This window comes from Photobacterium obscurum, assembly GCF_026191635.1.
GTDB lineage: Bacteria > Pseudomonadota > Gammaproteobacteria > Enterobacterales > Vibrionaceae > Photobacterium > Photobacterium obscurum.
In genome coordinates this window covers 346029-403699 of record NZ_JAKRRW010000003.1, presented here as the reverse complement: position 1 = coordinate 403699, position 57671 = coordinate 346029, and the positions used below count along the sequence as shown (strand labels likewise).

The following is a 57671-nucleotide window of genomic DNA, read 5'->3' as shown; positions in this document are numbered from 1 at the left end:
TTACCGAAGTTTGGCGCCGGAATCCCGACTTGTGACGTAGAAAAGAATACAGGCTCAATAACGTCGAAGTCTCCCTCTTCAACCATACGCTGCATCAACACGGAACCAACCATGCCACGCCAACCAACCAGACCAACTTTCATCATTGTTACTACACTCCCTGTTCAGAATTACATAATCAAGTTACCAGTCGGCAAAGCTATCTGGTCTGCTCAGCTAACAAGCGGCAGATAGTTGTGCCCACTGGTATCACTCCATCTATAGAGATTTAGGCTGTGAAAAACAAGCAGAATCTGCATGAAACGCATAAAAAAAAGCCCATAACCGGAATAACTGTCAATTAAGCCGGGTAAAAATGCCTTTGATCATTCAGTAAATATATACCTTTTGCCAGCAACAAAAATGGGCTAGAAAACAATCTACATTTGTATAATTAGCCAGCCAAACCACACAAGAAAGGGGATTTTACAAACCAAAATGCAATATCTTCCATTAACATAATAAACAGTATCAATTCACTATTTTTGAAAAACAACTCACACCCTGATAACCTATAAATCTTATGTTATTTGGGCTTTTCATCTACCCAATTGCTCATTTAGTGGGTATTAAGACCATAAATAAAGGAAAATTTAAAAAAGGAAATATATTTATAGAACAGTTAAAAAACAACCAAAGCACACTAAAAACACCAAAATTTAACAACTTTTAAAAGAGTTAATATTATTTTTTTCGAAGTTTATAGTGCCGATTGGTTGAGGTCACAGAAAAACACAATATCTATCGCGGTACCCAGTGCATTCGGATAGAGTAGCGCTGAAACAACATGAGTACCCTAAATGAGTGACTCAATAGTCATAAAAATTATTAATTATTAGCCTCAACTAGAGGTTAATTCAGGGTTTTTCCCACATTTTACAGGCTCGAACTAACAAGGTTAGATGTATGAACAAACAGACTGTGAAACTTCCATCGCTTATACAAGTCATTGTTGCGTTGGGAATATTTCTTGCGCTGGCATTCTCTTTCACCGCAAAACTTGATTTACCCATCCAGCTGGCACTGTACATCGGCTGGTTCATCATCATGGCACTCGGTATCAAACTTGGCCATGACTATAAGTCGCTAGAACAAGCGGCAACTAAAGGTATTTCCAACGGCCTAGGTGCCGTACTGATCCTGCTTGCCGTTGGCGCATTGGTTGGTACCTGGATTGCCGGTGGTATTGTTCCGACTATCATTTACTATGGCCTGAAAGCCATCCACCCATCTATCTTCCTGCTAGCGACAATGATCATCTGTTCGCTTACAGCGCTGGCGACAGGTACATCTTGGGGCGCGGCGGGTACGGCAGGTATTGCCATGATGGGTATTGGTCAAGGTCTGGGCATCCCAGCACCAATGACTGCCGGTGCGGTACTGTCAGGCTGTTACTTCGGTGACAAGATGTCTCCGCTATCTGACTCAGTGATCCTGGCGTCTTCTATGTCTAACGTAGAAATCATGGAACACATCAAGGGCATGCTGCCAATTGCACTGATCAGCTACATCATCACAGGTATCCTGTTTACGGCTGTAGGCTTCCACTACGCGGGCAATGTTGACATGTCTCAGGTTGAGTCTGTTATTGCCGCAATGGATCAGCAGTTTGTGATTTCTCCATTCTCATTCGTGCCGGTTATTATCGTTCTAGCCCTTCTGGCAATGCGACTACCTTCATTCCCAGTGATTTCACTAGGTTCTCTGCTAGGTATTGTTTGGGCGGTTATGATTCAGGATATGGATCCACTTGCTGCATTCAATACAGCTTGGGCTCCGTTCTCAATCAGCTCTGGCGTTGACTTTATCGATGCAATCCTAAACCGTGGCGGCATGTCTTCTATGCTAGGCTCGGTAGCAGTTATCGTATTCGGTCTTGGCTTTGGTGGCCTGCTGGATAAAGTTGGTGTTCTGCAGACAATTGCTAAGCTGTTCGAAAAACGTGTTAACTCTGCAGGTAGCCTGTCAGTATCAACAATTGCAACGGCATTCCTAGGTAACGTATTCGGCTCGGCGATGTATGTGTCGCTTATCCTGACTCCTAAGATCTGTGCCAAGAACTACGACCGTCTTGGCTACCAGCGCAAGAACCTGTCTCGTAATGCCGAATTCGGTGGTACGCTGACTTCTGGTATGGTGCCTTGGAGTGATAACGGTATCTACATGGCAAGTATCCTGGGCGTGGCGACCTTCTCTTACGCACCGTTCATGTGGCTAAGCTTTGTATGTATCATCGTAACAATTGTTTCTTCTTACATGGGCTGGTTCGTTGACCGTTGCCCACCAACAGCAACGGCTGATACAGAAGAAGAAATCGAAGGTGTTACCCAGCAGCAAACTGCTTAATACCTTGCCAAGAAATGATAAAAAGCGCCTTAGGGCGCTTTTTTTGTATCGATAGACTCCTGTGGTCCTGTGGTCCTGTGGTCCTGTGGTCCTGTGGTCCTGTGGTCCTGTGGTCCTGTGGTCCTGTGGTCCTGTGGTCCTGTGGTCCTGTGGTCCTGTGGTCCTGTGGTCCTGTGGTCCTGTGGTCCTGCAAGGCAGACTCTCCGAACATCAATACTTGGTCAAGCCCTTACTCTTTCCTAGGACCTTTTCTTCCAAGAACCGGCTTCCCCCCTTCGCATCATGAATTAATTTGTAAATATTTATTAATAACAGCTATAATACACTGGACATGATAAAACAATGACAATACACACCGCAAAAAACATCATAAACACACCATCTACTTAATTTTTACCAAACACAACCAACTAATTAATAAGATAAAAACATATAAATTCCGTCAATATGAGAGCCTTGATTATTAACCATTATTAACAGCTTATTAATGGCGATCTAGATCACAAATAATCACTCATAACTCCTAAGTGTTATCTTTCAGTAGCACATATTGACCCCAATCAATTTCTTCGCCAAACAATTAGCGAAAATAGCCTCGTTTTTATTTTTCTGCGCACAAACACTCATATCAAAATGTGAAAAGTTTTGAACAGAGATAGTTTGTAGCCAGTTGATTCGCGATAGCGATTTAGATTTTTATGAGGTTACATTTATGAGCAATCCAGCGGAGCAAGGCCGCAAAGTCACGATCGGCAGTTACATTGCCCTCGCCTTTGCCGTGGTCTTTTTCTCGGGCCTACTACAATCCAACGAATGGTATGGTGTATTTGACTTCACCACACTCAATGGCTCGTTTGGTAATGTTGTTTACTCCGTAAACGAAACGGCAGATGGCATCCAGACCGCGGCAACATCTATGCGTGGTAAAGGCGGCAGCGGTGCCCGTGACGGCTTCCTTTTTGCTCTGACTCTTATCCCGACAGTAATGTTCGCGCTAGGCATGATCAACGTACTTGAACATTACGGCGCGCTGGATGCGGCTCGCAAACTGCTGACTCCTCTACTACGCCCTCTAATGGGTATTCCGGGCAACTCTGGCCTGGCACTTATCGCCTCACTGCAAAGTACCGATGCCGGTGCCGCAATGACGCGCCAGTTAAAGGATGAAGGCCACCTGACAAAACGAGAAACTGACGTGTTCACTATGTTCCAGTTCTCTGCAGGTGCTGCCATCGTTAACTTTTTCTCTTCAGGCGCCGTACTATTTACCCTGACCAATATGGATGGCACACCAGCCGTGACATCTTCTATTGGTTTGGCTGTCGCCGTTATGTTCATCTTTAAGTTTGTCGGTGCCAACATGTTCCGCCTATACCTGAACATCACCGAAGGCAAAGAAGATAAAACAGAGCAAAAAAATGAACTAAAAGAGGAAGCGGCATAATGACAACGGCAAAGAAACCGATGGTGACCGACATTTTCGTAGAAGGCGCCAAAAAAGGTTGGACGATTGCAACGACCTCTACCGTTCCTAACGTACTGATGGCTTTCGTTATTATCAAAGCACTGCAAATCACAGGCGCTCTGGATGCGATGGGCAGCCTGTTCTCCCCTATCATGGCGGTATTTGGCTTGCCAGGTGAAGCTGCTGCAGTATTGATTGGTGCCTGGATGTCGATGGGCGGTGCTGTTGGTGTCGTTATTACTCTGTTTGACCAAGGTATCTTGAATGGACAACACATTGCTATTCTTGCCCCGGCCATCTATCTAATGGGCTCCCAGGTTCAGTATATGGGTCGCATTATGGGTCCTATCGGCACAGAAGGTCGTTACATTCCGGTAATGATTGCCCTATCGGTGCTGAACGCCTTTGCTGCCATGTTTGTCATGAACATCCTGGTATAACAATTCTCCAAGAAGGGGGCTCGATAGCCCCCTCTTCCTGTTGCTATTCCTACCCTGTTAAGGGTGCATCTCTCAGGAGTTACTATGAATTTATCACAGCAAGACTTTTCTCTAGAGCAATACCTAGAAGAACTACGCCCGCTTATTGATGTTGACTGCGGTACGCTAACCAAAGAAGGTATCGAAGTTATTGCCAACCAGATGGAAAAAAAATATCTGGATTTAGGCTGGTATGTTAAGCGTGTTGATTGCGGTATCGCAGGTACAGGCCTGGAAGTTCGCAACAAACCGGACTGCATCGACATTGATGTAATGATGGTTGGCCACATGGATACCGTGTTCCCTGTAGGTACGGTAGCTGCGCGCCCAATGACATTCGATGAGAAACGTGCCTACGGTCCGGGCGTTTCAGACATGAAATCTGGCCTGCTAAATGTAGTTTATGCACTACGTGAAATGGACAAAGAGACACTGGACAAGCTGTCTATCTGTATCTGCATGAACCCGGATGAAGAAATTGGTTCGCTTCACTCAGAAGCATGGCTTAAAAGCGTCGCTGTCAACGCGAAAAATGTACTGGTTGCAGAAGCCGCACGTGCCGATGGTTCGCTGGTTAAAGCCCGTAAAGGGATGGCACGCTACCGCTTAACATTCGCAGGTAAAGCCGCTCACGCTGGTAACGAACCGCAAAATGGCCGCAGTGCAATCACTGAAATGGCAAACTGGATTCTTGGTATTAATAGCCTAACTAACTTTGAAACCGGAACGACCCTGAACGTAGGGATTGTTAAAGGCGGTGCTGGCGCGAATATTGTTCCGGATCTGGCTGAAGCAGTGGTCGACGTCCGTTTCTGGGACAACGACGAATATGCTGAGGCTGATGCCAAAATTCGTGCGATGGCTGAAGCCCCGTTTGTTGACGGCGTGACCGTTACTGTTGATCGTGAAGCTCACAAACCATCAATGGTACCGACAGAGAAAACAGAAGCACTGATGGCTCTAGTTGAAGAATCAGGCAAAGAGTTAGGTATCGATATCAAGTGGCAGGAAGTTGGCGGTGGCTCAGATGCAAACCTGACGGCAGTACTGGGCATCCCGACACTTGATGGCCTTGGCCCTGCAGGAGCTGGTTTCCACAGTGCAGATGAATATCTGGAGTTGGATACCATTGCACCTCGCATCCAATTGCTGAAAAAAGTACTGACAAAAATTGCTGGCTAATCTCTCCAGTTAATTTTCATCCCCAAGGGCGTTAACCGCGCCCTATTTCAACCGATACAAAATGTCAGTTCGCTCAGCCTCGCATTGAGAACTCCGGCGCCGATTACCTGTATACCTTTTCATAAATTTTGCTCTGACAGCACACAGATGACGCTGGGACTCTTGTATTGCAGCTTTACGCAGCTTCTGTTCAATTTTGCACGCCTTCATAGCTAGCCTCGATATACTTCTATCAGGGTTATGCCAGCAACATATTGTGTGAGTTAAACCAACGGGCCATACAGGTGAGAATGAGTTGCTGAGCATCCTATCAAAAGCATAATATATGCGCTCTTGCTCGCTCAACCCCTTTTACCAAATCCTGACAAAGCCATACAGCTTGCTGTATTTTTGCTCACCCCTTCAAAGTTTCATTTTGAATGCATGTTCCTTTTGGCAAATAATGATCCTGATCAATGACTCAGCATATTCAGTACCTATATCCTTCCCCCTTATAAAGTTGCACAATAAATATACCTTTTAAGGAATGCAGTAATGTCGAACCTAGCAATGTTTTGTCACCAGTGCTCTATGGCCCAGAGTGGTGGTTGTGGTAGCACCGGAAAAACTCAGGGAACATGTGGTAAAGACGATACCCTTTCTCGCCTTCAGGATATTATGATCTTTGGCCTAAAAGGCCTGTCAGCCTATCGTACCCACGCCGATGATCTCGGTGCCGATACGAAGTCTGTAGATGATGTTATTGCTGAAACGCTGTATTTTACGCTGACCAACGTTAACTTCAGCTTTGACCAGCATATCGCCCAACTAATGAAGATTGGCGGTGCTGGCAGCGAAATGATGTCTCGCCTTGGCGAAGCACATCACGGTCGACTTGGGATCCCTACTCCCGTTTGCGTACCGCAGAACAAAGCCGAAGGTAAAGGTATCCTAGTAACAGGTCACGACCTTGAACTACTTGAGCGCCTGCTAATTGCCACAGAAGGCAAAGGGATTAACATCTATACCCACTCTGAGATGCTGCCGGCTCATGGCTACCCTGAGCTACGCAAGTACAGCCACCTTAAAGGTAACATTGGTAAAGCTTGGTTCGACCAGAAACAACTGTTCCAGAAGTGGAACGGCACGATCATCGTTACCACAAACTGTATCGTACCGCCGACAGGCCGTGCTGATTACGCCGACCGTCTATACAGCTACGGAATTGTCGGTATCGACAACTGCCGCCAGCTTGAAGATGACTTTGCGCCACTGATCGAACAGACGTTAAGCCTGCCCGATATCGAAGGCTTCGACAGCGAAGATACCCTGATGACCGGCCATAACTACAAGACGATTCTTGGCTTGGCTCCGCAAATCCTGGACGCGGTTAATGCAGGTAAAATCAAACAGTTCTTCGTCGTTGCCGGTTGTGATAAACCAGGCAAGCCGAATGACTACTTCCGCGATTTGGCACTATCGATTCCTGATGACTGCATTATTCTGACCTCGTCGTGCGGTAAGTTCCGTTTCAACGACCATGACTTCGGTACCGTTCCAGGTACAGAAATCCCTCGCTACCTGGATTTGGGCCAGTGTAACGACAGCTACGGTGCGGTGATGATTGCCCTAGCGCTGAGCGATGCGATGGGTGTTCCGGTCAATGAGCTGCCAGTGAATATCGTTCTATCGTGGATGGAACAAAAAGCAGTGCTGATCCTATTGGCTCTGTTCAACCTGGGTATCCAGAACATCTACCTGGGTCCTAACCCACCAGAGTTCGTCAATGAAGCGATTTTCGAGTTCCTGCAGCAGCAGTTCAACCTGCAGCTAACCGGTAACGTTGAAGACGACCTGGCAAAAATGCTGAACCCTCAACCACAGATTGAGATCGTAGAAGCCTAAGCCGCTTCCTTCTATACGATCTATAGGGCCAGCCTCCCCCTACCCACTCCGAGGTTGGCCCATCTCACAATAATAATGACAGCCAAGCTGAAGCTTGATGGTATTGCCTTAGCCATATCACCCAACTCAGCTAAAACATACAGTGCTTGTTCGCTGGAGTAAGTTATGCCTAAAAAACCGCTGATTGACAGAAAAAACGTCACCTATACTGCGATGGACGGTAATGAAGCCGCAGCTTCAATCGCCTATCGCTGTAATGAAGTAATCGGTATTTACCCTATCACTCCTTCTTCCCCGATGTCCGAAGCTTGCGAGATCTGGGAAAGTCAGGGACAGGAAAACCTATGGGGACAAGTTCCACGCGTCATTGAAATGCAATCAGAAGGTGGCGCTGCAGGCGCGGTCCACGGTGCATTGATGGCCGGCTCGATGGCAACGACCTTCACTTCATCACAGGGTTTGCTGCTTAAAATCCCGAACATGTACAAGATTGCCGGCGAACTGACGCCGTTTGTTATGCATGTAGCTGCCCGTACTCTCGCGACTCACGCGCTCTCTATTTTCGGTGATCACTCAGATGTGATGGCCGTACGCCAAACTGGTTTTGCTATGCTGGCTGCCAACTCGGTACAACAGGCCCATGATTTTGCCCTGATCAGCCAGGCCGCCACGCTGGAGAGTCGGATCCCGTTTGTCCATTTCTTCGACGGATTCCGTACCTCGCATGAAATCAATAAAATCGCGATGATCGACGATGACACGATCCGTCAGATGATCGTGCAGGAACAAATTGATGCCTTCCATCAGCGTGGACTAACACCAGACGCGCCGAGCATTCGCGGAACAGCACAGAATCCTGATACCTTCTTCCAGGCTCGTGAAGCCGCTAATGGTTTCTATCAGGCATGTCCCGATATTGTAGCCGACAAGATGGAACAATTCGCCAGCTTAACCGGCAGGGAATACAAACTGTTTGATTACTACGGGCACCCTGAAGCCACCGATGTCGTAGTTATTATGGGATCGGCCTCCTCGACCGTTGAACAGGCAATTGATCACCTACTGGCAACCGGCCAGAAAGTCGGAATGATCAGCGTTCACCTTTACCGTCCGTTCTCTCTGAAGCATTTCATGTCAGTGCTACCGACCACGGTTCAGCAGCTTGCAGTACTGGATCGCACCAAAGAGCCGGGAGCCATCGGTGATCCCCTATACCTTGACGTAGCCGCCACGATCCAACAAGCTCATGCCGCTAAGCAATACCCGCACCTGCCGGCAATCATGGGTGGGCGCTACGGCTTGTCTTCAAAAGAATTCAACCCAAGCCATGCGGTCAGTATCTTCAGCGCGATGGCTAACAAACAGCTACACCATAACTTTACGGTGGGTATCAACGACGATATCACTCATCTATCGCTGCCAACCGTTCCTGCAATCGATGCAGAACCAGATAACCGCCTGCGCGCACTGTTCTACGGCCTTGGTGCCGACGGTACCGTCAGTGCGAACAAAAACACCATCAAGATCATCGGCGAGAATACCGATTTGCATACGCAGGGCTATTTCGTCTATGACTCGAAGAAATCGGGCGGTACCACCGTCTCGCACCTGCGTTTTGACACCACGCCTGTTGAAGCACCCTATTTAATCGAACAGGCAGAATTTATCGCCTGTCACCAATTCCAGTTCGTCAATAAGCTGGAAATGTTCGAACATGCCGCTCATCAGGGGACTTTGCTGCTTAACAGCCCGCATTCTGCCGATGACGTCTGGGAGCACCTGCCGCAGGAAGTTCAGCAGGTGATCATTGAGAAGCAACTGAACCTATATGTGATTAATGCGGTTGAACTGGCCAGCGAGCTGGGACTGAAAAACCGCCTTAACACCATCATGCAAACGGCCTTCTTTGCACTGAGCGAGCTAATGCCACTGGATCAGGCGATTGCCCAGCTCAAACAAGCTATCGAAAAAAGCTACAGCAAGCGTGGGCCGGCGATTGTCGAAGCCAACCACAATGCCGTCGATGCGACAGTTGCTCGTTTGCAGCAAGTTACTATTCCGCAACAGGCCACCAGCCTGTTCCGCCGCCCGCCAGTGGTCAATGAAAAAGCCCCGGAACTGGTGAAGCGCGTAAGCGCCATGATGATGGCTGACAAAGGTGACCTACTCCCTGTCAGTGCGTTCCCGGTCGACGGCTGCTGGCCAACGGCAACCAGCCAGTGGGAAAAACGGAATATCGCCCAAGAAGTACCAGTCTGGGAAGACGACCTGTGTACCCAGTGCAACATCTGTACGCTAGTCTGCCCGCATGCTGCAATCCGCGCCAAAGCAGTCACCCCGGAAGCATTGGAACTTGCTCCTGAAGGATTCAAGAGCGCCGAGTACAAGCAGCGAGACTTCAAGGGGCAGCAATATACCCTGCAGGTTTCACCGCAAGATTGTACTGGCTGTAATCTCTGTACCACAGCCTGCCCGGCTAGCGATAAGGCAGATCCGTCCCGTAAAGCCATCAATATGGCACCGAAACAACCGGTATTAGAATCGCAGGGCGAGAACTACCAGTTTTTCCTTGAGCTACCTGAGATTGAACGTATTGATATAAAACGTATCGACGCCCGTACCAGCCAGCTATTACAACCACTGTTCGAGTACTCCGGCGCCTGTTCCGGTTGCGGGGAAACCTCGTACGTGAAACTCCTGACCCAGCTATTTGGTGATCGCCTCTTGGTTGCCAATGCAACAGGCTGTTCGTCAATTTATGGCGGTAACCTACCAACCACGCCTTACGCGGTCGATAAGCATGGGCGGGGACCGGCATGGGCAAACTCCCTGTTTGAAGACAACGCCGAATTTGGTCTGGGTATGCGTTTGGCGCTAAACAGCAAGCGTAATAATGCGCTGGGTCTGCTGGAAACTGCTGCCGATTTCCTTCCTGCCGAACTGCTAGAGCAAATTAAGCTGGATGCCTTCGACAGCAGTGAAACTGCGGTTACCCGCCAACGCCAGAACCTAACTCGCTTGCGTGCCGAGCTGCCCTATAGCCACCGCCAGCTGAATGACCGAGCTGATGATTTGGTTGCCAAGAGTAACTGGATTGTCGGTGGTGACGGCTGGGCCTACGACATCGGCTTCGGCGGCCTGGACCATGTATTAGCAGGTAGTGACAACGTCAATGTACTGGTGATGGATACCCAGGGTTATTCCAACACTGGTGGCCAGCAGTCAAAGGCTACCCCTACGGGTGCTGTTGCCAAGTTTGCCACTCAGGGCAAAACCAGCAACGGCAAAGATCTGGCGCTGAATATGATGATGCACGGCAACGTGTATGTGGCCAAGATTGCGCTGGGTGCCAACATGAACCAAACCATCAAGGCGCTGCAGGAAGCCGAGGCCTATCCGGGGCCATCATTGGTGATTGCATACTCGCCATGTATTACCCATGGCTTTGATATGGCCGAAGGCGTCGAGCACCAGCAGCTATTGGTTGAAACCGGGCTATGGCCGCTGTTCCGCTTCGACCCTCGCCGAACGGGCAAAGGTCGAGCCGCACTGCAGATGGATTCCAAGACACCGAAAAAAGACGTCGAGGAACTGATCAGCCGTGAAGCCCGCTTTACCCAGATATTGCGTCGCAACCCTGAACAATATCAGGCCAACCTGGAACGTCTGCGCCAGCAAGTTGCCCATAAGCACTTGCTACTGGAACAGCTTGGCCAGTGGAAACCAGAAAAGAAATAAAGCTTGAAGCGTGGCAGTAATTGCCACGCTCTATACCCAACAGAATTTAACCATCAGCAGAACAATTAGCTGGAGATGAACATGACAAACATTGGTATTTTTTTCGCTAGTGACACAGGCAACACAGAAAAAGTGGCAGAGAAAATCGCGGCCCAGCTGGAACTGGAAGTCAATGATATTGCAGGCTGCAGCAACGAGGTCTTCGATGACTTCAACCTGCTTATCCTAGGCACACCTACTGCCAACTATGGTGAAATGCAGCCAGACTGGGATTGCTTTGTGCCTGAGCTAGAAGATGCTGATTTAAGCGGCAAGAAAATAGCGCTGTTTGGCCTAGGCGATCAGGTGGATTACCCAGATAGCTTCCAGGATGCAATGGGCGACCTGGCCGAACTGATCATCGAAGCAGGTGGTGAGCTAGTCGGCCAATGGCCAACTGACGGCTACGAGTTTAACGATTCACGTGCCGTGAAAGATGGCAAATTTGTCGGTCTGGCACTTGATGAAGATCGCCAGCCAGAGCTCACCGATGACCGTATCGCCACCTGGCTGAATACCCTCGGTCTTACTGCCTAAATTGACTTAGACTGTAAACTTAAAAACAACAAAGGCTGCATTACGCAGCCTTTGTTTTATGTACTATAACCAGCAAGGAGGAAAACCTCGGCGGTACGTTTCTTATCGGACAGATGCCGACTGTGGATCACCAGCATCCGAGGAACGGAAAATGCCAAGCTTAAATTTCAATGCCTGTAGAGGACGCCGCCAAGCAAACTTAGGCATAGACCAGCGCAGTACATGGGAAAAATGCAATCGCTTGGCCGGGTGGTAACACTGGCTTTTACATTGCAGACAGTTAGGCTTGTTCTCACCCAAGCGGCAGCCTGCCACTCGTGCTTCAACATATTCAATAAGCCCTTCACATTCAGGGCAAATAACCGCCCCACGGTGCAGCGTTTTACAGTAAAGGCGAATCATCGCTTTTGCGGTGTCCAGTTCACGCTGCTTACGAACTGAATGTTTGGTTTGAACTATCATAGGGGCGGTATTATCCACCGCAGCCAAAAACAACCATTGATAAAGATCAATTTTGCATAACGAATAGACCATTCTGTCGAAAAGTAGTCTGTACAGTAATACAATATTCCTTCTAAGCCACCACCGCAGGCAGTTCTGCCAAATAACCGGTTGCCGCTCTAACAGTATCATCCAAGATACTGGCTAATTTCCTATACTCAGCATCAGAAACAACCTGTTGCTGCTTATATCGAGACTCGATGCACTCTGCTTGCTGCTTCAAGGCTTCAGCCCCCAAACTTCCCGCGACCCCTTTCAGGCTGTGAACCAGTCGCAACGCATTCTCGCAGATGGCATCCGGTTCACACCGGAACACCAACTGCTGTAGCTTCTTGGCATCGTGGGCATGCTCCTCGATAAAGATCTGCAACAACATTTTGACGGAGTCGGCATCATCATCCATCGTACCCAGCACATAGGCAATGTCGAGTAAAACCAGCGGCTCGATGTTTCTTTCAGCTCTTTGAGGAGCAGTGCCCACAGGCCGCTGCTCGGTCGTAACGCCAAGACAAGCATCGGCTCTATGATTATCTATATCATCACCAACCGGCATTTCCTCGTGACAACCGCCTCCTGGACCTGACTGCAAGAACTCATTGATCGCCGTTTTCAACTCTTCAATAGCCTCACTGAGCTGACGAGCATGATCCGGGTTAATCGCCAGCCCTTGTTTACATCGACGCTCTATATTTCCGGCAACCTGCCGTAACGGTTCAGCGCCGAAGCTACAGGCAATCCCTTTCAAGCTATGGACTATTAAGCCCAATTCAAGGCTTTGCCCATTACTCAAACAGGCTGTAAACCGCTCGGCATCATCGCCATGCTCCTTGAGGAAAATCTCCAACAACATGGCGACGGTATCCCAATCCCCGTCCATGTTATCGAGCAGGCTTTGTGAATCCAGTACCAACTCTTTCTTCCTCGTTCCCTCAACCAGTGAGCCAGTTACAGGCTTTTCAGAAGCTAGATTGGCGCATACAGTGGCATGAGGCGCAAGTTCAGCGGCACGGCTCAATTCGTTTGGCTGTGGGGCTACCTCATTCCGCAGTCCCATAGCCACGGACGCCCCCGCCAGATCTGATTTTCTTCTGATTTTTAAAAGGCTATAGCCGATACAGCAACAACTGATCGCAGCCACGAGTAGGGTCAATAATCTCGTAAATAGGATCAGTTGATGGCTATACTGGATCAGGCTCGTTTTCAGCCCATGCATTTCATCAGAAAACTCACTCTGAATAACCGCGTCTATCACTGAGCGGTACTGAAAATAACGTGCTAGTGCTGCAACCAATGATCTCGTGTCATCCATCACCAGCTGTTTTTCTTCAGCGCCAAGGGATGAGATCTGCGGCTCGAGCTCAAGCCGTATCGCATCCAGTCTATGCAACAACTGCTGCTCCGGAATCGAGGGGCTAGTGTGTAAAGCGGACAAGTAATTAGCCGATAGTTGCTGATAAACCTTAAGGCTATCGACACTGCCCGCCCCGTCTTGCATTCGCTCAGACAACCGTCGAGCTACAAGCTGAAGCATATTATGGGTAAACCAAGCTTGTTCTGCCTGCTCTGCAAACTGCCTGCCATTCAAAACTAAGGTATTGATTTGGCTCACATACTGGTTGCTTTCCCCACTTATTTTCAATTCAAGTAAACGCTGTCGAAGTGGTGCTGATATTTCCTCTATTGGCGAAGACAGGGAATCCGCCGTAACCTGTTGCCTAATCTGCTCGGTTTCAAGTTCGAGTTGGGAAATAGAGCGGACAAGGTTCAAGGTATTCGAGGATAAAAAGGTTAAGTAGCCAAGACCTCCAGCTCCAACCAGAATGCACAGCAACATCAGAGGTAAAACAACCGAAGGGAGTTTTTTTCGCTGGCAATCAGAACTTAGTTCGACCTTTTCGCTCATAGCCGTACCCAGCACTGCTTCTGAGTAAAAGCGAGCTTCTGTTTTTCCACACACTCATTCATATTAACTCCTGTCAACGCTTAACGAAATCCTATCACCCAAGCCAGCAGAACCGATAAGTGAGCCGTAATACGATGTAATCAATAAAAAAACGTCTTAATCGACAAATAGTATTACCAATAACCTTAGTCAACTTGCCAAACATATTCCACAACGAATTATACACTCATTTGCATAATTGCTTTATAGGCACAAAAAAACCACCTTCATCCAGGATAAAGGTGGTTCCAGGCTACCCAATCAATTAGTTATCGGTATTCAGGCGACGCTGTAGTTGATCTTTCAGGTTAGGCGGTATGCCTTTAAGAGTCAGTGTATCTGTCTCTGCATCATAAAATACGCGCTCACCCAGCAACATACTATCGAAGTTAATTGAAATACCACCGCCGGAGCCTACAAACTTAGTCAGCTTGCGCATAGCCGTACGATCGGCTGGAAAGCTTTCTTCCAGTTCATAGCCTTGGTTAGAAGCAAACTGATAGAAATCCGTACCGTCTTCTGTGGTTGGCAACTCGCCGGCAAGCTCTTTCACCGCGACTTCATCACCTGCCTGCAATTGGCTATTGCAGTAATCGTAAACCTGCTTACGGTATTGTTGTTTTTCTTCTTTTTCGAGGCGAGAATCGGCGCAATAGTCTTCAACAGCCTGCATCAGAACCTGGTTTTGCTCTTTGACATCCAGCCCGACTTCCGCCTGAAGGAAATCAAGGAAAAAGTCGGCAATCTTGCGACCGACACGGCCTTTAATGAAAGTCAGGTAACGATTTGAGTCTGAATCGGTTTCCCAGGAAGACAGATCAATTCGAGCAACAATATCCATCTTACCGACATCCAGATAATCTGTCGCACTGATATCCAAATGCTCAGTCACCTTCATACTGTGGCAGGTTGGTAACAAACCAATAAATAGATAATCAGTCGCTAACGACTGGTACTCAGCCAGAACAAGGGTACCTGCTTCGGCAAATGGATATTTCGCCAGCTCAGTCTGCAGCTTCTGTGCTGATTGGTTAGAAAATGTAAGGAAATCGAGCTCACCAGATCGAATTTGTTTCAACCAATGACTGAACTCGCTGTCTTCAGAAAAGTGGGCAAAGCCTTTCGCCCCTTTGCTGCTATAGACGCGGTGCAGTTCGGAAACTAGGTCTTCGGTTGACTGATTATTCTCAAGTGTTTGTTTTCTAAGATGAACTTCAAGTTCATCTTGTTCATTTTTAGTCAACTGGTGAAGGATGACGTTAGAAAGCGTAAGACTCATAATGGAAAAGTTTCAGTAAATCTAAAGTGTAGGTTATTATAAGTCGCTTTCTTCAACATTAAACAAGACTTCCTATGCCAATTACTTCAAAATACACCAATAAAAAAGTTGAACAAATCATTGATGATGTGTTCGATGTACTAGAGAAGCATGATGCTTCAGCGGAACTGGCTCTTATGATCGTAGGTAATATCGCTACCAACATCATTAATGCCGACGTTCCAGCATCGCAAAGGAAAGCCATTGCAGAGAAGTTCGCACAGGCTCTGCAATCCTCAATTAAAGAAGATTAAGCTTGTTTTTAAGCGTCGCATATAAGACTGGGAATTACTGACATCTATGGTCACCGGCGGTAACAATTATAAAGACAAAGTATCCCAGCTCATTAGCTGGGGTCACTGGTTCAGCTTTTTCAATATCATCGCAGCCATGCTGTTGGGTACGCGATATATTGTGCATTCTGAATGGCCTGAAACAATACTGGGGCAACTTTATCTCGGATTAAGTTGGGTCGGTCACTTCGGGTTTCTTGTCTTTGGCTTTTACATTCTTATTATCTTTCCGGCCAGCTTCCTGATCCCGTCTCAGCGCTTAATGCGCTTGTTTGCGGTATTAGTTGGTACTATCGGCCTGACAGCACTGCTACTCGATACTCATGCTTATGAGTCTCTGGATCTACACCTGAGCCCACTCGTTTGGGATTTGTTGTTAAGTGGTGAAAGAACGGAGCTAAATGCCCGCTGGCAATACCTGTTTGTTGTCGTCCCGATCATATTCCTCATGCAGTTAATTCTGTCGGAATGGCTGTGGCGCAAGCTCAGGAAGCTAACCCGCAAACATGTCGGGGTACCTATCGCTGCCGTTTTCGGGCTGTGCTTCCTGAGTAGTCATTTGGTTTACATCTGGGCGGATGCTAACTTATATCGCCCGGTTACCGTACAACGCTCTAATTTCCCGCTCTCCTATCCAATGACAGCCAAAACTTTCATGGAAAAGCATGGTTTGTTGGATCGCCAAGAATATACTAAACGTCTTGACGCCCAGGGAATCGAGGAAAGTGAACGTATCCGCTACCCGATGGACACACTCTCGTTCAATGATCCCGGTACCGGACAAAACCTGTTGGTAGTGATGGTCGACAGCCTACGTAGCGATATGGTTAATAATGAAACCATGCCACACTTGGCTGCTTTTGCTCAGCAAAACCTCAACTTCAGTAACCACTACAGTGCCAGCAATGAAAATTCCGGCGGTATTTTCGGCCTGTTTTACGGCTTGCCTGGCGGCTACATCAACAGTGTCCGCTCTGCAGGCTATTCACCTGTTTTACTCGACACCCTGAAGAAACGTGGTTACGAGTTTGGCCTGTTTAGCGGCGATGCATTCGCCACACCTATCTATTCAGAAGCCGTTTTTAAAGATAAACCGTTGCCTGAACAACCAAGCGATACAGACAAGAACAACAGTGATGAGCAGGCAATCGCTGACTGGGCAGCCTGGCTTAGCGAGCAGAAGGCCACGAGCCCATGGTTCGGTTATATTGAGCTAGCTTCCGTTGAAAACTTTGAAGAAGGCGGAGACTATGTTCCGCAGTTCACGCCTTCGCTAGGCAGCACTAACTTAAGTGCTACTGATACAGATACCAAGCTGTTGTTAAAAAATAGCTATCGTAACGCGGCCTATCATACCGATGAGTTGCTGATCACGATTTTCGAGCAGTTAGTCGCCAGTAACAACTTGGAAAATACCATCGTTATTGTTACCTCCAACCACGGTACAGAGTTCAACGAAACCGGTACCAATAGCTGGGGGTCTAGCAGCAACTACAGCAAGTACCAGCTCAAAGTGCCACTGATAATTCACTGGCCGGGCAGTATTCCGGTTGAAACCACACGGGCAACCAGTCATCTTGACGTTGTACCGACATTGATGGAATCGCTGCTAAGCACGACCGCGCCTCCGGCTACCTACAGTAGCGGTATCAGCCTGTTCGAGAAAAACCCCAAACGCCGTTGGGTACTAGCCGGTGACAGCCGAGATATTGTCGTGCTGCAAAAAAACACCACCACGGTGGTCGACAAATATGGCAACTACCGAGTTTATGATCAGAACTATAAGCTCAAAGGCGAAGGGAAGCCCAAGCTTTCAACCCTGATGCAGGTTATGCATGAATTGAAACGCTTCTATCAACCGGAATAACCTTTAATAAGGCAGCCTTCAGGCTGCCTTTTCTTTTGCCTGATAACGGGCAGCATCAGTAAAACTCCGAATTGTCGGCGTAGCATTGCTCAAAACCGTCCGTCCAACCGTTGGCATATTTCTTATCAACAACCATACGTTCCGGATCGCGACGAAAGCCGTCAAGGTGAGTCTGTGCCTCTTCCTTGCGACTGCTACAGCCGTCTTGATAACCATCAAGATAATTTCGAGTAAAACCAAGATCAACCAATCTCTCATGGCGGGTATCGGCACAACTCACAAGTAATACAGCCAAGCCGACAATCCAACCTTCCCTAGCAATGCGAAACATATAACACCACCCGATGACATTGGTGAATATACTCAATACATATCATAAAAAATTAGCTAATCTAGTCAGTCTGCGCTGTCTTACTTTCGATACGTATTCTATTAATAGCAAACTAAACAACACAAAGAGTGAGTGATGAATAAGAATGTACTCATTACCGGTGCGAACCGTGGTATTGGCCTGGCCTTGGTAAACGCTTACCTGACTGATGACTGGCAGGTCTATGCCTGCTGCCGCGAGACCGAACAAGCAGAGGCCCTGAAGCAACTACAAACAACAACCGAATCTTTAACCCTATTGGAACTGGATGTAACGGATCATCAAGCTATTAGCGAATTAAGCCAGGCACTTGCTGAAACTCCGTTTGATTTACTGATTAATAACGCAGGCTACTATGGCCCTAAAGGATACGGTTTCGGTAATACCGATGTTGAAGAATGGAGAAAAGTATTTGAAATAAATACGATCGCACCTTTGAAACTGGCAGAAGCCTTTTATCCGCAACTAAAAGCCGGCAGACCCGGTGTCATTGCCTGCATGTCATCAAAAGTCGGCAGTATGACAGAAAATACCAGCGGAGGCGGCTACATCTACCGCTCATCAAAAGCGGCACTAAACTCAGTGGTAAAGAGCTTGTCCAATGACTTACTCCCCCAGGGAATTATCTCCGTCGCCCTCCACCCCGGATGGGTACAGACCGAGATGGGTGGACCAAATGCCATAATATCTACACCTGAATCTGCGCAAGGGCTTAAAGCCGTAATTGATGCCCTTACCACGGAACAGAGTGGTGGCTTTTATAACTATGATGGTTCACTGATCCCATGGTGATTTCAACCATGACTATTTAATTTAGCTGTCTTGTGTATATTTGGTCCAAGTAAGCTGGAATAAAGCATGCCATTTTGCACAAGATAGCAACCGCCTCTTGTTTTTTATCCTATGGCCTTGCTTCAAATCAAACACTCAGAATGTTCCAGTTATGACCTGATAAACACCAACAGATTTGTACTATCATCAAATATGCACACGAGTGCAAGCCACTAATCGGTGAGTACAATTAACAACGCCGATGAAAAGGTTAAATATCTGGTGATTGTCATGTCATTGCTAGACGACAATGTAGCGCTTGTCTTTTGTTCTGTTTTTTCGGGAGATAATTTATCCAAGGAAAAGAGGATACAATATGAATAGAACAGCAGTAATCCTATTAGTGGTGGCTGCCGCCCTAACAGGCTGCGAAGCAACCACAGCTAATCATCAATACGCGGGGATTGAGTGTCAGCAGTTGGGCTCTGCCGCGTCTCCGGCCACACACGCTGGCTGTACGCCAGTTTGGGGTGCACAAAGCTCAGAGAGTAACTCATCAGCAAAGTAACTTCAGCAAAGTCCTACTGATAACGTAGTAATAACCTCAAGTTGAAAAACTTGAGGTTATTTATATCCTTTATTTGTCCCAATCTAAAGCATGAGAAAATCCATTTTCCAACTAGCTGTAACCGCAAACTCTTGATTGAAGGTGATAATATTTATATCAGGTTAGGCGGGCCAAATGCACTGATAGATAGTCAGCAGTCAGCCGCTGGTTTAAAAAGCGTCACTGGTAACCTTTCGCACGAAAACAGCGGGGGCTTTTACAACTATGATGGCTCAGCAATCGCCTGGTAAAAACAAGTAATCTAACCTAAGCCGACTTTTTCAATCCAGTTAATGTCCGCGCTGAAAAAGCTCAAAACACATAGAGCATAGGTGTGTTTTGAGTCGCAAATTTATAAATGTGCCGTGATTTTCGTATCATTGTGTGGGTTTAATGCATAATTTTCTTTCTGTGATCGATAAAAATACAGGATATCCACATAATTGAATATCGATATGGATGACTGAAGTTGGCTCTAGATGAACAGTTAAAGCAATTTTATCAACGAATCCAGGCACAGTGGGGCAAAGCCCATGGGCTACGTACGGTCTGCGAACTCACTTGCCGAAATCTTTGCGAGAGTTTTGCCGTCAGTCACGCCCAGTTAGTTGTCGCCTATAAATCTCGATGGAAGACCCTGCTTAATATGGATCCTACAGGGATCCACTACCAGTTCCCGCCCGTAGATATCGAGGACAGTAACAGGATCCCTTTCTTCCAAATCAACAAGGCAATCCGCCAGCAGAAGCCTCACTTTACGGCAAATGAAACCGGCATGCGACTTTGGCTACCTCTGGAGCGCCGCTCTCACATCATTGGCTGCCTGATTATTGACTTTCCCGACAAACCGCAGCCTAAGAGCCATGATTTTTCATCCCTAGCCACCTTATTGGCTTCCGAACTGGATGCCTGCCTGCTTAGCGAAAGTATCCAGTTCGAGCACTACGGCCGCCGCTCTGCTGAGCGAGAGCTCGAAATAAGCCAGCATGAACAGCAAGCCCTTAAAGAACAACTTCAGGCGCTGCATGATATTTCTTTTAAGCTGTGGCGTGCCACGTCGATGGACAACATGCTGTTCACTGCCGTAGACGAGGCAAAAAAAGTCTTACATATCGATCGCATGGCGATATTTTTGTTCAAAGATAATTATCAGATGCAGCAGGGAACTTACGGTACTGACATCCACGGCAATACCGTAGACGAGCATTATTTTGAGTCCAAGATCCCTGACCAATGGTTTTCTATCCATACGTTAGTCCAAAAAGAGTATTTGGCGATAAAGGACGGCACCCCGCTCTACCATGATTTGAAGCAGGTGGGCTTTGGCTGGAGCGCCTATATTTCGTTGTGGGATGAAGATACCCCGGTAGGCTGGATTGCCTGTGATAACCTGTTGACCGGTATGCCGCTACATAACTATCACCACCAGCTGCTCAAACAATTTGGCTTTATTGTCTCCCAGCACCTTGTGCGTCGTCAGGCCGAAGAGAATTTACTCCGATTGAACAAAGAGCTGGAACAGCGGGTCGCCGATCGGACCGCAGAGCTAGAAAGGGTTAACAGTAAGCTGGAAAAAATCTCGAAACTTGACCCGCTAACAGGCGTATCTAATCGCCGAGTCTTTGACGAAAGAATTATCGAGGAGTGGCGCCGGGCCGAGCGACATCAATTGCCTATTTCGTTATTGATTATCGATGTTGATCATTTCAAGGCTTATAACGACACCTACGGCCATGCCGCCGGCGACCAGTGCCTTCAGCAGGTTGCCACTACCCTGGAAACATTGGAAAAGCGCGCCGGGGCACTGTTTGCCCGCTATGGCGGTGAAGAGTTCGTCCTTCTCCTGCCAGGGCAAGATAAGCGCGCGGCAAGCTATGCGGCCAAAAGGGCACTACATGCGATTCAGGCGTTGAGACTTCCCCGAACACAGGGGGCTGATAGTGCCCCTGATATAGTGACCGTCAGTGTTGGTGTCAGCACGATTATTCCCTCAGTCCACAGCTCGCCCGCCACATTCTTCAAACAGGCTGATATCGCTTTGTACGAAGCAAAATCTTTAGGCCGAAACAGCTATTTTGAGCTGCCCTAACCCGCCTTCTTACTTGATTTACGTTTCGTTGCAGTTGCAGTGCGGCTACCTGTCTTTGATCCAGTCTTAGCCGCTCCTTTGCTGTAGCGTCGTTTTTTTCCGCCTTTGAAAGGTTCGGGAGATTTCAACTCGCGCAGACTCGGCGGTACCTCGCTGTGCTTGACGTTGTCCATCATCTGCTGGACTTGGCTTTGTAGTGCTTCCATAAATGGCTGATAAGCACATTTCTTCTCGGCCATTTCTTGCAGCTGATGCTCCCAATGGGCTGTCATATCTGGATACGTTGCCGCATCAGGCAGTGCATAGATCAAACCTCGGCCGGCCTCTGTCGCATGAATGCTCTTTCCCTGTCGGGTCAGCAGCTGTCGTTTGAACAAAATATCTAAAATACCGGCACGCGTAGCCTCGGTACCTAAGCCGTCGGTATCTCGCAAGATTTTCTTCAACGATGAATCAGAAACAAATCGCGCGATCCCCGTCATCGCCTGAAGCAGGGTGGCTTCAGTAAACGGCTTGGGCGGCTCGGTCATTTTGTCTTTAATCTCACCATCCCTGCAGGTCAGTACAGTTCCTTTTTCCAATGGCGGTACCTTGTCCGCCAGATCCTGATCCTTGGCCGAGTCATCTCGTCCCAACAGCTCCCGCCAGCCCGTACTCATCAACTGGCGACCTTTCGCAATAAACGTTCCACCAGCAATGGTAAAGACCAGTCTCGCCTCGCTATAAATCGCAGCAGGATAAAACTGCATCAGATACTGACGGGCGATCAGCTGATAGATTTTGCTTTCACTGGCACTTAAGGCGTTACCGCTAACCGATTTTGGGGTCGGAATAATGGCATGGTGGGCGTCGACTTTCTTATCGTTCCAGGCTTTTGATTTTAGCGACATATCAGCACCGCTGACTGCTGAGCTTAGCTCCGTCGCCGTCTTTGCCACGGCCTGACACACATCACCCGCCTGCTTGTAGTGATCCAGCGGTAGATAGCGGCAATCTGAACGAGGGTACGTGATCACCTTGTGCATCTCATATAAAGACTGGCATGTTGCCAGAACATCAGCAGCACTCATACCAAATCGCTTCGCAGCGTCAATCTGTAACGCCGATAGCGAATAGGGCAAAGGAGGTGACTGGCGAGTCTCTTTACGCTCCGATTCGGTCACTTCAGCCGGTTGCCCCTTGATCCTGTTGACCACGTTTTCACACAGCTTTCGATTAAGTATCCGCCCGTCTTCATCCTGCCACGGCTGGCACGCCTCACTGGGTTTCCAGCGAGCCCTGATGACATTATCTTGGTATGGGATCAACGCAAAGAGCTCATAAAATGGCTTGGGTATAAAATTGGCAATTTCATCATCGCGGCGAGTAACCAGCCCAAGTATCGGCGTTTGTACCCGTCCAACCGACAGCACTCCACGATACCCTCCTTTCTGCCCCAGTAAGGTGTAGGCACGGGTCATATTCATACCGTATAGCCAGTCGGCTCTTGAACGTGCCAGTGCCGATACCGACAGCGGTATAAAGTCGCGGTTACTGCGCATCTTGCCCAGCGCACGCTTCACGGCCGCAGGGTTAAGATCGGATATCAACAGGCGCTGCATCTTAGCTTTCTTGGCTGCCGCCAATTTTACATAGTCAATCACTTCATCAACCAACAACTGCCCTTCCCTGTCAGGGTCTCCGGCATGAACGACTTCCGTAGCCTGCTTGGCTAACTTGCGAACAACACTCAGCTGCTGTTTGGCCGATTTTCTGGGTGCAAGCTGCCACTGCTGCGGAATAATCGGCAAATCCATCATATTCCATTTTTTGTATTTTTCATCATAGGCGTCAGGCTCTACCTGCTCGAGCAAATGCCCGATACACCAGGTCACAATATCGCCATTGCCCACTTCAATATAACCATTGTTATTTTTATGGGGACGCGGCAGCACTGCGGCAATCGCACGGCCTAAACTTGGTTTTTCAGCAATATAAAGACGGGTCATGAAGATGGTTCGCTAGTTCTTTTAAGCTGAACTATAAGAAAAAAGGCGAAAGAGGACAAGAAAATACTGGATATAGATACAGGTGGCAGAGGCGAGAGGCGAGATAGATTACTCCACCCGCCACTCGGTTCTAGGTTCTAGGTTCTAGGTTCTAGCATTAGCGGCCAACCATGCTTTCACTTCATCGTATTCACCACTGAATACGATACGGTCGGCTTTCTTGCTCAGCTGATAGGTATACATCGGATCGTAATACTGCTCCAACAACGGCTTGAGCCACCCTTCGTGGCCAGCCAGGCTACCTGTACTCTGCATCACCTGCACGGCTTTTTGCTGAACTTGCAACAGTTCGTCGTAGCGCTGGATACCCAAGCGCTTGCGAATACCGAACATACCGCGTTCAAGATATTCGGCAAATAAAACCCAGCCCTGCTCTTCACCATGAAAAGCGACAAAATCTCGCTGCATACGAACGACATAGTCATCTAACAAACGTACCAGACGAGTCTCAATCGGATCATCGACAACCGCAATTGGAGCCTGTTGCATTGCAGTGTTAATTGCCAACGGCACACTTGCCGAGCCAATCATCTTACCTTCATCTTCCAGTACAAACTGCTGGCAACCTTGATCCAGTTTCTTCAGCATCGATACCGCAAGCACGTTCTCAAAATCTATCTGAGTTCGCTGTTCGCTAACATAACGGCCAAAGGAGGAGCCTCGGTGATTCGCCGCGCCTTCAAGATCAAGGCCGTTTGGCAGCTCATTGACCATGATTGTCTTGCCACTGCCAGTATTGCCGCCCACCAAGGTGATCGGCATCTGCGCAACCTGTTCGATAGTATCAATCAGAAAGCGACGTAGTGCCTTATAACCACCAATAACCTTCGGAAACTCGATTCCTGCTTCTTTCAGCCATTGCTGGGTAATCTGCGAACGCAAGCCACCACGGAAACAGTATAGATAGCCATTTGGGTTCGCCTCGCAGAAGGCCTTCCACTGTGCCACCCGTTCCGCTTTAAGCTCGCCATTAACCAGATCATGGCCAAGGGCTATAGCAGCCTCCTGGCCATGCTCTTTATAACAGGTACCTACGGCTTTACGCTCGCTATCTTGCATCAAGGGGCGGTTATGCGATGTTGGAAAAGCGCCCTGAGCAAACTCAACAGGAGCGCGCATATCCATCAGCGGTATATCATTGACAAATAACTGTCGAAAATCTTCACAATTTGGGCGGGACATTAACAAATCTCAATCAAAGTGGTATCGCCATCGGCTGCGATTAACTCACCAATCGCATTCAATTCAATACCGTGATTTGCAGCAATCGCTTGAACGTCCTGCTCAGCCTCAGGTATTACTGCCAGCAACAAGCCACCAGACGTTTGCGGATCGCACAGCAACGCTTTCTGCTGTTCACTCATCGTTCCAAGGTTTTGGCCATAGCTGTCGAAGTTGCGGCCGGTGCCGCCCGGTACACAACCTTGTGCAATATAGTCGAATACACCAGGCAGGTGCGGCACTTGGTCAAAATTGATTTTTGCTTTTAGCTGGCTACCTTCACAAATTTCGTTCAGATGCCCCATCAAGCCAAAGCCGGTAACATCCGTCATCGCCTTGACACCGGCAATGTTGGCAAAATCTTCACCTGGCTTATTCAGCTTACACATCCAGTCACGTGCCAAGCCTACATGCTCTTCGGCCAACTTGGACTTTTTCTCAGCCGTAGTCAGCACACCAATGCCCAATGGCTTGGTTAGGTATAGCTTACAGCCCGTCTCGGCCTGGTTATTACGCTTCACGCGATCAGTATCGACAATACCAGTTACAGCCAGCCCAAAAATAGGTTCAGGGGCATCAATTGAATGGCCACCAGCCAGCGAAATACCGGCTTCACGACATACTGAACGACCACCTTCAATTACCTGCTGGGCAATTTCAGGCGGTAAAACATTCACCGGCCAGCCTAGGATCGCAATCGCCATAATTGGCTTGCCACCCATCGCATAAATATCACTGATAGCATTCGTGGCGGCAATTCGTCCGAAGTCAAACGGATCGTCGACGATAGGCATAAAGAAGTCAGTCGTACTGATCACTGCACTGCCGTTGCCAAGGTCATAAACGGCAGCATCGTCTTTGCTTTCATTACCCACTAGCAGGTTGGAATCCGCAAATGGGGCAAGTTGAGTTCGGAGAATAGTATCAAGAACTTGAGGAGAAATTTTACAGCCACATCCTGCACCGTGGCTATATTGAGTAAGGCGAACATTTTCCATGACACGCTCCGGAATAACGAGAAGAGCGAGAAATTCTACTCCTGCGGCTAGATCCTGTCACCACTCTGGATCAAAAAGGGGTCACTGAGCGTGCTCAGTAACCCCAATTCTTATGTTATTCAGCTGTTTTAGTTATGGCTTTATACCCAACCGACTTCAATATGCAGGATTCAGAGCATCTTGGCATTAATTAGGTCTAGTGCTTAAAGGTACTCAACAAACTGTGTCAAATCACGCTCAAAGACTTTGGCTTCCCGGCAACCCGGGGTACCAAGATATAGGAAACCGGCGATCAAGTCGTCCCCCTGAACACCCAAGGCTTCACGAACAACCGGATGGTAAGCCCACTTGCCGGTACGCCAATATCCTGAAAAGCCCTGCGCCACAGCTGCCATCTGCATGGCCTGAACAGCACAGCCGGCGGATAAATGTTGCTCTATTACCGGCACCTTATCATGCTCCGTGACTTTCGCTACCACAGTGATCACCATAGGGGCACGATATGGCGCTTTGGCGGCTTTCTCAACCACAGCGGGTTCGGCACCGTCTGCTTTCGCAGCCTCTACCAGAATATCCGCCAGCCTTTGCATTCCTTCACCGTGAGAAACAATAAAACGCCACGGCGTCAATGCTGCATGATCCGGCGCGCGCAGCCCGGCACGAAAAATATTCTCTAATTCTTCCCCCTGTGGAGCAGGCTCCATCAACTTGGGTAACGAACGACGGTTTAGCAATAACGAGAGAGCATCCATAACAACCTCATGATAATAATTATTATTGCTATTACAGTATCATAAATGGCGCTGGTTAAAACCATGGGAGATGTAAGGGGATAGGACCTAAGAACCTAGTTCCTCGATAAAAGCATAAAAAACAAAAGCAAGAGTCAAAAACCCTCGCTTTTAAGCTATTCCAAGTAACCAAGTCCTAGGATCCCGCAACCTATCTGCGCTTCTACAGCTTCGCTGCCAGCTCAACACCTTGACGGATCACACGCTTGGCATCGACCTCGCCTGCGACATCGGCTCCACCGATGACATGAACATTCACATTCATGGCCGAGAGCTTGTCTGATAGCTCTTCGACTGAAGTCTGGCCGGCACACAACACAATATTATCGACATCCAGCAAACGCGGCTGGCCTTCAACCGTAATATGCAAGCCTTGATCATCAATCTTGTCATAGCTAACGCCACTGAGCAGTTCTACACCGCGTTTTTCAAGCACCTTGCGATGGATCCAGCCAGTGGTTCGTCCCGGCCCCTTACCAACTTTACCCGGCTTGCGCTGCATCAACCAAACTTGGCGCTGACTGACATACTCTTCGTGTGGATATAAACCCCCGGCATGTTCAATGGTTTTATCAACCCCCCAGTCTTTCAGCCAGCTATCCAGATCCTGATGATCAGGCTCTGTCAGCATCGTTGATACATCAACACCGATACCACCGGCCCCAATTACCGCCACTTTCTGACCAAGCTGCACTTTATCTCTGATCAGGGTTTGATAGTCGATGACCTTCTCATGTTCGACACCTGAGATCCTCGGTTTACGAGGCTGGACACCTGTCGCAACAATAACTTCATCATAATCCTTTAGTTCGTCTACCTCCACGGCATGACCTAACTTCAGGTTAACCTTGGTCTGTTCCAGGCGACGGGTAAAGTAACGAATCGTCTCCTTGAATTCCTCCTTGCCTGGAATTTGCATTGCTAGATTGAACTGGCCGCCGACATAGTCATTTTTTTCAAATAAGTCGACCTCGAAACCACGTTCAGCTGCTGCAACCGCCGTTGCCATACCGGCAGGCCCTGCCCCGACAATGGCCACACGTCGCTTCGTCGCGGCTGGAGTCAATACCAGCTCAGTCTCATAGCAGGCCTGTGGGTTCACCAAACAGCTTGCTCGCTTGCCAACAAACACATGATCTAAACATGCCTGATTACAACCGATACAAGTATTGATATCGTCAGCCCTGTTTTGCTCCGCCTTGACCACAAAATCTGGATCGGCAAGAAACGGACGGGCCATAGAAACCATATCCGCCTGCTCCGATGCCAGTATATCTTCAGCTACCTGAGGGGTATTAATTCGGTTACAGGTCACCAAGGGAATATTGACTTCGCTCTTAAGCTTTTCAGTCACCCAGGTAAATGCAGCACGAGGTACCTGGGTTGCTATCGTCGGTACCCGGGCTTCATGCCAGCCAATACCGGTATTTAAAATGGTAACACCTGCAGCCTCCAGTTCTTTTGCCAACTGAACGACTTCTTCATGGGTACTGCCCTGTTCCACCAGATCCAGCATTGACAGGCGGAAGACTATAATAAAGTCGCGCCCCACTTTCTTGCGTACGGCTTTAACCAACTCAAGCGGAAAACGCATCCGGTTCTCGTAGCTGCCTCCCCACTCATCATAACGATGGTTGGAACGCTTACAGATAAATTGGTTGATCAGGTAGCCTTCCGAGCCCATCAGCTCAACACCATCATAACCCGCCTCTCTGGCAAGCTCGGAGCTACGGGCAAAAGCATCGATGGTCTTCTTGATCTGACGCGTACTCATTTTACTTGGGGTAAACTTTGATATAGGAGCCCGAATCGCAGAAGCACTCACTGCAAAAGGATGCATCGCATAACGGCCGGCATGCAGTAACTGCAGGGCAATCTTGCCGCCGGCTTCATGAACTGCATCGGTGATCACCCGGTGGGCACGGGCTGCACGGGCCGAACTGAACTCTGCGCTTAGCGGATGTAGCCGACCACGAAAATTAGGTGAAAAGCCACCAGTGACAATCAAGCCGACGCCACCCCGGGCTCGGGCAGCATAAAAGGCAGCAAGTTTCTTGAAGCCGTCTCGCGACTCTTCAAGGCCAGTGTGCATAGATCCCATTAACACACGGTTCCGTAACTGAGTGAAACCAAGATCTAGGGGCGCTAACAAATGAGGGTAAGATTTATCGTCCATGGCTTCCATTCTTTTGTTGTTATGGTCTGACCAGTATATTAACTGCTCAAACTTTTATCAAACACTTGTTTACATTATTACAACATTCACCCATCAATGCTGGATGTCAGGGAGATAATGAATCGGATTGATATTTACTTTCCCCTCCATGCAAATACCGCAATACTCAAAGGTAGAGAGACACTGTAAGCTCGAATTACTACTGTAATTCCTTGTTTACTAAGTTAGGATAGAAATAATATCGATCGCATCACATCAGGAACGTTCATGAAAATGGTCCTCAAAGGAATTGGAAAAATTTTCCAAGCAATCTGGAAGCTGATCAGCTTCACCCGGCAACTGATAGTCAATCTGCTTTTTTTATTGGTTATCGGCCTGCTTTTCTTCACTTTTAACAAAAGTGGCGAACAACCCTCGCTGCCAAAAGAAGCGGCTCTAGTGCTAGATTTATCTGGCCCGATTGTTGAGCAGCGCACCTATGTCAATCCTATCGACAAACTGGCGAGTAATGCCCTGGGCCAACCACCAGCGCAGGAAAATGTCCTGTTCGATATCGTTGACACTATCCGTAGCGCCTCGACGGACAACCGTATCACCGGCCTGGTACTGAACCTTAAAGACATGTCAGAAACCAACCTGACCAAGCTTCGGTATATTGCCAAGGCTATTGAAGAGTTCAAACAAGCCGGCAAGCCGGTTTTCGCGGTAGGTGATAACTACAAACAAAGCCAATACTATCTGTCGAGCTATGCAGACAAAGTCTTCATGTCACCCGATGGCGGGGTTCTGCTCACTGGCTATGGCAGCTACTCGCTGTACTATAAAAGCCTGCTAGAAAAGCTGGATATCAATACTCATGTATTTCGCGTCGGCACCTATAAGTCATTTGTGGAACCTTATACCCGTGACGACATGTCCGCAGAGGCCCGAGAAGCCAATACTGTTTGGCTAAACCAACTCTGGAACGCCTACACAGTAGATGTTGCCGACAACCGCAACATTGATGCAACAGCACTGACTCCCGAACTTAGTAGCTTTGTTGAGCAGCTCAAGGCCGTCAATGGCGACTTTGCCCAACTGAGCAAAAACATGGGATTGGTTGATGAACTGATTAACCGTCCACTGCTTAATCAAAAACTGATAGAACAATTCGGCAGCGACGGTGAAAACGGTTTCAACCAAATCAGCTACTACGATTATCAGCCAACACTGATCAATACCGATCTGCCAAGCCCTAACCAGGTTGCCATTGTTGTTGCCAGCGGTGCCATTGTTGACGGCAATCAGCGCCAAGGCACAGTCGGTGGCGATTCAACGGCAGCTTTACTGCGTGAAGCCCGCCTTGACGATGCTGTGAAAGCAGTCATTTTACGGGTCGACAGCCCTGGCGGGAGTGCCTTTGCCTCTGAAGTGATCCGTAATGAAGTGGATGCCCTGAAGCAGGCAGGCAAGCCCGTTGTCGTGTCGATGTCCAGCCTTGCGGCCTCCGGAGGGTACTGGATTTCCGCCAGCGCCGATAAGATCCTCGCCCAGCCAACAACCATTACCGGCTCCATTGGTATCTTTGCCATTCTGACCACCTTTGAAAAAGGCCTAGAAAAAATGGGGGTTTACAGTGATGGTGTCGGTACAACCCCATTCTCAGGTGTCGGAGTAACGCGTGAGCTGCCCGAGGGCGTGGCCGAAGTCTTCCAGCTCGGTATTGAGCACGGCTATCAGCGCTTTATCGGGCTGGTAAGCCAATACCGAAATATGTCGCTCGCACAGGCTGACAAAATAGCTCAGGGCCGGGTATGGACAGGCCAGGACGCATTGCAGCTCGGTCTTATCGATCAACTCGGTGATTTTGATGATGCCGTTGCAGCAAGCGTAGAACTGGCAAAACTCGATAGCTACGAGCTTCGCTGGATGGAGGAGCCATTAAGCCCAGCTCAGTTGCTGTTGCAAGAATTTGCCTCAGAGGCCAGCAGTAAATTTTCTGCAATGGTATTTGGTCAATTACCAGCAGCACTTCAACCTGTTACACGACAAGTTGTAACAGATTTCACTACACTCAGTAACTTTAACGATCCAAAAGGCCAATATGCCTTTTGCTTAAATTGCAGCAATATTGAAAAGTGAGATCGGCCCGGCAAACGCCGGGCTTTTTTTACTGCGCGTTAACCGTATAATGCGCCCACCTAACCGATAAGTCTGTACCCGATTATGGAAAGAAAACACATTTACATTGCTTACACCGGCGGCACCATTGGTATGCAGAAGTCAGACCATGGTTATGTTCCAGTAGCTGGCTTCATGCAAAAGCAACTGGATAGCATGCCGGAATTCCATCGTCCTGAAATGCCTGAATTTACTATCCACGAGTACGAACCACTTATCGACTCTTCGGATATGACGCCAGCGGATTGGCAGCGCATTGCGGATGATATCAAAGCAAACTACGACAAATATGACGGTTTTGTCATTCTACATGGTACGGACACCATGGCTTATACTGCTTCAGCACTGTCGTTTATGTTTGAAAACTTAGACAAGCCAGTGATTGTGACCGGCTCCCAGATCCCGCTGGCTGAGCTGCGCTCTGATGGCCAAAGCAACCTGTTGAACTCACTTCACATTGCGGCAAACTACCCAATCAATGAAGTGACGGTTTTCTTCAACAACAAGTTGATTCGCGGCAACCGCAGCACCAAAGCACATGCTGATGGCTTTGGCGCTTTCATCTCGCCGAACTTGCCTCCGCTGCTTGAAGCCGGTATCAATATTCAGCTCAACAATGTCGAACTGGACAAAAAGCCTGAAGGTGAATTTAAAGTTCATAACATTACACCGCAGCCAATCGGCGTCATTACGATGTACCCAGGTATTTCGCCTGAAGTTATTCGTAACACATTGCGCCAACCGGTTAACGCAATGATCCTGCTCACTTTCGGCGTCGGTAACGCGCCGCAGAATGCTGATCTTCTGGCTCAGCTGAAAGAAGCGACAGAGCGCGGTGTCATTGTGATGAACCTTACCCAGTGTCTATCCGGTAAAGTTAACATGGGCGGTTACGCGACAGGCTGTGCACTTGCGGATGCCGGTGTACTGAGTGGTTATGACATGACCCCTGAAGCAACACTTGCCAAGCTGCATTACCTGCTAAGCCAAGATCTACCGATTGAGACGATCCGCAGTAAAATGCAACAGAATTTGCGTGGTGAGCTAACGCATTAAGTCTCGCCCTGAAAGCGGGTAACACGACGTTCCGAGAATGCTTTGGGATGTGAGAAAAAGCGAGAGTCAAAGGCTCTTGCTCGAGAATACCGACAAAGCCCTAGTGATTAGGGCTTTGATCTTTTTGAGTATGGCTTTTCCTCTTAGGTTAAGTTGCGTCATTAAACTTCAATAAACGCATACGGTTCACCTTTGGTCGGGATATCACCCAGGCCATGCTTTTCGCTTGCTGCCAGGTGAGCTGGAAGATCACCGGTCAGCTCATAGACCAATAAACTTGCCTTACCTAAATCATCACAGGGAGCAAGTTCCAGGTTACTACAATCCACTCCGGCCAATTGCTCCTGCAAGACTTCCAAGGCAGCATCTGCGGGCGAATAGGTATCCGCGATTCCCTGAAACTCTCCAGAGCCACAAAATACAACATATCTCATGGTTTTCTCCTGAGTAAGGCATGTATATGTCGGTGTAATACCAATCGAGATAAGTAAGTGCTCAGATAATTGCGCAGGAAAGTGATCAAAGACTTATGCTGATTGCTATAACACGGTATTTACTTGGGCTGGGGTACGATCCGGATATATGGCTTAGGTGCCTCCCAGCCATCGGGGAACTTCTCTTTGGCCTCATCGTCTGAAACCGCAGGTACGATAATCACATCCTCCCCCTGCTTCCAGTTCACCGGTGTTGCTACTTTATGCTTCGCCGTTAATTGGATAGAATCCAGCACCCTCAGAACTTCATCAAAATTACGTCCTGTACTCATAGGGTAAGTCAGCATTAGTTTAACAAGCTTATCAGGACCGATAATAAAGACGGAACGAATAGTCGCATTATCAACTGCCGTTCTTTCTTTTGCACTTCCGCTGGCATTCGGATGAATCATATCGTATAGCTTGGCAACCGCTAACTCAGGATCACCAATCAGGGGATAGTTCAGTGCATGTCCCTGGGTTTCCTCAATATCTTTCGCCCACGCATTATGATCATCGACGGAATCTATGCTGAGCCCGATAAGCTTGCAATTGCGATTATCAAATTCGGCCTTGAGCCCGGCCAAATAACCCAACTCTGTGGTACAAACCGGAGTAAAGTCTTTCGGATGGGAAAACAAAATCGCCCAGTCGTCTCCTATCCACTCATGAAAACTGATGGGGCCTTCAGTTGTATTTGCTTGAAAGTCCGGGGCTACATCTCCAATACGTAGTGGCATGATTACGCCTCCATTATCTTCATACTGGCTCGGTGTCTCAGTGAATGAAAATTGCGGAAGACTTAAGAGACACAGCCGTGATTTATCTTGCCGTTTAAATGTAGCTCTCAGGTTTCAGACTTCAAGCTGACTGAACACCAGGCCGCACACTATATCGAGTCCGGGGTCTGCTTTTCCACGGGGCTTAAAACCATAACGCTACTCTTCCCCGCCTCCCGAAACGAAGTGCCTGCGCCTCCTAATCCTTTATATCAGCTACACTTTATAACATTCATCTGTTAACGCCTGTAGCGGAACAGACTTATTAGCCTTCGTCCGAGATAACACTATGGTTCTACACGGTGCATCTATTTCTCCGTTTGTCAGAAAAATCATGCTCGCGCTGTCTTACAAAGGGATTGCCTATGACTTGCAACCGCTCAATCCCTATCTGGAAAAAGAGCTCGCTCAAAAGCGCCATCCGATGGGCAAAATTCCTGTTCTTGAGCATGAGGGGAGTAATATCATCGATTCCACTGTCATCGCCCACTACCTTGATGATATCTGCCCAGTACCTCCGTTATATCCAGGCTCGGCAGCTTCACGTGCCCAAGTTCGCTGGTTAGAGGAATATGCCGACACCCGGCTGACGTCGCTAATTGGCGGCGTACTGTTCTATCAAAAGATCATGCGGGGAAAAATGCTGGATAAAGAGGTCGACCAACAAGCTATTAAGCAATGCCTTGAGCACCATTTACCTCAGGTACTACGTTACATTGAGGAACAAATACCCGACGACGGCTACGTTGCCGGTCACTTTTCAATGGCCGAGATCAGCCTGTGGAGTATTTTTCGTAGCGGGTGGATGGCCGGATTGAGGCTTACCCATTATCCGAAGTTACATGCCTATCTGACTAACATTGAGCAAGAGCCCTGGATTGCTAACCTGATCAGTCAAGAAGATCACGAACTCAGCAGTTTTTACTGCGAACCCATGATCTTCAACAACCATGTCGGCTAAGAGGTTTAATTCAGATATCAGAACTGGTTGTGGTCAAAGCGGGCAATATCGTCTTGAGCGGGTTCTTCAATACCGAAGTCCTGTTTGAATTCGGCTTTGGTTTTAAATTTAATTTCTCCCCCCGCCTCAACCGACATATGCTCGGCATTGGTATTATGGCGAGACTGGTAGAGCATCATCGCTTGCATTGCCGAGTCTCGCTGCTGCTGAGTCAGCGGCGTACCATCAGGCCATTTGCCAATTTCAACGGCAGTTGAGATCCGCTGAAAAACTTCCGGGGTCATTGCATTTAATAATTGTTCGAGATCCATTTGCAGGCTTCCTGTCCGGTCTTGGGAGCATCATCAGTGTATTCTGATAAGCTCGATACAAGCATAGAGGTGGCAGTAATACCAATTTCGCTCTTAGACGCCAACTGGCCGTTGTTTTTTTGCTCCTTGGATCACAATGCGAAAAAATACTAAGCCTTTGGCTGTTTTTCTATCAACATCAGTTAAGATAGCTTTACATCAGTCGCTAAGCTTCTATTAACTACTCTAAGTTATCAATTACCCTGTATGAGCATTGCCCGTAGATCATCAACATTAATAAAAATATCACTGGCAGCAGCAACTCTTGCGCTGCTCAGTGGGTGTTTCGAGCGCCATCGCTCCACAGATAGCTTGTGTGAGAAATACCCTGAGATCTGTAAGGATACCAACTTAAATGATGGACAATGCCGCCTTCAGCGCACCAACCTCATCTGGCAGCGATACGATGTGTTGAAAAATCCGGTTGATAATGAGAAATATAAAGAACTGAAGTTCACTTATGATTATCAGAAATGCTTAGAGTATGCAGCGCGGATAGAGCCAACAGAACTCAAAGAACGAAAAACACTACGGAATCATGCTCTGCTAAAAAGCTACGCCTCAATTCAGCGGCTCAATGAAGAACTTCGCCAGTCCAAAGATCCTGAGATCATCTATTACCGCTGGAGCCAAGGCGACAAAAAAGCGCTACGACAGTTTTTGATGCTCGAAGGTACTCCAGCACTAGAGACTCCCGATCTGCAACTCGCCCTAGCAACCTTCTATACCTATAAAGATAAAGAAAAGACAATCCGGCTTCTTAAGCATGCTTTAGAACTGTATGAAAGAGGACAGAAGATAAAGCCAGAAATAATCCAATCTCTGGCGACACTATCTCATCAAACGGAATCGAACCAAAATGCTTATTTTTGGGCTAAAGTAGGCACTGAACTGGAAACCTCAGTCGCCAGTCAAGATAAGCTAATCAGCTTTTACCCGATGCCTGAAGAACAACGCGAGAAGTTAGATGAAAAAGCCGAAGAAGTCGCAACAGCTATTCAGCGCGGGAAATTCAGGGCAAGTATGGTCAACTAACCTGAGGTATTGCCCCCTCTCCCCCCCAAAATGAGACAAGCTTCTAAATCAGGGCTGAGCATGCACGCTCGGCTTTAGCTATTCACTCTCTGTTTTCGGATTGAAAGATCAAAGAAACCGAATTCACGCAGTAACGATCCCCTGTCGTTTTCGGCCCATCAGGAAAAACATGGCCAAGGTGACTGTCACAGTTAGCACAGCGGATCTCCACCCGCTTCATACCATGACTGTTATCTTCAAGGTAACGGATCGCATCAGCATTGATTGGCGCATCAAAGCTCGGCCACCCGCACCCGGAGTCATATTTATTGTCTGATTGAAACAATGGTTGTTTACAACAGGTGCATTGATAGACCCCGGTTTCACGGTTATGGAGCAAAACACCAGAAAACGGAGGCTCTGTTCCTCGTTCGCGGCAAACACGATATTGCTCTGCAGTTAAACTCTCCCGCCAATAAGCATCTGATTTTACTGACATCATCCATCCTATTCGTTTTAATTTCCAGCTTAACCAACAAATATAGTTGCCAATTAACCGAACTGTAGCACATACTTTCTGCTCGAAAGGATTTTACATGTACTCAGCTCATTTAAGCATATTTTAGTTGAACTGAGTGTGGATATTAAAAGTTAACAACGGCAATGGTGACAATTCATACAGGGTTTGTATAAATTTGCGTCGTTGTAGTAGGAATGTAAAAAAAATCCGAACTTTTTTTTGACCTTACGCAATTTAAGTTCGTTTTTTGCTTGCAGGGTCACTAAGTATTCTGTAATTTTACTACCAGTTATCTTTCATTAGAAATTAAGTTGTGGAGCAACTGTAATGACTATCAAAGTAGGTATTAACGGTTTTGGCCGTATTGGACGTTTTGTTTTCCGTGCTTCTGTAGAGCGTAACGACATCGAAGTTGTTGGTATCAACGACCTTATCGACGTTGAATACATGGCGTACATGCTAAAATACGATTCAACTCACGGTCGTTTCAACGGTACTGTTGAAGTTGAAGGCGGTAACCTAATCGTTAACGGTAAAACAGTTCGCGTAACTGCAGAGCGCAACCCTGAAGACCTTAAGTGGGGCGAAATCGGTGTTGACGTTGTTGCTGAAGCAACTGGTATCTTCCTAACAGACGAGACTGCTCGTAAGCACATCACTGCTGGTGCGAAGAAAGTTGTTCTAACAGGTCCTTCTAAAGACGCTACTCCAATGATCGTTATGGGTGTTAACCAAGACACTTACGCGGGTCAGGATATCGTTTCTAACGCGTCTTGTACTACTAACTGCCTAGCGCCAATCGCTAAAGTTCTTAACGACAAGTTCGGTATCGAATCTGGTCTTATGACTACAGTTCACGCTACTACTGCTACTCAGAAGACTGTTGATGGTCCTTCTGCTAAAGACTGGCGTGGTGGTCGTGGTGCTTCTCAGAACATCATCCCATCTTCAACTGGTGCTGCTAAAGCTGTAGGCGTTGTTCTTCCAGAACTAAACGGCAAGCTTACTGGTATGGCTTTCCGCGTACCAACTGCTAACGTTTCTGTTGTTGACCTAACAGTTAACCTAAAAACTGGCGCATCTTACGAAGCTATCTGTGCAGCAATGAAAGAAGCTTCTGAAGGCGAGCTGAAAGGTGTTCTAGGTTACACTGAAGATGCAGTAGTTTCTCAAGACTTCATCGGTGAAGTTCAGACTTCTGTATTCGATGCTAAAGCTGGTATCGCGCTAACTGATAACTTCGTTAAAGTTGTATCTTGGTACGACAACGAAATCGGTTACTCAAACAAAGTTCTAGACCTAATCGCTCACATCTCTAAGTAATGTAAGCTTTTAGCTAGAATGATAAAAGGCGGCTTAATGGCCGCCTTTTTTGTATGTGTGATTTAGGGAGACTGGATCCTAGTTCCTAGATAAAAGCGTGAAACATGAGGATAAAAAAGAAGCAGTGATAGTCAATGGCTTCCACTATTGTTTTACCTTTACAGGGTAAAGCCACTTTTCCCTGGGCCTTGAACCTGCTCTTCCCAGAAACCAGAAACCAGAAACCAGAAACCAGAAACCAGCTTCAACTAAAGTCACAAATTTAACAAATATATTTTAATTTTTACGGATAATTTTTAAATAAAAATAAGTTTTTATCTAATTGGTGCTTCCTTTCAAATAGCTTAGAAACCAATCAAATGAGAATTTACTGATTAAATACTGTAAGGAATGAGAATTTGATGGATTTACGTAACCTTTCAACAATTTCTGTTCTATCTGATGCTGTTACTATCTGCGAGTTTCAGGGCATCAAAATTGTACGCGTTATTCACGATACAGCTGAAGCAGGTATTTCTCTACACGGTGGTCATCTTGTCTGGTATAAGCCGGCTGGAGAGAAAGACATCATCTGGCTGAGCGAGAAGGCTGAGTTCGCGACCACGAAAGCTATCCGCGGCGGTATCCCGGTATGCTGGCCTTGGTTTGGCAAAGCAGGAACCCCTTCACACGGTTTTGCCCGTACTAGTGAATGGGCGCTGCAAGAACACCGCGAAAATGAAAATGGTGTAATTGTCGCCCTGGAGCTGGAAGACAGCGAAGCAAGCCGCACTATCTGGCCGCATAAATTCCACAACCAAATCATCTTTGAAATTGGTGCAGAGCTCAAAGTCCACCTGACTTCGACAAATACTGACGCTCATCCATGGTCTTTCAGCGGTGCCCTCCACACCTATTTCGATATTGCTGATATTCAGGCGGTTGAAATCACCGGCATGGGCGACACGTATCAGGATAGCACGCAGGCTGGTAAAGTCTGTGAGGGAGGGGATATCCTCACCTTTGCAGCAGAAACTGATCGTGTGTATACAGCGCCAGCAAACCCTGTTGTGATTCACGACAAACCCAATGAGCGCCAAATCCAGGTGAACAACCAAGGCCATAACGCTGCTGTCATTTGGAATCCATGGCAAGAACTGTCAATCAGTATGGGAGACATGGCTGACAATAGTTATGAAACCATGGTGTGTGTCGAGTCAACAATCCACGGTGATGGTGTAGAGCTCTCTCCTGGTGAATCCCACACCTTAAGCACGCTGATCTCAGTAAAAAGATGATCTAAATAAAAACTGCCGTCCAACTGGCGGCAGTTTTCATATCCCAACAACCTTGGCCATCACCTCAGCATCAACACCCTATTAAGCCATCATCTGTGAGTTGGCTTCTATCAACACCCAACCGTTTCCATCGGGATCGGCAAAAGTGGCAAAACGCCCCCCGATAATGGTCACAATCTCAGACAAAGGGACTCCCCTATTACTCAATTCGCTGTGCGTCGAGTGAATATCATCCGTTTGCACCACCAGCCCCTGCACAGATCCTGCTTCCATACCGCCAAACGGTATCACCAGGCTGATCGTTGTTTCAGCCCCCTTAGGCGCCAGTTGAATCCAGCGTTTATGGTTGTCGGCATGATGATCACGAATCAGCTCAAACCCCAGAGCATCCCGGTAAAATGACAATGCCAAGCTTTGGTCAGAAACCGGTATTGAAACCGTATCAACACGTGAAATACCCATCAAACAAGCTCTCCCCTAATGCCTCTACAGTTCTAGCTTAAGTCAGGGGTGTTGATTTCGCTCACAAAAAAAGCACCTATCGCATTAATTTGACACTCAAGCCGATATTTCCATAGCATCAAACACTGAAAAAGCACGAACATATCACTCACTCCACCCGCCCCTAAAAAAGACATCTTAAGCTAAAGAAAGTGCTTTTACTTCGACTTTAACTTGATGAAATCCTTTTCACTCAGTCGATAAGACTACCCCTGCAATAATATGACTAATTAATGACTTATTATTTTTTCAAGCCGTTCGCATCACAATCCAGCAACAAAACTGTGCGCTTTTTTTAAAAAAACCCTCTTGCACAACGTAATTTATAGGAGGATAGTAAGAATATGTTTAAAAAACATTCAGCTCGCAGGCCGGTACAAAAAGGAAATTTAGTTTATAAACCAACAACTCAGTGAAGCAATTTGATCAGTTAGGTCTAGTCTTAAAAGATGAGGGATGTGAAAGTTATTTGTTTTCGTCCTTTCTAATTGATTGAAGAACGATTCAGGGGGCATACCATGAGTATTTTTGACCACTATCGTCAACGCTATGAAGAAGCCAAGGATGAAGAGCTTTCGTTGCAAGAATTCCTTGAAATCTGTCGTAATGACCGCAGTGCATATGTTAATGCAGCAGAACGCTTGCTAATGGCAATCGGCGAACCCGAAATGATTGATACCGCTCAAGATCCGCGCTTGAGCCGCCTTTTCTCCAACCGCGTCATTTCCCGCTACAAGACATTTGAAGACTTCTACGGCATGGAAGATGCCATCGAACAGATTGTCTCGTACCTTAAGCATGCCGCTCAAGGCCTGGAAGAACGCAAACAGATCCTCTATCTATTGGGCCCTGTTGGTGGTGGTAAATCATCACTAGCAGAAAAACTGAAAAGCCTGATGCAAAAAGTTCCAGTGTATGTACTGACAGCCAACGGGGAGCGTAGCCCTGTTAACGATCATCCTTTCTGCCTATTCGATAAAAATGAAGATGGAGACATTCTCAATAAAGAATACGGCATCCCTGAGCGCTATCTAAATAACATCATGTCACCATGGGCGGCCAAACGCCTGCACGAATTCGGTGGTGACATCACCAAATTTAAAGTCGTCAAAGTTCGCCCATCAATCCTTGACCAGGTCGGTATTGCCAAAACGGAACCCGGCGATGAAAACAACCAAGATATTTCGTCTCTGGTCGGTAAAGTAGACATCCGTCAGCTTGAACACTTCGCTCAAGATGACCCGGATGCTTACAGTTACTCTGGCGCACTCTGTAAGGCCAACCAGGGCCTGATGGAGTTTGTAGAGATGTTCAAAGCACCACTTAAAGTGTTGCATCCACTACTGACAGCGACCCAGGAAGGCAACTATAACGGGACCGAAGGGCTTTCAGCACTGCCATTTGACGGGATCATTCTGGCTCACTCAAACGAGTCTGAATGGCAGACCTTCCGTAACAATAAAAACAACGAGGCCTTCCTTGACCGTGTTTATATTGTCAAAGTGCCTTATTGTCTGCGTGTGTCGGAAGAAATCCGGATTTACGAAAAACTGCTTCAGAACAGTGAACTATCGGCTGCACCTTGTTCGCCAAGTACACTGGAAATCCTTGCTCGCTTTACCGTGTTATCACGCTTGAAAGAGCCTGAAAACTCTAGCCTTTACTCTAAGATGCGGGTTTATGACGGTGAAACACTGAAAGACACTGACCCTAAAGCCAAGTCCTACCAAGAATACCGCGATTATGCCGGTGTCGATGAAGGGATGGCAGGTCTGTCGACACGTTTCGCGTTCAAGATCCTATCGCGCGTCTTTAACTTCGACCACTCAGAGGTCGCAGCGAACCCGGTTCACCTGTTCTATGTACTAGAGCAGCAAATCGAGCGTGAGCAGTTCCCGCAAGAGTTGGCGGAAAAATACCTTGAGCACCTGAAAGGGTATCTGACTCCGAAGTATGTTGAGTTCATCGGCAAAGAAATTCAGACCGCTTACCTTGAGTCATACTCTGAGTATGGCCAGAACATCTTTGACCGTTACGTAAGCTATGCCGACTTCTGGATTCAGGATCAGGAGTACCGGGATCCTGAAACCGGACAGCTATTCGACCGCTCAGCGCTGAACAACGAGCTTGAGAAGATCGAGAAACCTGCTGGCATCAGTAATCCGAAAGACTTCCGTAATGAGATCGTCAACTTCGTACTACGTGCCCGTGCAAGCAATGCAGGCAAGAACCCTAACTGGACCAGCTATGAGAAGCTACGCACCGTGATCGAGAAGAAAATGTTCTCGAATACCGAAGAGTTGCTACCAGTCATCTCGTTTAACGCCAAAACATCCACCGACGAGCAGAAGAAACACGATGACTTCGTTGCTCGTATGATGGAAAAAGGCTACACCCGTAAGCAAGTGCGCCTGTTATCTGAGTGGTATCTGCGCGTACGTAAGTCTTCGTAAGCTAGCCATGGAATTATGGGATGAATAAGGGGGGAGCTTATGGGGCATTTTATAGACCGGAGGCTCAACGGTAAAAATAAAAGCACGGTAAATCGTCAGCGTTTTCTGCGCCGTCATAAACAGCAAATCAAGGAATCGATTGCTGATGCGGTAAACAAGCGCTCGATTACCGATGTGGAAAGCGGTGAGGATATTACCATTCCTTCCCGCGATATCCGCGAGCCGAGCTTTCACCAAGGCCGAGGTGGACAACGTGAAGTTGTCCACCCGGGTAACGACCAGTTCAGCCCCGGAGATCGCATTGAACGCCCCCAAGGAGGGGCGGGACAAGGCGGTGCCGGAGAGGGACAGGCCAGCCCTGATGGTGAAGGTCAGGATGAATTTGTTTTCCAGATATCTAAAGATGAATATCTCGATCTACTGTTTGAAGATCTGGAACTACCAAACCTTGAGAAAAACCAACTCAATAAAATTGTCGAGTGGAAAACATTCCGCTCCGGCTTTAAATCGACGGGTGTGCCGGCCAATATTGCCATTGTAAAATCATTGCAGAACTCACTGGCCCGCCGCACGGCGATGACTGCAGCCAAACGCCGTCAGCTAAGGGAGCTGGAACAAGCGCTTGACCATTTAATGAACACTGAACCAGCCCAACCTCTTGAAGAAGAAAGAGTGAAGCAGGAAATTCAGGCTCTGCGGGAAAAAATCAACCGCGTGCCTTTCATTGATACTTTTGATTTACGTTACAAAAACTACGAGCGTCGACCTCAGCCAACAAGCCAGGCTGTTATGTTCTGCTTAATGGATGTGTCCGGTTCAATGGACCAGGCTACCAAAGATATGGCCAAACGCTTTTACATTTTGCTGTATCTGTTCCTCAACCGAACCTATAAAAATGTCGATGTGGTGTTTATTCGCCATCATACCCAAGCCAAGGAAGTCGACGAACATGAGTTCTTCTATTCACAGGAAACAGGGGGAACCATCGTTTCCAGTGCACTACGGATGATGGACGACATCATTAAGAAGCGCTATTCACCGGCTGAGTGGAATATCTATGCCGCACAGGCTTCAGACGGCGATAACTGGGCTGATGACTCACCGGGTTGTCGGGAGCTGCTTGATAAGCATATCCTGCCAGTTAGTCGCTATTACTCTTATATTGAAATTACCCGCCGGGCACACCAGACACTATGGCGGGAATATGAAGCACTGCAGGCAAGCCACAGCAATTTTGCGATGCAAAACATAAGGAGTGTGGAAGACATCTTCCCGGTTTTCCGGGAGCTATTTAAAAAGCAAGTCAGCTAGATGTCATCAAGCGCTATAGGGGGAGTGTGTTATGGTAACAACCACTAAGTCAAAAACACTCAGTGATGGTCCAGACTGGACGTTTGACCTGCTGGAGCAATATCACAAGGAAATTAAGCGTGTCGCCGATCATTACCGGCTTGATGCCTATCCTAACCAGATTGAGATCATCACTGCCGAACAAATGATGGATGCCTACTCCAGTATCGGCATGCCCATCAATTACCATCACTGGTCATTCGGAAAACGCTTTATCGAAACGGAGCGTGGCTATAAGCATGGCCAAATGGGGTTAGCCTACGAGATTGTGATTAACTCCGATCCCTGTATCGCTTACCTGATGGAAGAAAATACGATTACCATGCAGGCATTGGTAATGGCCCATGCCTGCTATGGACATAATTCATTTTTCAAGGGCAACTACCTATTTAAAACCTGGACGGATGCCAGTTCAATCATCGACTACCTGTTGTTTGCCCGAAAGTATATTACCGAATGTGAAGAAAAATACGGCGTTGATGACGTCGAAAGATTACTTGATTCTTGTCATGCGCTAATGAACTTCGGCGTTGATCGCTACAAACGCCCACAAAAAATATCTCTAATTGAGGAAAAGGCCAGACAGAAAGCACGTGAAGACTATCTGCAGACCCAGGTAAATGCTCTCTGGCGAACCATTCCGATGCAGGAAGAGAAGGAGCTAAAGACAGAAGAAGCCCGCTATCCGCACGAACCTCAGGAAAATATCCTGTACTTCATTGAAAAGCATGCGCCACTGCTAGAGCCTTGGCAGCGCGAGATAGTAAGAATTGTGCGAAAAATCAGCCAGTATTTCTATCCGCAGAAACAGACGCAGGTCATGAACGAGGGCTGGGCAACCTTTTGGCACTATACGATCCTTAATCACCTGTATGACGAAGGCTTAGTCACGGATCGGTTTATTATTGAGTTCCTCCACAGCCATACCAATGTGGTGGCTCAACCGGAATACAACAGCCCCTACTACAGCGGAATTAATCCGTACGCTCTGGGCTTTGCCATGTTCCAGGACATCCGCCGAATTTGTGAGAACCCAACAGAAGAAGATAAATACTGGTTCCCTGACATTGCAGGATCTGACTGGTTGGAAACCGTGCATTTCGCGATGGAAAACTTCAAAGATGAAAGTTTCATAAGCCAGTATCTGTCTCCGAAAGTGATGCGCGACTTTAAATTCTTTGCGGTTGATGACGATGACCGTCACAACTATGTCGAGGTTAGCGCAATTCACAATGAGGAAGGCTACCGGGCAATTCGAGAAAAGCTCTCGTCGCAATATAACCTCAGTAACAATGAACCGAATATCCAAGTTTGGAATGTCGCGCTGAAAGGTGATCGTTCACTTACCCTGAGGTATGTACCACACAATCGAATACCCCTTGCCGATAGTCATTCGGAAGTGCTGAAACATATGTACCGCCTATGGGGATTCGATGTCACTCTGGAAGAAGAACAACCAGACGGCAGAACCCAAATCCTCGGTACCTGCCCTATCCGTAATCAGTACAATTCAGAGATATAAATCCTAATTCACAACGTAAGAACAAAAGCGAGAGGTGCAAGCCTCTCGCTTTTTATTTCGGGCCTTGGGCCTGTTCTTCCAATGACCAGTATTCCCAATAAACAAAAAAGGAGATGCCTCTGCATCTCCTTTCTTAAATTATCATTTCACGAGTCACATTACGTAACTCTTAAGCTTACTGCTCTTCTTCGTACAGGTAGCGAGCAATTTCAATTCGGTTGCTATACCAAATTGCACCACTTTCGCGGCCATACTTCTTGATACGATCGGCAACCAACTCAGGTTGATGATTGTCGCAGTAAGACTTGATATCGCGATAGAAGCCAAGGGCAAGCTCGCACGCTTCTTTAGACATGAAATAGTAACCGCCTACGCGAGTATAAATCTTACGCAAACCGTTAATCGTCAACACATACAAGGTATTGCCAGATTTCGCTGCCATACCCTGGAACATACGGTAATCATAGTAGTTAAACGCACGAGCTCGACAAATCTCTTCGCATAGCTCAGGCTGGTCTTTACCGTACTTATCAACGATCTTCTTCACTTCCTGCATCAGTTCAGCTTTTTCTTCACTCGCTTCAACGAAGTCTGCAAAGCTGTCCGCCTTAAGAAGTTTTTCACAAGAATCAATCACGTTATCCAGCAATTGACTCGATTCCTCGTGATTACCTTTAACAGCGTAGCGCATATAAACGCTGCTAATATCAGTACGAGCAGACAGCAAATCCTCAAGTACTCCCTGAACATCCTGTCCATCAAGAGTGATCAAGGTATCGAGAATGCTTAGTCCCGAGGTATCCATATAGTTATTCACACGCGTTGGTTTACCGTGCTGGATAGTCAACCAGCCATCACGGGCCAAACGCTGCAGAACCTCTCGTAACGTAGTCCGTGTCACACCAATTAATTCGGATAACTCTCGCTCTGCAGGAAGAATAGAGCCTTGGGGAAAGTGATTATTCCAGATACTCTCAATAATATATTTCTCAGCAAATGTTGCTGGGCTATCAGCCTTTATTACCATCTGATTATTTTTCCAGTTGCTTCTTGCTCATATTTTATTAACTCATCATACCACTACTTATGCATTAGGAGAAACTATGCTATTCATCTAAAACTGATGTTTCCTTTTGCAGTTTGAAATTTGACTACGCTCAACATTTTCAGAGAATTGTAAGAATATATTTCAGAGCGTGGTAATCTAGCTCGCCAAATGTACGGTTTAGGGGTTTAGGTTCAGTTAATGAATTATCCCTTCATATCTCAGCTTGACTGATCTAGATCACACGGTACAGTTAGCACGATCAAACACTGGGAGCTAAAAGGATGCTGCTGCCTGCTTTAAGTTAAAAACCATCAGGGAAATGATTTTTAGCTTAGAGGGTCTCATAAGAACACTTAACCTCAATCAATAGATGGTTACCCTGCTCTAGGACTACAAAGGCAAGATAGCGCCAGCTCATCGAATAATCTGCGTATTTAAAGAGACCCAAGAACATGGCTATTTCGCTAGGGAACGCCTTTATAAAGAACTTTTTAGGCAAGGCTCCTGACTGGTACAAATTGGCAATCATTGCCTTTCTTGTCATCAACCCATTCGTATTTTTTCTCGTTGACCCATTTGTTGCAGGCTGGTTGCTGGTAGTTGAGTTTATCTTCACCCTCGCTATGGCCCTGAAATGCTATCCGCTACAGCCAGGTGGCCTATTGGCTATTGAAGCCGTTGCGATTGGAATGACCAGCCCCGAGCAGGTCAAACACGAACTGGTTGCCAACATTGAAGTTATCTTGCTGTTGATCTTCATGGTTGCCGGCATCTACTTCATGAAGCAGTTGCTGTTATTCATCTTCACCAAGATACTGATCGGCATCCGCTCAAAAACCCTGCTATCGCTTTCTTTCGTAGTGATGGCGGCATTTTTATCGGCATTCCTTGATGCACTGACCGTCATCGCGGTTGTGATCAGTGTGACGATTGGCTTCTACAGCATCTACCATAAAGTCGCATCAGGCCGAGAGCCCCATGCTTCCCACGACCATACAACCGATTTACATATTCGGGAAATAAGCCGTAATGACCTTGAAAACTACCGTGCGTTCCTTCGCAGCCTGCTAATGCATGCCGGTATCGGTACTGCGCTAGGTGGGGTCATGACCATGGTAGGTGAACCCCAGAACCTGATCATTGCCGATCAGGCTGGCTGGCTATTTGGCGAGTTCATCATTCGTATGGCACCTGTTACCATTCCGGTCTTCCTGTGCGGTATCCTGACCTGTGTGCTGGTGGAGAAATTCCAAATTTGCGGCTATGGTACCCGCCTGCCGGAAAACGTACGCAAAATCCTAGTCGATTTCGACGAGGAAGAGCGTAAAAGCCGTACCAATATTGACTATGCCAAGCTGGCTATTCAAGCGATCATTGCCGTCTGGCTAATTATCGGCCTGGCGCTTCACCTTGCAGCCGTTGGCCTTATCGGTCTAACTGTCATTATCTTCGCCACCTCTTTCACCGGTGTAACCGAAGAGCACGCTTTAGGTAAAGCATTTGAAGAAGCACTACCATTCACCGCGTTACTTGCCGTGTTCTTCTCAATTGTTGCGGTCATTATCGACCAGCAACTGTTTGCGCCAATTATCAATATGGTGCTGAGCCTGGAAGGCAGCGCGCAAATGACGATGTTCTATATTGCCAACGGCTTGCTGTCGATGGTTTCTGATAACGTCTTTGTCGGTACGGTCTATATCAACGAAGTGAAAACAGCGCTAATTAACGGCGTGATCACTCGTGACCAGTTCGACATGCTGGCTGTCGCGATTAACACCGGTACCAACCTACCGTCGGTAGCAACACCGAATGGTCAGGCTGCGTTCCTATTCGCCTTGACGTCGGCACTGGCGCCGTTGATTCGCCTATCATACGGCCGCATGGTATATATGGCACTGCCTTATACCATCGTACTGTCTATCGTCGGCCTGGCCGGCATCGAGTTTATGCTGGTACCGATGACAGATTGGTTCTATGACATGGGGTGGCTTGCACACCATACTGCGGAAGCTGTATCACATATCGCACCAGCCGCTGGACATTAATTGAATCTTTCGTAAAGATAACGGTCAGAAATGATAACTTCAAAGCCCTGATTAATCGGGGCTTTGTTTTAATAGCAAACAGAACAAACATCTGATTGGCACAGATAATAGTTTCGCTTGGTATAACTTTAGACGAGATCATTCAATGCAATTTCTGAATTCATTTTCCAAAAGCCGACTATCGTGGCTATTACTGCTGCTTTCCATCATCTTTTTTGAAGCCTGCGCCCTCTTCTTTCAGCATGTCATGAAATTAGACCCATGTGTGATGTGCATCTATGAGCGTGTAGCAATGATGGGAGTTGGTTTCGCGGCCCTACTTGGGATGATTGCCCCGCAGAATGCGATTATCCGCTGGGCTGGCCTCGCCGCATGGGGATACAGCGCTTACCGCGGCCTGGAGTTAGCCAAAGAACATGTCGGCTATCAGTTTAATCCGTCGCCATTTGCGACCTGCGATTTGTTCGTTACCTTCCCTGACTGGGCTCCGCTCAACAAGTGGGTTCCATGGATGTTTGAAGCAACGGGTGATTGCAGCAAGGTGGTATGGTCTTTCCTTGGTCAGTCTATGCCACAGTGGTTGGTTGTTATTTTCACAGCAAACTTAGTTGTCTTAGCCGTGATTGTTGTCGCGCAGATCCTGGGTGGAAAGAAGTAGCGCCCCTAGACAACAGCGTAAAAATAGAAAAGCGAGAGTCAATGGCTCTCGCTTTTTCTTTAGCCCTCGGTCCTGCAGGCAGACTCTCTAAGCCATCAAGGCCTTTCAAGAAACTCTAAAACTTTCAACTATATTTCAAGCTTTCGCTCTTCCTAGGACCTAGGCCCCGCTTTTCCAGGAACTTGGATATAGGAACTCGTCCCTCCCAGCGCATCCACAATCGGATAATCCGCAGGGCATAGCTGATAAGTTGCCATCTCGGCATGATCGATCCACACCGCATCCTGATGGCTATGAAGCTCTAACTCGCCGGCTCGCCAATGGCTCAAGTACCCTTTTAGGTGAATAACCTTATCACCATAGTCAAACACACTGTCCGCCAGCCAAACGCCGGTGTCAGTAGTGATCGCTAACTCTTCCTTAAGCTCTCGTTCCAAAGCTTGCTCAGGTGTCTCACCGGGCTCGACCTTGCCACCCGGAAACTCCCACAAACCACCCTGGCTTGCATGGTCGAAACGCTGAGTCAGTAGATACTTACCGGCTTTTTCGATAACACCGGCCACCACTAGGATCACCGGCTTGTGAGCTGATTGTTGTTCAGATAGAGGATTTCCACCAGCCATCAGTTACCACAGCACTGCTTGAACTTCTTGCCGCTACCACACGGACAGGCATCATTTCGTCCCGTTTCTTTATACGGGTTAACCGCCTGTGCACCAGCCCCTTGCTGTAGTTCATCCGCCGCCATAACGACTTCAGTCAGCATCAGAGGCAACTGGACGTATAACACTTCTGGCTGAGGCATCCCGGTTACACCGGCTTCTTCCATCTGAGCCAGTGTCGCTTTCTCATCAAGTAACAACATGCAAGTTGTCAGCAACGCCGACAACATACGCATCGTACCGTCTGACATTGCCTGATCTGCCCAGTTTGGTTCAATAAATGGCCAAACCGCCAGGAAGCCTTCGGCAAACTCACTCATCGCATCGGTAATACCCGATTCTTCTTGCCAAGTTAGTACAGCAGGCAATTCATACTCACCAGCCTTGATATAGCGGTACTGCATTTCGAAGTGATTCAGAATAGCGGTCTTGTGTGCTTCACAAATCGCTTCTTGTTCATCTTCGGCGACGCCTCCGGTTACCAGAACAGACATCCAGGACTCAGGTTCCAGCGGTTTTGGATTTGCATTTGCCGCAAGCAAAGCGCCTTCAATAAAGGTCGCAGGCATGCCTTCCCAATCTGCAGGTAGTGTCATTAATTCTGTCATCGTGTTTTCCGGTTTTCTCGAGCGTTACTGAATGAGGCGCGAATTATATACCCAAACGACACCGAGTTGTTAGCTCCCTCGCTCTCCCGCCGATTCCATCGCCCATAACCAGAGAGAAAGATGAAGGCTTTAATCTCTCTACACCGTGATTAAAGCGCCCTCTCTGAAGACCAAAGTGCGTACTCACTCAGCATATTCCAATAATTATTGTTGAATTTTACTGCCGATAAGCGCAAAAATAATGAAATTAACGACATATTCTGGGATGAAAATAATGCCTCAAGGGAAAGCGTACGCCATAATTGCAGGAGCGAGTGGCCTAGTCGGGGATGAATTGCTCCACCAATTACTTGCCCACCCGCATTACCAGACCATTTATTCACTTTCCCGCAGTGAGTTACCTTTTCACAGTAAGAAACTGGTACAGATTATCCACCCAGAACTTCGAGTCACTGCTTGGGGCGAATCCGATCCGACCCCACAAGTGGGCTTTATCTGTTTAGGTACCACCAAGAAGCAAGCTGGCAGTAACGAAGCGCTAGAAGCCATCGACTTCCAATTGGTAAAAGAAGTCGCAGCTACAATGCACTTGCTCGGGGTCAGGCATATCGTGGTGATATCGAGCCTGTTTGCCTGCCCATGGTCACCTTCCCATTATTTACGCTGCAAAGGTAAAATGGAAAAAGCCATCAGGGCGATGGGGTTTGATCATTGTATTTTTGTCCGGCCAGGCCCGCTTAAAGGAGAGCGAGCCCAGCCGCGTAAAGACGAACTGCTAGTTCAGGGCGTGTTTACCCTATTCCGCCCGCTCGTTATCGGTCCACTGGCTCACCTCAACCCTATTCCAGCCGAACGTGTTGCCCGGTCAATGCTGGAACTCTCATTACTGGCTGAAAGCAATCATACAGAACCGGTAACCGTGGTTTCTGGCAAAGCTTTACAGGCCGATCCCCATATCCGCTAGAGGATTATACCAAACTGAATAATTATCTGATCCAATCAGAGCACGACCAGCCGTTTGAGAGCAAGCCAAATTGATAAAGATATAGTGGTTCTACATCAAAGCAATTTGGGGCAGATATCGAGCGGCTGGCATGCTCCCAAAGGGCGAGTTGCAAAGGCTCAGCTACCGTGTTACTTGATTTTGATGGATATGAATACACCTACAATCAAGCGCCTTGTATCTGAGCCTTTTCAATCTCGCTGATAGACCAGATAATTATTCAGTTTGGTATTAGATGACAATCTCGCCATTCCGCACTAAAATCTCGCCCCTTACATAGACAATAGTGCAGTGCGAGAAAGCTGATGCCAAAAGCGATGCGAGTAATATTAGGCCCGATGGAAGGTGTCCTCGATCATCTGATGCGAGAAATGCTTACCGAAATCAATGATTATGATCTTTGCGTCACCGAGTTCGTGCGCGTCATCGATCAGCTATTGCCTAGTAGCGTCTTCTATCGCCTATGCCCGGAACTACGCCAAGGGGGCAAAACAGCCTCAGGTACACCGGTACGGGTTCAGCTATTGGGACAGGACCCAAACTGGCTTGCTGAAAATGCCTACCGCGCCGTTCACCTGGGATCGGCAGGCGTTGATATCAACTTTGGCTGCCCGGCAAAAGCAGTTAACAAAAGCCGAGGTGGCGCTGTTCTGCTCCAGGAGCCGGAGTTGATGTACCGAATTGTCAAAGCCGTACGCGAAGCAACGGATCCGAGAAAGCCGGTCACAGCCAAAGTTCGTCTAGGTTGGGATGATCCAGAGCGCTGCTTTGAAATTGCCGATGCCGTCGTCCAGGCTGGCGGTGATGAAATCGCGATCCATGCCCGTACCAAAGTCGATGGCTACAAGGCAGAAACCATCAAGTGGGACTATATCCGCCAGATCAAGGAAAAAACATCAATCCCTATCATTGCCAATGGCGAGGTTTGGAACTACCAGGATGGCCAAGATTGCCTTAATACAACGCAGGTCGATGCCTTGATGGTTTGCCGCGGCGCACTGAATCTGCCTAACCTGTGCAATGTTGTTAAACGTAACGAGGCGCACATGAACTGGGAGGAGGTATTAGCGTTACTACTGCGCTACTCCCAGTATGAAATCAAAGGGGACAAAGGCCTGTACTATCCAAACCGGGTCAAACAGTGGTTTGCCTACCTGCGTCATGAATACCCGGAAGCCAAAGAGCTATTTGCTGATATTCGCCGCCTCAATAAAGCAGCGCCAATTGTTGAGGTGCTGCAAACGGCCCACCGACACAGAGCTGCTTAATAGTTCATTACCCAAATAGCCAAAACCCCAGCATCGGCTGGGGCTTTGTTTATCTGTCCATACAATAACAGCTGTATTATCGATTGGGATGATTCAGGATGTGATCTTCCCAGTCAATCACGTCGATCTCGTAAACGATTTTATCCCGTACGGATTCATCTGCTTTATGCATCGCCTCTTTCGAGCCCGTCAGCAGTGGGTGCCACTCCGGTAGATCTTTGCCTTCAGCTACCAAACGATAGGCACACGTTTCAGGCAACCAGACAAACTCATCAATACGGTCACGTGTTAGCTTCAGGCATTCTTCGCCTGATTCAAACCTGTTAGGGTAGTCTTTACACGAACAGGTTGTATTATCCAGCAGGCTACAGGCAACATTGGTGTAGTAGATCTCATCGGTGTCATCGTCGATCAATTTATGCAGGCAGCACTTTCCGCAGCCATCACAGAGTGACTCCCACTCTTGATCTGTCATTGCCTTTAAGTCTTTTTCTTGCCAAAAACGTACCATATACCCAGCCTTATCTGTGACACTATCTTAACCCTTATGGCTAAGAAGGCGGTTTTATAGCCGCCTCGCAGGTAAAGTGCAAGCATTTCATCTGGATCTCGCATCAGAAAGCACTGTAATAATAGTCATTACTATTTACAGCCTATTTGGGTAATTAATTTTGATCCAATGACCGTTGAATGGTAACTTTCGCACCCGTTTTCGCGTGATGAATAAAGTATAGGTAAGTTATGGAGTGTCGATTAGGCTGTGGGGCTTGCTGCATTGCACCAAGTATCTCTTCTTCAATTCCGGGAATGTCGAAGGGTAAGCCGGCAGGGGTTCGTTGTATTCAGCTTAACGACGACAACCTATGCAAATTATTTGGTAAACCCGAGCGTCCAGCCGTCTGCCTTCAGTTTAAAGCTTGCCCAGATCTGTGCGGCACAACCTCCAAGCAGGCAATCGATAATATTACTGAATTAGAAAGCATGACCTAAGCAGCCATGCTTTCCGATGAAATTAAGTTAAACGGCTACTTTACCCGTCAGGATACGTAACACTGACTTGGCATGCTCGACCGCCTGGTGACCAGAGTAAGTCAGGTAACCTCCATCTTCACTTGTTACCAACCCCTTTGCGTACAAACGTTTTGCCGCTTCCACCAGCTCAGGCGCAGCATCGCTTCGTACCTTAATTCCTTCCATATCGCTGTGCATTGGAAATTTAACCAGCAAGTTCATTTCATTAACTAGTTCAGCTGTATATGGCATAGTCACCTCTTTATTTCTTTGGCCTGCCTTAATACTAGCGGCTGGATACAATAAAAGTAGGTGATGAGATCATATCCGTTGCAATCACTTGATGGAAAAAGAGACGTGCTTCAAAAAAATGCATATTAGCAGATACTAAAAAGCCGCTCCTAAGAGCGGCTAAATTTAATTTTTTGCTTATTGTTCAAATATTAAGCTTGAATACCAACAATCAGCCAAGGCGCATTTGGAGCACGTAGGTCACGTTCCAGATGCCAAATATCAGTAATATCTTCTTCAACACCTTCATTACGATCTTTATAACGGCCCGAGAACTTAATACTTAGTTGCGCAGTACTCGCATCATAGTCCGCACGCACCAGTTCGGCGTCAACATACATCACTTCGGTATGCTGCTCACCGTCAAGTTTTGCACGCTCTGCCGCCAGATCTGCCATCAGAGCAGGACTCACGTATTCACGAATCTTCTCCAGCTCATTATGATTCCACGCGCCTTGAATAACACGATAGTGATCACGTGCACCGTTTAGGAAAGCGTTCATGTTAAAGCCAGGAGGCAGATTAAATGGTACATCGCTATCAGTAGATGCATAGCCTTGCTGCGCAGATGCTGTGTTCATTTCAGGCGCTGCCTGGCGATACTGTTGCTGTGACTGATGTGGTGAGTTACCGGCATAGGCATCTCGGTGACCCATCGGGGTACCTTTCGCACCGCGCATCGTCTTGAACAGCTTGAAGATCACAAATGCAATCAGGCCGAAGATCAGAATATCCATAAACTGGATACCCTCAAATGCCCCGCCAAAGAAAGCCGCTAGCAGGCCGCCCGCCAGTAGACCACCCAGTAAGCCGCCCATTAATCCTTTCTTGCTCGACTTGCCGGCCTGATTTGCCGTAGGATTTTGTTGTTTTAGAGTATCAGTCTGTTTTGGCTGTTGTTTTACCGGTGCCGTTTTAAAGCTTTTACCAAACGACTTACCACCGCCAAATTTCTTTGCTTCGGCGTGCGGAGTCATAAAAGACACCGTCAAGATCAAAGCAAATATCGTGAAGAAGCGTTTCATTAATGTGAATACCTTTGCCAAATATATGCTTCAGCATCCTAACTGCCTACGACTGAATGTCAACTAAACAGCAAGAGCAAATTGTTACTAATATTTAGCAACTCTATCTCAGGTGTCGAGTTATCGTTCATAGAATTATTATTCCGCACAGCAATAAATGCCTTAAGCCATTATTATCTATTTGGTATTACTGCACTAATTAGTAAAATGAGTGTCAAAATAAATCCCAAAGTGAACAACAGGAAACATTATGCAAGATACGCACAGCAAACTAATTGGTTATTTACTGTGGATTTTTGGCTTTACCGGCGCCCACCGCTTTTACTATGGCAAGCCAGTTACCGGTACCATCTGGTTTTTAACCTTAGGGCTTTGCGGCATTGGCTGGTTAATTGATTTATTCCTGATCCCGTCGATGGATCGCGAGGCCGATATTCGTTTCCAAAGTGGCGACACTGACTATACGGTAGCCTGGTTATTACTGACTTTCCTTGGTGTCTTTGGTGTTCACCGCATGTACATGGGAAAGTGGCTGACCGGTATTCTCTACCTCTGTACGTTTGGCTTTTTCCTCATCGGTATCTTGGTCGATTTCTGGACGTTAAATGATCAGGTATCAATACGTAATGCAGAAAACCGCAGAGGATAAGTCCGGTCAAGGCATGGATTTTATGCAGTATTTTGACTTAAATCTCGCTGAAAATGTATTAAGAATGTATGATTTAAGTCACAACAAACTCACTAACAGCAGGCATACCCTTCTTTCTGCTTGACCATTTAGAGGCAGAACAACTAAAATATCGAACATCGTTCTATAATATTCTGACTAGATGGATACCGTCAGAGCACTATGCTTACTTTGCAACCACCTCTCGGTGGATATCCATATTACAATTAGCTAAGTAAGACTATCTTCGATTAAGAGTAAAATTCGATGGCAAGACGAAATGACCATACTCGTGAAGAGTTGGTAAGTATGACACTGGAGCAGGTCAAAAACTTTCTCGATGAACACCCACACCATGAGCTGAGCTTACGCAAAGTCGCGGCTATGATTGGCTATGTCCCAAGCACGCTGGTAAATGTATTCGGTAACTATAACTTACTTTTGTTACACGCCGTAGCCCAGACTTTGGATGAGCTATTTGCTGAGGCAGAAGCACAAATGCAAGATGTATCTTCTCCGGAAGATGCGCTTCGCAAGCTTGCATACTGCTACTTGGATTTTGCATCCCAGCACCCACACCGCTGGCAACTAATTTTCCAACACACAATGCAGGGTGAAGAGCTCCCTGAGTGGCAATCAGAGCGTATCGACAGCATGACAGGTATGCTGGAAACCCTGATCCGCCAAATCACACCGCAGAAATCGGATGAAGAGATCCTGGAAGCAAGCCGTGTATTGTGGGCAGGTGTACATGGGATCACGCTGCTAACTGTGGATGACAAGCTATTCACCTCGACACCGGTTGATGGCAAGGCACTGATCGATAACCTTATCAATACTTATCTCAACGCTTGGCGTGCTTAAGCGGAGAGAATAATGACAGCCAAGCCCCAATCCCGTCTGTTAACTAAACAGCGTTTTTTACCCTATTTTCTTACCCAGGCTTTTGGGGCTTTTAATGACAATGTGTATAAGAATGTACTGCTCATTCTTATCGCATTTGCCGCCCCCGGAACCTTACCCGTTGACTCAGATCTGATCATTAACCTTGCTGCTGGCCTCTTCATTTTACCTTTTTTCCTGTTTTCAGCCTCAGCTGGTGTACTGGCAGACAAATATGACAAAGCACTGATCATGCGAGTGGTCAAAATGGCTGAGATCATCATTATGTCGTTAGCTGCTGTGGCCTTTGTCACGGAAAGCTATTTGGCACTGCTTGTCCTGTTGTTCCTAATGGGGACTCAATCTGCTTTCTTTGGCCCGGCCAAGTACGCCTTGCTGCCGCAGCATCTGAAAAAAGAGGAGCTCGTATCAGGCAATGCCTTAGTTGAAACCGGTACCTTTCTTGCCATTTTACTGGGAACCTTACTGGCTGGCGTAATAGCCAACCAGTCGAATGCAACAGTCATTGCCGCCGTCAGTGTCGTTTGTTTTGCAATGATCGGCTATTTAAGTTCACGCTGGATCCCGGAAGCAAAACCAAGCAATCCCAATATTGCGTTTAAATGGCGGCCGGTACGACAGACCCGGCATACCCTGTCGATTGCACGACGTGACAGAACAGTTTTTCAATGTGTGTTAGGGATCAGCTGGTTCTGGTTCCTCGGTGCCTGTTACCTCACTCAGTTTCCTAACTTTGCCAAGTTACACCTCGGTGGCGATGCGGCAGCTGTTTCTTTCTTGCTGACGCTGTTTTCTATTGGTATTGCAATTGGCTCACTGCTGTGCGACCGCTTGTCCGGCCACCGTATAGAGCCAGGAATTGTGCCCTTGGGCAGTTTGGGGATCACCGTGTTCGGGGCTGATCTCATGTTCGCCACACCGGATATTATTCCGGCAACCCAATCAATCATTGGATTTGTCTCACACCCTGAGCTATTTCGGGTCTTCGTATCACTGACGATGCTAGGTGTATCGGGAGGGATCTTTATCGTCCCTCTCTATGCCATGATGCAGCATCGAGCCAAAGAAGAAGAGCGGGCTCAGATTATTGCTGCGAACAATATTTGGAATGCTATTTTCATGGTAGCCAGCGCTGTTACGGCAATTATCTTTCTGGCCGTGTTAGAGCTATCGATTCCACAGTTCTTCCTGTTCCTCTCGCTGCTTAATTTTGTTGTTGTACTGTATATCTACATCCAGGTACCCGATTTTTTCTGGCGATTTGTTGTCTGGTTGGTCAGCCATACCATGTATCGGGTTCGCCATAAGGACTTGACCAATATTCCGACCTCAGGCGGCGCATTGATTGTCTGCAATCATGTCAGCTATATGGATGCTCTGCTGCTGGCCGGTGCATGTCCGCGCCCTATTCGCTTTCTGATGGACAGGGATATCTATAATATCCCCTTTATCAAATCCTTCTGCAAAGCCTGCAAAGTGATCCCGATTGATGCGACAGACCGAAAATCAATCCTTAAAGCCTTTGTAAAGGTAAACGGCTACCTGGAGCAAGGTGATCTCGTTTGTGTCTTCCCGGAGGGACAGCTCACCCACAACGGTGAAATCGGACCGTTTATGCGCGGCATCGATCTCATCATCAAACGTTCGTCCGTACCGGTGATCCCGGTTGCGTTGCAAGGTTTATGGGGCAGTTACTTCAGCCGTGAAGGTGGTCGCGCCTTACTCAAAATTCCCAAGCGTTTCTGGTCTAAAGTGAATATCGTGGCCGGTAGCCCGATCCATGCCAAAGAAGCCAGTAGCGAGAAACTACGCGAAGAAGTGATGGCATTGCGGGGAGAAAACCGGTAAGAGCGGAGGGCTAGAACCTAGATCCTGGTTCCTGTGAAAAGCAAAAAGCGAGAGACAGTGGCTCTCGCTTTTATATTTATAGGTGTCCCATCCTGGGTCTTGGGTCCTGCAGACAGGTTCACCAAACCTTGCAACAAAATTAAGCTCTTGCTATTCCTAGAACCAGCTCTTCCTAGAACCTAGGGTCAGTTTTT

The 57671-nt window shown here is 47.5% G+C and carries 50 protein-coding genes (1 of these 50 only partly in view); 29 read left to right on the top strand and 21 right to left on the bottom strand.

The window, feature by feature from the left end; all coding sequences use genetic code 11:
• Nucleotides 1-143, bottom strand: partial view of an aspartate-semialdehyde dehydrogenase gene (gene asd / locus MD588_RS05965; RefSeq protein WP_265696110.1) — the start only. 973 nt of this gene lie to the left of the window's left edge; 143 of the gene's 1116 nt are visible here — the first part of the coding sequence; the start codon lies at nt 141-143; its stop codon lies off the left edge, out of view.
• A gap of 802 nt (nt 144-945) precedes the next feature.
• Between asd and nhaC the strand changes: the two genes are divergently transcribed.
• The 7 genes from nhaC (at nt 946) to fldA (ending at nt 11709) form a co-directional block, all read left to right on the top strand.
• Nucleotides 946-2385, top strand: coding sequence for a Na+/H+ antiporter NhaC (gene nhaC, locus MD588_RS05960; RefSeq protein WP_265696052.1), 1440 nt, complete (start codon nt 946-948; stop codon nt 2383-2385).
• 712 nt (nt 2386-3097) lie between these two features.
• Nucleotides 3098-3829, top strand: coding sequence for a nucleoside recognition domain-containing protein (locus MD588_RS05955; RefSeq protein ID WP_265696050.1), 732 nt, complete (start codon nt 3098-3100; stop codon nt 3827-3829).
• Entirely contained in the window at nt 3829-4290 is a 462-nt protein-coding gene (locus tag MD588_RS05950) for a YjiG family protein (protein ID WP_265696049.1), read from the top strand. The genes MD588_RS05955 and MD588_RS05950 overlap by 1 nt, the downstream gene beginning before the upstream one ends.
• An 84-nt stretch (nt 4291-4374) precedes the next feature.
• The gene (locus MD588_RS05945; RefSeq protein WP_265696048.1) at nt 4375-5511 is read left to right on the top strand and encodes a M20 family metallopeptidase; all 1137 of its coding nucleotides are present in this window, start codon (nt 4375-4377) and stop codon (nt 5509-5511) included.
• 534 nt (nt 5512-6045) lie between these two features.
• Nucleotides 6046-7395 carry a hydroxylamine reductase gene (gene hcp, locus MD588_RS05940; RefSeq protein WP_265696047.1) on the top strand — a complete coding sequence of 450 codons (1350 nt, stop codon included), beginning with the start codon at nt 6046-6048 and terminating at the stop codon, nt 7393-7395.
• Between the two features lie 165 nt (nt 7396-7560).
• Nucleotides 7561-11133, top strand: coding sequence for a pyruvate:ferredoxin (flavodoxin) oxidoreductase (gene nifJ / locus MD588_RS05935; protein WP_265696045.1), 3573 nt, complete (start codon nt 7561-7563; stop codon nt 11131-11133).
• Nucleotides 11134-11214: 81 nt separating this feature from the next.
• Nucleotides 11215-11709, top strand: coding sequence for a flavodoxin FldA (gene fldA / locus MD588_RS05930; RefSeq protein ID WP_265696044.1), 495 nt, complete (start codon nt 11215-11217; stop codon nt 11707-11709).
• A 102-nt stretch (nt 11710-11811) separates the two neighbouring features.
• Here fldA and MD588_RS05925 read toward each other — a convergent pair whose 3' ends face one another.
• From MD588_RS05925 to yejK, 3 genes are all read right to left on the bottom strand, one after another.
• Nucleotides 11812-12171, bottom strand: a complete 360-nt coding sequence (locus tag MD588_RS05925; RefSeq protein WP_265696043.1) for a nitrous oxide-stimulated promoter family protein — start codon at nt 12169-12171, stop codon at nt 11812-11814.
• Between the two features lie 112 nt (nt 12172-12283).
• Nucleotides 12284-14113: an Hpt domain-containing protein gene (locus MD588_RS05920; protein WP_265696042.1), complete on the bottom strand. Its 1830-nt coding sequence runs from the start codon at nt 14111-14113 to the stop codon at nt 12284-12286.
• 304 nt (nt 14114-14417) lie between these two features.
• The gene (yejK, locus tag MD588_RS05915) at nt 14418-15431 is read right to left on the bottom strand and encodes a nucleoid-associated protein YejK (protein ID WP_265696041.1); all 1014 of its coding nucleotides are present in this window, start codon (nt 15429-15431) and stop codon (nt 14418-14420) included.
• Between the two features lie 74 nt (nt 15432-15505).
• Between yejK and MD588_RS05910 the strand changes: the two genes are divergently transcribed.
• Together MD588_RS05910 and MD588_RS05905 are read left to right on the top strand one after the other, a co-directional pair.
• Nucleotides 15506-15724 carry a YejL family protein gene (locus tag MD588_RS05910; RefSeq protein WP_265696040.1) on the top strand — a complete coding sequence of 73 codons (219 nt, stop codon included), beginning with the start codon at nt 15506-15508 and terminating at the stop codon, nt 15722-15724.
• 46 nt (nt 15725-15770) lie between these two features.
• Entirely contained in the window at nt 15771-17630 is a 1860-nt protein-coding gene (locus tag MD588_RS05905) for a DUF3413 domain-containing protein (protein WP_265696039.1), read from the top strand.
• 55 nt (nt 17631-17685) lie between these two features.
• On the opposite strand, the gene MD588_RS05900 is transcribed toward MD588_RS05905, so the two are convergent.
• A complete protein-coding gene (locus tag MD588_RS05900) occupies nt 17686-17961 on the bottom strand; it encodes a hypothetical protein (RefSeq protein ID WP_265696038.1) in 276 nt (91 codons plus the stop codon).
• Between the two features lie 135 nt (nt 17962-18096).
• On the opposite strand from MD588_RS05900, the gene MD588_RS05895 reads away from it, so the two are divergent.
• The 3 genes from MD588_RS05895 to MD588_RS05885 all read left to right on the top strand — a co-directional run bounded on the left by MD588_RS05895 (nt 18097) and on the right by MD588_RS05885 (nt 21467).
• Entirely contained in the window at nt 18097-18792 is a 696-nt protein-coding gene (locus MD588_RS05895) for an SDR family oxidoreductase (protein ID WP_265696037.1), read from the top strand.
• 355 nt (nt 18793-19147) lie between these two features.
• On the top strand, nt 19148-19339 hold the full coding sequence (locus MD588_RS05890) for a hypothetical protein (protein WP_265696036.1): 192 nt from the start codon (nt 19148-19150) through the stop codon (nt 19337-19339).
• Nucleotides 19340-19847: 508 nt separating this feature from the next.
• Entirely contained in the window at nt 19848-21467 is a 1620-nt protein-coding gene (locus MD588_RS05885; protein ID WP_265696035.1) for a sensor domain-containing diguanylate cyclase, read from the top strand.
• Here the strand turns inward: MD588_RS05885 and MD588_RS05880 are convergent.
• The 5 genes from MD588_RS05880 to MD588_RS05860 all read right to left on the bottom strand — a co-directional run bounded on the left by MD588_RS05880 (nt 21464) and on the right by MD588_RS05860 (nt 28701).
• A complete protein-coding gene (locus MD588_RS05880) occupies nt 21464-23455 on the bottom strand; it encodes a DNA topoisomerase III (RefSeq protein ID WP_265696034.1) in 1992 nt (663 codons plus the stop codon). The two genes, MD588_RS05885 and MD588_RS05880, sit on opposite strands and share 4 nt — an antisense overlap.
• A 144-nt stretch (nt 23456-23599) precedes the next feature.
• Complete coding sequence (gene mnmH / locus MD588_RS05875) at nt 23600-24697, bottom strand: tRNA 2-selenouridine(34) synthase MnmH (protein WP_265696033.1); 1098 nt, start codon at nt 24695-24697, stop codon at nt 23600-23602.
• Entirely contained in the window at nt 24697-25734 is a 1038-nt protein-coding gene (selD, locus tag MD588_RS05870) for a selenide, water dikinase SelD (protein ID WP_265696032.1), read from the bottom strand. The genes mnmH and selD overlap by 1 nt, the downstream gene beginning before the upstream one ends.
• A 203-nt stretch (nt 25735-25937) precedes the next feature.
• Complete coding sequence (locus MD588_RS05865) at nt 25938-26486, bottom strand: NAD(P)H nitroreductase (RefSeq protein WP_265696031.1); 549 nt, start codon at nt 26484-26486, stop codon at nt 25938-25940.
• Nucleotides 26487-26688: 202 nt separating this feature from the next.
• Entirely contained in the window at nt 26689-28701 is a 2013-nt protein-coding gene (locus tag MD588_RS05860) for an oxidoreductase (protein WP_265696030.1), read from the bottom strand.
• A 267-nt stretch (nt 28702-28968) separates the two neighbouring features.
• Between MD588_RS05860 and sppA the strand changes: the two genes are divergently transcribed.
• Entirely contained in the window at nt 28969-30822 is a 1854-nt protein-coding gene (sppA, locus tag MD588_RS05855) for a signal peptide peptidase SppA (RefSeq protein ID WP_265696027.1), read from the top strand.
• A gap of 84 nt (nt 30823-30906) precedes the next feature.
• Entirely contained in the window at nt 30907-31917 is a 1011-nt protein-coding gene (ansA, locus tag MD588_RS05850; protein WP_265696025.1) for an asparaginase, read from the top strand.
• A gap of 161 nt (nt 31918-32078) precedes the next feature.
• Here ansA and MD588_RS05845 read toward each other — a convergent pair whose 3' ends face one another.
• Together MD588_RS05845 and MD588_RS05840 are read right to left on the bottom strand one after the other, a co-directional pair.
• Nucleotides 32079-32351: a hypothetical protein gene (locus tag MD588_RS05845; RefSeq protein WP_265696023.1), complete on the bottom strand. Its 273-nt coding sequence runs from the start codon at nt 32349-32351 to the stop codon at nt 32079-32081.
• Between the two features lie 119 nt (nt 32352-32470).
• Nucleotides 32471-33130 carry a peroxiredoxin gene (locus MD588_RS05840; RefSeq protein ID WP_265696021.1) on the bottom strand — a complete coding sequence of 220 codons (660 nt, stop codon included), beginning with the start codon at nt 33128-33130 and terminating at the stop codon, nt 32471-32473.
• A 328-nt stretch (nt 33131-33458) separates the two neighbouring features.
• Here MD588_RS05840 and MD588_RS05835 point away from each other — a divergent pair, with 328 nt between their 5' ends.
• Nucleotides 33459-34130, top strand: a complete 672-nt coding sequence (locus MD588_RS05835) for a glutathione S-transferase family protein (RefSeq protein ID WP_265696020.1) — start codon at nt 33459-33461, stop codon at nt 34128-34130.
• 17 nt (nt 34131-34147) lie between these two features.
• On the opposite strand, the gene MD588_RS05830 is transcribed toward MD588_RS05835, so the two are convergent.
• Nucleotides 34148-34441, bottom strand: coding sequence for a YeaC family protein (locus MD588_RS05830; protein WP_265696018.1), 294 nt, complete (start codon nt 34439-34441; stop codon nt 34148-34150).
• Between the two features lie 246 nt (nt 34442-34687).
• Here MD588_RS05830 and MD588_RS05825 point away from each other — a divergent pair, with 246 nt between their 5' ends.
• Nucleotides 34688-35515, top strand: coding sequence for a DUF2989 domain-containing protein (locus MD588_RS05825; protein ID WP_265696016.1), 828 nt, complete (start codon nt 34688-34690; stop codon nt 35513-35515).
• Between the two features lie 82 nt (nt 35516-35597).
• Here MD588_RS05825 and msrB read toward each other — a convergent pair whose 3' ends face one another.
• Nucleotides 35598-35993, bottom strand: coding sequence for a peptide-methionine (R)-S-oxide reductase MsrB (msrB, locus tag MD588_RS05820; RefSeq protein WP_265696015.1), 396 nt, complete (start codon nt 35991-35993; stop codon nt 35598-35600).
• A 348-nt stretch (nt 35994-36341) separates the two neighbouring features.
• Between msrB and gap the strand changes: the two genes are divergently transcribed.
• Nucleotides 36342-37337 (top strand): type I glyceraldehyde-3-phosphate dehydrogenase, encoded by a 996-nt coding sequence (gap, locus tag MD588_RS05815; RefSeq protein ID WP_265696014.1) that lies wholly within the window; start codon nt 36342-36344, stop codon nt 37335-37337.
• A 401-nt stretch (nt 37338-37738) separates the two neighbouring features.
• A complete protein-coding gene (locus tag MD588_RS05810) occupies nt 37739-38614 on the top strand; it encodes a D-hexose-6-phosphate mutarotase (RefSeq protein ID WP_265696012.1) in 876 nt (291 codons plus the stop codon).
• An 81-nt stretch (nt 38615-38695) separates the two neighbouring features.
• Here MD588_RS05810 and MD588_RS05805 read toward each other — a convergent pair whose 3' ends face one another.
• The gene (locus MD588_RS05805) at nt 38696-39076 is read right to left on the bottom strand and encodes a VOC family protein (RefSeq protein WP_265696010.1); all 381 of its coding nucleotides are present in this window, start codon (nt 39074-39076) and stop codon (nt 38696-38698) included.
• A 557-nt stretch (nt 39077-39633) separates the two neighbouring features.
• Here MD588_RS05805 and MD588_RS05800 point away from each other — a divergent pair.
• The 3 genes from MD588_RS05800 to MD588_RS05790 are packed head-to-tail and all read left to right on the top strand — an operon-like array spanning nt 39634 to nt 44440.
• On the top strand, nt 39634-41568 hold the full coding sequence (locus tag MD588_RS05800) for a PrkA family serine protein kinase (protein ID WP_265696008.1): 1935 nt from the start codon (nt 39634-39636) through the stop codon (nt 41566-41568).
• A gap of 39 nt (nt 41569-41607) precedes the next feature.
• Nucleotides 41608-42879: a YeaH/YhbH family protein gene (locus tag MD588_RS05795; protein WP_265696007.1), complete on the top strand. Its 1272-nt coding sequence runs from the start codon at nt 41608-41610 to the stop codon at nt 42877-42879.
• 31 nt (nt 42880-42910) lie between these two features.
• Nucleotides 42911-44440, top strand: coding sequence for a SpoVR family protein (locus tag MD588_RS05790; RefSeq protein ID WP_265696005.1), 1530 nt, complete (start codon nt 42911-42913; stop codon nt 44438-44440).
• Nucleotides 44441-44615: 175 nt separating this feature from the next.
• On the opposite strand, the gene fadR is transcribed toward MD588_RS05790, so the two are convergent.
• The gene (gene fadR / locus MD588_RS05785) at nt 44616-45467 is read right to left on the bottom strand and encodes a fatty acid metabolism transcriptional regulator FadR (RefSeq protein WP_265696004.1); all 852 of its coding nucleotides are present in this window, start codon (nt 45465-45467) and stop codon (nt 44616-44618) included.
• A 473-nt stretch (nt 45468-45940) separates the two neighbouring features.
• Between fadR and nhaB the strand changes: the two genes are divergently transcribed.
• Complete coding sequence (gene nhaB, locus MD588_RS05780) at nt 45941-47533, top strand: Na(+)/H(+) antiporter NhaB (RefSeq protein ID WP_265696002.1); 1593 nt, start codon at nt 45941-45943, stop codon at nt 47531-47533.
• Between the two features lie 145 nt (nt 47534-47678).
• On the top strand, nt 47679-48191 hold the full coding sequence (gene dsbB / locus MD588_RS05775) for a disulfide bond formation protein DsbB (RefSeq protein ID WP_265696001.1): 513 nt from the start codon (nt 47679-47681) through the stop codon (nt 48189-48191).
• 152 nt (nt 48192-48343) lie between these two features.
• On the opposite strand, the gene MD588_RS05770 is transcribed toward dsbB, so the two are convergent.
• Together MD588_RS05770 and MD588_RS05765 are read right to left on the bottom strand one after the other, a co-directional pair.
• Entirely contained in the window at nt 48344-48814 is a 471-nt protein-coding gene (locus tag MD588_RS05770; protein ID WP_265696000.1) for a (deoxy)nucleoside triphosphate pyrophosphohydrolase, read from the bottom strand.
• On the bottom strand, nt 48814-49461 hold the full coding sequence (locus MD588_RS05765; RefSeq protein ID WP_265695999.1) for a YecA family protein: 648 nt from the start codon (nt 49459-49461) through the stop codon (nt 48814-48816). The genes MD588_RS05770 and MD588_RS05765 overlap by 1 nt, the downstream gene beginning before the upstream one ends.
• A gap of 274 nt (nt 49462-49735) precedes the next feature.
• Between MD588_RS05765 and MD588_RS05760 the strand changes: the two genes are divergently transcribed.
• Complete coding sequence (locus tag MD588_RS05760) at nt 49736-50425, top strand: NAD(P)H-binding protein (protein WP_265695997.1); 690 nt, start codon at nt 49736-49738, stop codon at nt 50423-50425.
• A gap of 356 nt (nt 50426-50781) precedes the next feature.
• Entirely contained in the window at nt 50782-51732 is a 951-nt protein-coding gene (gene dusC, locus MD588_RS05755; RefSeq protein ID WP_265696109.1) for a tRNA dihydrouridine(16) synthase DusC, read from the top strand.
• A gap of 76 nt (nt 51733-51808) precedes the next feature.
• Here the strand turns inward: dusC and MD588_RS05750 are convergent, their stop codons facing one another.
• A complete protein-coding gene (locus tag MD588_RS05750) occupies nt 51809-52243 on the bottom strand; it encodes a YcgN family cysteine cluster protein (protein WP_265695996.1) in 435 nt (144 codons plus the stop codon).
• 230 nt (nt 52244-52473) lie between these two features.
• Between MD588_RS05750 and MD588_RS05745 the strand changes: the two genes are divergently transcribed.
• Nucleotides 52474-52722 (top strand): YkgJ family cysteine cluster protein, encoded by a 249-nt coding sequence (locus MD588_RS05745; protein WP_265695995.1) that lies wholly within the window; start codon nt 52474-52476, stop codon nt 52720-52722.
• 27 nt (nt 52723-52749) lie between these two features.
• Here MD588_RS05745 and MD588_RS05740 read toward each other — a convergent pair whose 3' ends face one another.
• Both MD588_RS05740 and MD588_RS05735 read right to left on the bottom strand, forming a co-directional pair.
• Nucleotides 52750-52995, bottom strand: a complete 246-nt coding sequence (locus MD588_RS05740) for a TIGR02647 family protein (RefSeq protein ID WP_265695994.1) — start codon at nt 52993-52995, stop codon at nt 52750-52752.
• A gap of 191 nt (nt 52996-53186) precedes the next feature.
• Nucleotides 53187-54059 carry a Tim44 domain-containing protein gene (locus MD588_RS05735; RefSeq protein ID WP_265695993.1) on the bottom strand — a complete coding sequence of 291 codons (873 nt, stop codon included), beginning with the start codon at nt 54057-54059 and terminating at the stop codon, nt 53187-53189.
• 250 nt (nt 54060-54309) lie between these two features.
• On the opposite strand from MD588_RS05735, the gene MD588_RS05730 reads away from it, so the two are divergent.
• The 3 genes from MD588_RS05730 to MD588_RS05720 all read left to right on the top strand — a co-directional run bounded on the left by MD588_RS05730 (nt 54310) and on the right by MD588_RS05720 (nt 57477).
• Nucleotides 54310-54708, top strand: coding sequence for a TM2 domain-containing protein (locus MD588_RS05730; RefSeq protein WP_265695992.1), 399 nt, complete (start codon nt 54310-54312; stop codon nt 54706-54708).
• A gap of 285 nt (nt 54709-54993) precedes the next feature.
• A complete protein-coding gene (locus tag MD588_RS05725; protein ID WP_265695991.1) occupies nt 54994-55590 on the top strand; it encodes a TetR/AcrR family transcriptional regulator in 597 nt (198 codons plus the stop codon).
• A 12-nt stretch (nt 55591-55602) separates the two neighbouring features.
• The gene (locus MD588_RS05720) at nt 55603-57477 is read left to right on the top strand and encodes an MFS transporter (RefSeq protein ID WP_265695989.1); all 1875 of its coding nucleotides are present in this window, start codon (nt 55603-55605) and stop codon (nt 57475-57477) included.
• The last annotated feature ends 194 nt before the right edge of the window (nt 57478-57671 follow it).

Excerpts from the sequence above, each read along its gene's own strand:
- MD588_RS05745 (WP_265695995.1), top strand. The coding sequence starts at position 52,474 with ATGGAGTGTCGATTAGGCTGTGGGGCTTGCTGCATTGCACCAAGTATC.
- MD588_RS05925 (WP_265696043.1), bottom strand. The coding sequence starts at position 12,171 with ATGATAGTTCAAACCAAACATTCAGTTCGTAAGCAGCGTGAACTGGAC.
- MD588_RS05890 (WP_265696036.1), top strand. The coding sequence starts at position 19,148 with ATGAATAGAACAGCAGTAATCCTATTAGTGGTGGCTGCCGCCCTAACA.
- gap (WP_265696014.1), top strand. The coding sequence starts at position 36,342 with ATGACTATCAAAGTAGGTATTAACGGTTTTGGCCGTATTGGACGTTTT.
- MD588_RS05825 (WP_265696016.1), top strand. The coding sequence starts at position 34,688 with ATGAGCATTGCCCGTAGATCATCAACATTAATAAAAATATCACTGGCA.
- yejK (WP_265696041.1), bottom strand. The coding sequence starts at position 15,431 with ATGAGTCTTACGCTTTCTAACGTCATCCTTCACCAGTTGACTAAAAAT.
- MD588_RS05740 (WP_265695994.1), bottom strand. The coding sequence starts at position 52,995 with ATGCCATATACAGCTGAACTAGTTAATGAAATGAACTTGCTGGTTAAA.
- MD588_RS05895 (WP_265696037.1), top strand. The coding sequence starts at position 18,097 with ATGAATAAGAATGTACTCATTACCGGTGCGAACCGTGGTATTGGCCTG.
- MD588_RS05730 (WP_265695992.1), top strand. The coding sequence starts at position 54,310 with ATGCAAGATACGCACAGCAAACTAATTGGTTATTTACTGTGGATTTTT.
- MD588_RS05860 (WP_265696030.1), bottom strand. The coding sequence starts at position 28,701 with ATGGACGATAAATCTTACCCTCATTTGTTAGCGCCCCTAGATCTTGGT.
- nifJ (WP_265696045.1), top strand. The coding sequence starts at position 7,561 with ATGCCTAAAAAACCGCTGATTGACAGAAAAAACGTCACCTATACTGCG.
- MD588_RS05845 (WP_265696023.1), bottom strand. The coding sequence starts at position 32,351 with ATGAGATATGTTGTATTTTGTGGCTCTGGAGAGTTTCAGGGAATCGCG.
- nhaC (WP_265696052.1), top strand. The coding sequence starts at position 946 with ATGAACAAACAGACTGTGAAACTTCCATCGCTTATACAAGTCATTGTT.
- msrB (WP_265696015.1), bottom strand. The coding sequence starts at position 35,993 with ATGTCAGTAAAATCAGATGCTTATTGGCGGGAGAGTTTAACTGCAGAG.
- ansA (WP_265696025.1), top strand. The coding sequence starts at position 30,907 with ATGGAAAGAAAACACATTTACATTGCTTACACCGGCGGCACCATTGGT.
- sppA (WP_265696027.1), top strand. The coding sequence starts at position 28,969 with ATGAAAATGGTCCTCAAAGGAATTGGAAAAATTTTCCAAGCAATCTGG.
- MD588_RS05950 (WP_265696049.1), top strand. The coding sequence starts at position 3,829 with ATGACAACGGCAAAGAAACCGATGGTGACCGACATTTTCGTAGAAGGC.
- dusC (WP_265696109.1), top strand. The coding sequence starts at position 50,782 with ATGCGAGTAATATTAGGCCCGATGGAAGGTGTCCTCGATCATCTGATG.
- MD588_RS05900 (WP_265696038.1), bottom strand. The coding sequence starts at position 17,961 with ATGTTTCGCATTGCTAGGGAAGGTTGGATTGTCGGCTTGGCTGTATTA.
- MD588_RS05810 (WP_265696012.1), top strand. The coding sequence starts at position 37,739 with ATGGATTTACGTAACCTTTCAACAATTTCTGTTCTATCTGATGCTGTT.
- MD588_RS05835 (WP_265696020.1), top strand. The coding sequence starts at position 33,459 with ATGGTTCTACACGGTGCATCTATTTCTCCGTTTGTCAGAAAAATCATG.
- mnmH (WP_265696033.1), bottom strand. The coding sequence starts at position 24,697 with ATGTCCCGCCCAAATTGTGAAGATTTTCGACAGTTATTTGTCAATGAT.
- MD588_RS05770 (WP_265696000.1), bottom strand. The coding sequence starts at position 48,814 with ATGGCTGGTGGAAATCCTCTATCTGAACAACAATCAGCTCACAAGCCG.
- MD588_RS05735 (WP_265695993.1), bottom strand. The coding sequence starts at position 54,059 with ATGAAACGCTTCTTCACGATATTTGCTTTGATCTTGACGGTGTCTTTT.
- MD588_RS05805 (WP_265696010.1), bottom strand. The coding sequence starts at position 39,076 with ATGGGTATTTCACGTGTTGATACGGTTTCAATACCGGTTTCTGACCAA.
- fldA (WP_265696044.1), top strand. The coding sequence starts at position 11,215 with ATGACAAACATTGGTATTTTTTTCGCTAGTGACACAGGCAACACAGAA.
- MD588_RS05955 (WP_265696050.1), top strand. The coding sequence starts at position 3,098 with ATGAGCAATCCAGCGGAGCAAGGCCGCAAAGTCACGATCGGCAGTTAC.
- MD588_RS05720 (WP_265695989.1), top strand. The coding sequence starts at position 55,603 with ATGACAGCCAAGCCCCAATCCCGTCTGTTAACTAAACAGCGTTTTTTA.
- MD588_RS05790 (WP_265696005.1), top strand. The coding sequence starts at position 42,911 with ATGGTAACAACCACTAAGTCAAAAACACTCAGTGATGGTCCAGACTGG.
- MD588_RS05750 (WP_265695996.1), bottom strand. The coding sequence starts at position 52,243 with ATGGTACGTTTTTGGCAAGAAAAAGACTTAAAGGCAATGACAGATCAA.
- MD588_RS05880 (WP_265696034.1), bottom strand. The coding sequence starts at position 23,455 with ATGACCCGTCTTTATATTGCTGAAAAACCAAGTTTAGGCCGTGCGATT.
- MD588_RS05760 (WP_265695997.1), top strand. The coding sequence starts at position 49,736 with ATGCCTCAAGGGAAAGCGTACGCCATAATTGCAGGAGCGAGTGGCCTA.
- MD588_RS05765 (WP_265695999.1), bottom strand. The coding sequence starts at position 49,461 with ATGACAGAATTAATGACACTACCTGCAGATTGGGAAGGCATGCCTGCG.
- selD (WP_265696032.1), bottom strand. The coding sequence starts at position 25,734 with ATGGAAAATGTTCGCCTTACTCAATATAGCCACGGTGCAGGATGTGGC.
- dsbB (WP_265696001.1), top strand. The coding sequence starts at position 47,679 with ATGCAATTTCTGAATTCATTTTCCAAAAGCCGACTATCGTGGCTATTA.
- nhaB (WP_265696002.1), top strand. The coding sequence starts at position 45,941 with ATGGCTATTTCGCTAGGGAACGCCTTTATAAAGAACTTTTTAGGCAAG.
- MD588_RS05865 (WP_265696031.1), bottom strand. The coding sequence starts at position 26,486 with ATGGATGCTCTCTCGTTATTGCTAAACCGTCGTTCGTTACCCAAGTTG.
- hcp (WP_265696047.1), top strand. The coding sequence starts at position 6,046 with ATGTCGAACCTAGCAATGTTTTGTCACCAGTGCTCTATGGCCCAGAGT.
- MD588_RS05830 (WP_265696018.1), bottom strand. The coding sequence starts at position 34,441 with ATGGATCTCGAACAATTATTAAATGCAATGACCCCGGAAGTTTTTCAG.
- MD588_RS05840 (WP_265696021.1), bottom strand. The coding sequence starts at position 33,130 with ATGCCACTACGTATTGGAGATGTAGCCCCGGACTTTCAAGCAAATACA.
- MD588_RS05795 (WP_265696007.1), top strand. The coding sequence starts at position 41,608 with ATGGGGCATTTTATAGACCGGAGGCTCAACGGTAAAAATAAAAGCACG.
- MD588_RS05910 (WP_265696040.1), top strand. The coding sequence starts at position 15,506 with ATGCCAATTACTTCAAAATACACCAATAAAAAAGTTGAACAAATCATT.
- fadR (WP_265696004.1), bottom strand. The coding sequence starts at position 45,467 with ATGGTAATAAAGGCTGATAGCCCAGCAACATTTGCTGAGAAATATATT.
- MD588_RS05905 (WP_265696039.1), top strand. The coding sequence starts at position 15,771 with ATGGTCACCGGCGGTAACAATTATAAAGACAAAGTATCCCAGCTCATT.
- MD588_RS05800 (WP_265696008.1), top strand. The coding sequence starts at position 39,634 with ATGAGTATTTTTGACCACTATCGTCAACGCTATGAAGAAGCCAAGGAT.
- MD588_RS05920 (WP_265696042.1), bottom strand. The coding sequence starts at position 14,113 with ATGAGCGAAAAGGTCGAACTAAGTTCTGATTGCCAGCGAAAAAAACTC.
- MD588_RS05725 (WP_265695991.1), top strand. The coding sequence starts at position 54,994 with ATGGCAAGACGAAATGACCATACTCGTGAAGAGTTGGTAAGTATGACA.
- MD588_RS05945 (WP_265696048.1), top strand. The coding sequence starts at position 4,375 with ATGAATTTATCACAGCAAGACTTTTCTCTAGAGCAATACCTAGAAGAA.